49 protein-coding genes and 1 riboswitch (2 of these 50 only partly in view) are annotated in these 57,671 nt (G+C 46.2%); of the genes, 47 read left to right on the forward strand and 2 right to left on the reverse strand.

Annotated elements, in window-relative coordinates; genetic code table 11:
• From C558_RS0121405 to C558_RS0121425, 5 genes are all read left to right on the forward strand, one after another.
• Positions 1-130, forward strand: partial view of an alpha/beta hydrolase gene (locus C558_RS0121405; RefSeq protein WP_018758351.1) — the 3' end only. 737 nt of this gene lie to the left of the window's left edge; the window shows 130 of its 867 coding nt (coding positions 738-867); its start codon lies beyond the left edge, outside the window; it ends in the stop codon at positions 128-130.
• A gap of 171 nt (positions 131-301) precedes the next feature.
• Complete coding sequence (locus C558_RS0121410; protein ID WP_018758352.1) at positions 302-751, forward strand: GNAT family N-acetyltransferase; 450 nt, start codon at positions 302-304, stop codon at positions 749-751.
• Positions 752-1,018: 267 nt separating this feature from the next.
• Positions 1,019-1,627: a zinc dependent phospholipase C family protein gene (locus tag C558_RS0121415; protein WP_018758353.1), complete on the forward strand. Its 609-nt coding sequence runs from the start codon at positions 1,019-1,021 to the stop codon at positions 1,625-1,627.
• Positions 1,628-1,660: 33 nt separating this feature from the next.
• On the forward strand, positions 1,661-2,110 hold the full coding sequence (locus C558_RS0121420; RefSeq protein WP_018758354.1) for a GyrI-like domain-containing protein: 450 nt from the start codon (positions 1,661-1,663) through the stop codon (positions 2,108-2,110).
• Between the two features lie 120 nt (positions 2,111-2,230).
• The gene (locus C558_RS0121425) at positions 2,231-2,689 is read left to right on the forward strand and encodes a GyrI-like domain-containing protein (RefSeq protein ID WP_018758355.1); all 459 of its coding nucleotides are present in this window, start codon (positions 2,231-2,233) and stop codon (positions 2,687-2,689) included.
• Positions 2,690-2,792: 103 nt separating this feature from the next.
• On the opposite strand, the gene C558_RS0121430 is transcribed toward C558_RS0121425, so the two are convergent.
• Positions 2,793-4,214: a sulfatase family protein gene (locus C558_RS0121430; protein WP_018758356.1), complete on the reverse strand. Its 1,422-nt coding sequence runs from the start codon at positions 4,212-4,214 to the stop codon at positions 2,793-2,795.
• Between the two features lie 202 nt (positions 4,215-4,416).
• Between C558_RS0121430 and C558_RS0121435 the strand changes: the two genes are divergently transcribed.
• The 23 genes from C558_RS0121435 to C558_RS0121550 all read left to right on the forward strand — a co-directional run bounded on the left by C558_RS0121435 (position 4,417) and on the right by C558_RS0121550 (position 37,670).
• Complete coding sequence (locus tag C558_RS0121435) at positions 4,417-5,196, forward strand: AraC family transcriptional regulator (RefSeq protein ID WP_018758357.1); 780 nt, start codon at positions 4,417-4,419, stop codon at positions 5,194-5,196.
• A 13-nt stretch (positions 5,197-5,209) separates the two neighbouring features.
• Positions 5,210-5,623 (forward strand): hypothetical protein, encoded by a 414-nt coding sequence (locus C558_RS0121440; RefSeq protein ID WP_026264062.1) that lies wholly within the window; start codon positions 5,210-5,212, stop codon positions 5,621-5,623.
• A 252-nt stretch (positions 5,624-5,875) separates the two neighbouring features.
• Positions 5,876-6,151 (forward strand): hypothetical protein, encoded by a 276-nt coding sequence (locus tag C558_RS0121445; protein ID WP_245583849.1) that lies wholly within the window; start codon positions 5,876-5,878, stop codon positions 6,149-6,151.
• A gap of 273 nt (positions 6,152-6,424) precedes the next feature.
• A complete protein-coding gene (locus C558_RS0121450) occupies positions 6,425-7,363 on the forward strand; it encodes a tyrosine-type recombinase/integrase (protein ID WP_018758359.1) in 939 nt (312 codons plus the stop codon).
• A 989-nt stretch (positions 7,364-8,352) separates the two neighbouring features.
• A complete protein-coding gene (gene csaA / locus C558_RS0121460; RefSeq protein ID WP_018758361.1) occupies positions 8,353-8,682 on the forward strand; it encodes a chaperone CsaA in 330 nt (109 codons plus the stop codon).
• A gap of 83 nt (positions 8,683-8,765) precedes the next feature.
• Positions 8,766-8,866: riboswitch (TPP riboswitch) on the forward strand.
• 91 nt (positions 8,867-8,957) lie between these two features.
• Positions 8,958-9,581 carry a thiamine phosphate synthase gene (locus C558_RS0121465; RefSeq protein ID WP_018758362.1) on the forward strand — a complete coding sequence of 208 codons (624 nt, stop codon included), beginning with the start codon at positions 8,958-8,960 and terminating at the stop codon, positions 9,579-9,581.
• Entirely contained in the window at positions 9,565-10,713 is a 1,149-nt protein-coding gene (thiO, locus tag C558_RS0121470; protein WP_018758363.1) for a glycine oxidase ThiO, read from the forward strand. Before C558_RS0121465 ends, thiO begins: the two co-directional genes overlap by 17 nt.
• Positions 10,710-10,913: a sulfur carrier protein ThiS gene (gene thiS / locus C558_RS0121475; RefSeq protein ID WP_018758364.1), complete on the forward strand. Its 204-nt coding sequence runs from the start codon at positions 10,710-10,712 to the stop codon at positions 10,911-10,913. The genes thiO and thiS overlap by 4 nt, the downstream gene beginning before the upstream one ends.
• A gap of 7 nt (positions 10,914-10,920) precedes the next feature.
• The gene (gene thiC, locus C558_RS0121480; protein WP_018758365.1) at positions 10,921-12,642 is read left to right on the forward strand and encodes a phosphomethylpyrimidine synthase ThiC; all 1,722 of its coding nucleotides are present in this window, start codon (positions 10,921-10,923) and stop codon (positions 12,640-12,642) included.
• An 8-nt stretch (positions 12,643-12,650) separates the two neighbouring features.
• Positions 12,651-13,424 (forward strand): thiazole synthase, encoded by a 774-nt coding sequence (locus C558_RS0121485; protein WP_211220789.1) that lies wholly within the window; start codon positions 12,651-12,653, stop codon positions 13,422-13,424.
• Complete coding sequence (locus C558_RS0121490; protein ID WP_018758367.1) at positions 13,421-14,497, forward strand: ThiF family adenylyltransferase; 1,077 nt, start codon at positions 13,421-13,423, stop codon at positions 14,495-14,497. Before C558_RS0121485 ends, C558_RS0121490 begins: the two co-directional genes overlap by 4 nt.
• A 148-nt stretch (positions 14,498-14,645) precedes the next feature.
• On the forward strand, positions 14,646-16,544 hold the full coding sequence (locus C558_RS0121495) for an LTA synthase family protein (RefSeq protein ID WP_018758368.1): 1,899 nt from the start codon (positions 14,646-14,648) through the stop codon (positions 16,542-16,544).
• A gap of 194 nt (positions 16,545-16,738) precedes the next feature.
• Positions 16,739-20,443, forward strand: a complete 3,705-nt coding sequence (locus C558_RS32735) for an OmpL47-type beta-barrel domain-containing protein (protein ID WP_018758369.1) — start codon at positions 16,739-16,741, stop codon at positions 20,441-20,443.
• Between the two features lie 73 nt (positions 20,444-20,516).
• Complete coding sequence (locus C558_RS0121505; RefSeq protein ID WP_018758370.1) at positions 20,517-20,966, forward strand: dockerin type I domain-containing protein; 450 nt, start codon at positions 20,517-20,519, stop codon at positions 20,964-20,966.
• 120 nt (positions 20,967-21,086) lie between these two features.
• Positions 21,087-21,449, forward strand: a complete 363-nt coding sequence (locus tag C558_RS31595) for a VOC family protein (RefSeq protein WP_018758371.1) — start codon at positions 21,087-21,089, stop codon at positions 21,447-21,449.
• Positions 21,450-21,694: 245 nt separating this feature from the next.
• Positions 21,695-23,290, forward strand: coding sequence for a sugar ABC transporter ATP-binding protein (locus C558_RS31600; protein WP_018758372.1), 1,596 nt, complete (start codon positions 21,695-21,697; stop codon positions 23,288-23,290).
• A complete protein-coding gene (locus C558_RS0121520; protein ID WP_245583850.1) occupies positions 23,223-24,245 on the forward strand; it encodes an ABC transporter permease in 1,023 nt (340 codons plus the stop codon). Before C558_RS31600 ends, C558_RS0121520 begins: the two co-directional genes overlap by 68 nt.
• 44 nt (positions 24,246-24,289) lie before the next feature.
• A complete protein-coding gene (locus tag C558_RS0121525) occupies positions 24,290-25,312 on the forward strand; it encodes a substrate-binding domain-containing protein (RefSeq protein ID WP_018758374.1) in 1,023 nt (340 codons plus the stop codon).
• 101 nt (positions 25,313-25,413) lie between these two features.
• Entirely contained in the window at positions 25,414-27,228 is a 1,815-nt protein-coding gene (locus tag C558_RS0121530) for a cache domain-containing sensor histidine kinase (protein ID WP_018758375.1), read from the forward strand.
• A gap of 14 nt (positions 27,229-27,242) precedes the next feature.
• Positions 27,243-28,454, forward strand: a complete 1,212-nt coding sequence (locus C558_RS0121535; protein ID WP_018758376.1) for a response regulator — start codon at positions 27,243-27,245, stop codon at positions 28,452-28,454.
• Positions 28,455-29,402, forward strand: a complete 948-nt coding sequence (locus C558_RS31605; RefSeq protein ID WP_040675518.1) for a substrate-binding domain-containing protein — start codon at positions 28,455-28,457, stop codon at positions 29,400-29,402.
• Positions 29,403-29,517: 115 nt separating this feature from the next.
• The gene (locus tag C558_RS32740) at positions 29,518-34,806 is read left to right on the forward strand and encodes a GH116 family glycosyl hydrolase (protein WP_018758378.1); all 5,289 of its coding nucleotides are present in this window, start codon (positions 29,518-29,520) and stop codon (positions 34,804-34,806) included.
• Between the two features lie 371 nt (positions 34,807-35,177).
• Positions 35,178-37,670 carry a WG repeat-containing protein gene (locus C558_RS0121550; RefSeq protein ID WP_018758379.1) on the forward strand — a complete coding sequence of 831 codons (2,493 nt, stop codon included), beginning with the start codon at positions 35,178-35,180 and terminating at the stop codon, positions 37,668-37,670.
• Between the two features lie 62 nt (positions 37,671-37,732).
• On the opposite strand, the gene C558_RS0121555 is transcribed toward C558_RS0121550, so the two are convergent.
• Positions 37,733-38,737: a serine hydrolase domain-containing protein gene (locus C558_RS0121555; RefSeq protein ID WP_156826223.1), complete on the reverse strand. Its 1,005-nt coding sequence runs from the start codon at positions 38,735-38,737 to the stop codon at positions 37,733-37,735.
• A gap of 291 nt (positions 38,738-39,028) precedes the next feature.
• Between C558_RS0121555 and C558_RS0121560 the strand changes: the two genes are divergently transcribed.
• From C558_RS0121560 to C558_RS0121650, 19 genes are all read left to right on the forward strand, one after another.
• The gene (locus C558_RS0121560; RefSeq protein WP_018758381.1) at positions 39,029-40,273 is read left to right on the forward strand and encodes a sensor histidine kinase; all 1,245 of its coding nucleotides are present in this window, start codon (positions 39,029-39,031) and stop codon (positions 40,271-40,273) included.
• 18 nt (positions 40,274-40,291) lie between these two features.
• A complete protein-coding gene (locus C558_RS0121565) occupies positions 40,292-40,948 on the forward strand; it encodes a response regulator (RefSeq protein ID WP_018758382.1) in 657 nt (218 codons plus the stop codon).
• A complete protein-coding gene (locus C558_RS0121570) occupies positions 40,938-41,831 on the forward strand; it encodes a GAF domain-containing protein (RefSeq protein WP_018758383.1) in 894 nt (297 codons plus the stop codon). The genes C558_RS0121565 and C558_RS0121570 overlap by 11 nt, the downstream gene beginning before the upstream one ends.
• A 122-nt stretch (positions 41,832-41,953) precedes the next feature.
• Complete coding sequence (locus C558_RS0121575; protein WP_018758384.1) at positions 41,954-43,489, forward strand: MFS transporter; 1,536 nt, start codon at positions 41,954-41,956, stop codon at positions 43,487-43,489.
• A 17-nt stretch (positions 43,490-43,506) separates the two neighbouring features.
• Positions 43,507-44,778, forward strand: coding sequence for a molybdopterin molybdotransferase MoeA (locus C558_RS0121580; protein WP_018758385.1), 1,272 nt, complete (start codon positions 43,507-43,509; stop codon positions 44,776-44,778).
• Between the two features lie 15 nt (positions 44,779-44,793).
• On the forward strand, positions 44,794-45,357 hold the full coding sequence (gene mobB, locus C558_RS32745; protein WP_018758386.1) for a molybdopterin-guanine dinucleotide biosynthesis protein B: 564 nt from the start codon (positions 44,794-44,796) through the stop codon (positions 45,355-45,357).
• Between the two features lie 117 nt (positions 45,358-45,474).
• Positions 45,475-49,155 (forward strand): nitrate reductase subunit alpha, encoded by a 3,681-nt coding sequence (locus C558_RS0121590; protein ID WP_018758387.1) that lies wholly within the window; start codon positions 45,475-45,477, stop codon positions 49,153-49,155.
• Positions 49,145-50,614 carry a nitrate reductase subunit beta gene (gene narH, locus C558_RS0121595; protein ID WP_018758388.1) on the forward strand — a complete coding sequence of 490 codons (1,470 nt, stop codon included), beginning with the start codon at positions 49,145-49,147 and terminating at the stop codon, positions 50,612-50,614. Before C558_RS0121590 ends, narH begins: the two co-directional genes overlap by 11 nt.
• Before the next feature lie 40 nt (positions 50,615-50,654).
• Positions 50,655-51,314, forward strand: coding sequence for a nitrate reductase molybdenum cofactor assembly chaperone (gene narJ / locus C558_RS32750; RefSeq protein WP_018758389.1), 660 nt, complete (start codon positions 50,655-50,657; stop codon positions 51,312-51,314).
• A complete protein-coding gene (gene narI / locus C558_RS0121605) occupies positions 51,314-51,994 on the forward strand; it encodes a respiratory nitrate reductase subunit gamma (RefSeq protein WP_018758390.1) in 681 nt (226 codons plus the stop codon). Before narJ ends, narI begins: the two co-directional genes overlap by 1 nt.
• A 28-nt stretch (positions 51,995-52,022) precedes the next feature.
• Positions 52,023-52,646, forward strand: a complete 624-nt coding sequence (gene mobA / locus C558_RS32755) for a molybdenum cofactor guanylyltransferase (protein WP_018758391.1) — start codon at positions 52,023-52,025, stop codon at positions 52,644-52,646.
• On the forward strand, positions 52,636-53,667 hold the full coding sequence (locus C558_RS0121615; protein ID WP_018758392.1) for a ThiF family adenylyltransferase: 1,032 nt from the start codon (positions 52,636-52,638) through the stop codon (positions 53,665-53,667). Before mobA ends, C558_RS0121615 begins: the two co-directional genes overlap by 11 nt.
• 38 nt (positions 53,668-53,705) lie before the next feature.
• A complete protein-coding gene (locus C558_RS0121620) occupies positions 53,706-53,936 on the forward strand; it encodes a MoaD/ThiS family protein (RefSeq protein ID WP_018758393.1) in 231 nt (76 codons plus the stop codon).
• A 16-nt stretch (positions 53,937-53,952) separates the two neighbouring features.
• Entirely contained in the window at positions 53,953-54,438 is a 486-nt protein-coding gene (moaC, locus tag C558_RS0121625) for a cyclic pyranopterin monophosphate synthase MoaC (RefSeq protein ID WP_018758394.1), read from the forward strand.
• A gap of 20 nt (positions 54,439-54,458) precedes the next feature.
• Positions 54,459-54,944 (forward strand): molybdenum cofactor biosynthesis protein MoaE, encoded by a 486-nt coding sequence (locus C558_RS0121630; protein WP_018758395.1) that lies wholly within the window; start codon positions 54,459-54,461, stop codon positions 54,942-54,944.
• A gap of 22 nt (positions 54,945-54,966) precedes the next feature.
• Positions 54,967-55,983 carry a GTP 3',8-cyclase MoaA gene (moaA, locus tag C558_RS0121635; protein ID WP_018758396.1) on the forward strand — a complete coding sequence of 339 codons (1,017 nt, stop codon included), beginning with the start codon at positions 54,967-54,969 and terminating at the stop codon, positions 55,981-55,983.
• Positions 55,984-55,996: 13 nt separating this feature from the next.
• A complete protein-coding gene (modA, locus tag C558_RS0121640; protein ID WP_018758397.1) occupies positions 55,997-56,818 on the forward strand; it encodes a molybdate ABC transporter substrate-binding protein in 822 nt (273 codons plus the stop codon).
• Positions 56,815-57,492 (forward strand): molybdate ABC transporter permease subunit, encoded by a 678-nt coding sequence (gene modB / locus C558_RS0121645; protein WP_018758398.1) that lies wholly within the window; start codon positions 56,815-56,817, stop codon positions 57,490-57,492. Before modA ends, modB begins: the two co-directional genes overlap by 4 nt.
• A gap of 21 nt (positions 57,493-57,513) precedes the next feature.
• Positions 57,514-57,671, forward strand: the 5' portion of a protein-coding gene (locus C558_RS0121650; RefSeq protein ID WP_018758399.1) for a YwiC-like family protein. Its footprint extends 568 nt past the window's final position; only the first 158 of its 726 coding nucleotides appear in the window; it begins with the start codon at positions 57,514-57,516; the stop codon falls past the right edge of the window.

A 57,671-nucleotide genomic window follows, 5' to 3' on the forward strand; every position in this document is an offset into this window, starting at 1 on the left:
GGGAGTTTACTCTAAGCTAATTACTATAGAAGGCGCTGATCATGTTTTCGATCATAATTTTAACGACCCTACAATTCAAAGAGCTTTTATGAATGTTGTTGAATTTCTAAGAACTCATTTATGTAAGTGATTCGAAGCAGCACCGCACTTCAGCCAGCATCATTGTATCTTTCCTGAATATCGAGGGCAAGGATATTGGGTAGAAGCTGCGAAATAGTGTTGAAGTATGCTTTTGAAGATTGGAATGCGATTAAAGTGGTTGCTATATTTATTATTATTCACATTAATGGAGGTTTATCTAATGTTGAAACTAGAACCAGCAATAAAAAATGATGCACAAAAACTCGCTGAAATACAAAAGATCAGCTTTGATGAAGAATCTAAACATTTCAATAATAACGAAATCGGAGGTCCATTTGGATACGATTCTATAAGTTGGCAAGAAGAGATGATGCAAAATTGTGAATATTTCAAGGTACTCTTTGATGGAGAAATAATTGGGGGGGCTTTGATATTTATAGGAAACAATCAAGTACATAATCTAGGAAGAATTTTTATTGATCCGAACTTTCAGAATCAAGGAATCGGTATTAAAGTTATGAATGAAATTGAAAGGATTTTTCCGGATAGCAACAAATGGTGGCTTGATACTCCTAGCTGGTGTGTCAAGAATCATCACTTTTATACAAAGTGCGGATACACCAAAGTTAGAGAAGAAGATGACTTATACATTTTTGAGAAGACTTTATAGACTAATTGTTTGATGGAACTTTCAGGGAAGGCACAGTCATCGTTTAATAATGTATCACGATGCGTCCGTTGGATCTGGGAACGCCAGAAGTGACGTCATTGAATAAATCAATTTGTAGGTTTCTTAAAGCAACTCACGCATATCCGCCTTGCGGCTTCTCGGTCCGCCAGAGAGATTTCGAGGAAGCAGAATCAAGCTCATGCTCTACCTAACCATATCGCGTTCAATCACCTACGGATTAAAAACTATTGAAGGGTGACGAGAATTATGGGTTCAAGAATAATGCACGTGATTATTGCTAATAGAATTGCAGAGTGTCTGTCGATGGAAGATAGAACACCGTTTTTATTTGGAAGCATTGCTCCAGATGCTGTTTCAACAAAAGATCTATCACATTTCTTTAAAGGTGAAGTACGAGATTATTCAAGGTTCATTGATTATAAAGGATTTTTACATAAATATAGCTCGCTAGTAGAAAGCCATTATGTATTGGGGTATTTTACACATTTAATAGCTGATGATATATGGCTCAAAGGTTTTAATCTTTCTTGGTTAAGAAACAGAATGGAAGTTAATAAAGAATTATATCGTTCGTACCATAATGATTTCCGATTACTCAATGGGAAATTACTAGAATACTATGGATTTACAGATGAATTGAGGAAAAAGCTCAGTTATCTTCCTACAATCATTGATCTGCAAGAGGTAAAGTCCAAAGAAGTTGAAGAATTCATTCCTTATGTTTTAGGTGATATGGAGTACGATAACGAAGTTTTACATGAAAAACTTAATGTTTTTACGTTTGATCAGATAATTGGTTATATAGAGACATCAGTTGAAATAGGGCTATTGAATATAAAACCTATACTAACCTAATATTCAAGAATCATTTTGAAAGGGGGATCGTCTATGAATATGAATAACGAAGTTGAAGTTGTACAATTACAAGAAAAGAAATTTGTTGGAGTTGCAGTGACTTCCGCATTTGCAAACCATGATCCAAGACGAGTTGAAGAAGCAAAGCATGTTTTCTTAATTCGGAAAGATGAAATAACGGGAATTATTAACCCATTAGAATACGTTTGTTTGAGCTTTACATCAGAGACATTGTTTACATATCTAATTTGCATGGAAGTAACGGAACTGAAAGAAGTTCCAGCTGGCATGCTAGGATTCTCAATCCCTGCTCATAAATACGGGAAAACAAGATCAGAAGATGATCCATATGCAGCAATACATCATTATTTACAAGAGAATGAAATCAGCAATAACAAGAGAGCAATGGCCATAGAAGTCTATAAATTTGAAGACCCACAGTGGCCTAACAATGTAGATGTTTATATTCCAATTGAAGAATGATTCTGATTTGGAGATACCGCCGACCTTGGATGAGGTGATATGGGTCGGGAATTCAACAACGTTATATGAAAGTAATGCAAAGCATTGAGAACAATATCAACGAAAGAGAGAGTGAGTCCTGTGAAAGTAGTTGAACTCAAAGAAATGAAGTTAGTTGGATTCAGAGTATTATGTCCTGGTGACCAGTATGTCAATGAAATCCCAAAAGCTTATTTCATACTTAATGATAGACTGAATGAGATTAATCATGTTGTAAACCCAGTTAGACTCATTGGTGCATTTATCGTTGAGGACTCCACGGAAGAGGAAGATGGTTACTGGGTATGTGTTGAGGTAAATGACATTACACAAGTTCCTGAAGGGATGGTTTCTATCGTAGTTCCGAGTCAAAAATATGCAGTCCAAAGTCATAAAGGGCCTAATTATGAAATTAGAAATACATATGATAAGTTACATCGCTGGATTGGAGAAAATAAACATGAACGATCGCTAAGAACTTGGCATCTGGAGATTTCAGATGAATGGGGATACAGGGAAGTAAATAACATTGAAGTAGACTTATATGACACGATTAAATAGATTCTGAGCGTTGAATAACCTTAGTCCGGTTGAATCCCGAACTAAGGTTGCTTAGTTCTATAACTGTCTTCTTGTCGAAAAAAATCAGTTCAGCTGCGGAGTTTTAGTCAACATCGAGCACATATCGATCATCTTTGACCTCTTCTTGAAGCGCATGGAGTTCATCCTTCAATGTCTTCACGATCTCAGCGTATTCTGGCTGCGCATACACATTATTGAGCTCAGATGGATCTTGATGCAAATCGAACAATTCCCACTCTGGTTGGTTTGATTCATCCAAAGTACCAGGCACTCCCAATCCATCAGCGTAATAATAGATAAGCTTATAGCGGTAGGTTCGCAGCCCATAATGCGAGAACACGTTATGGTCAATGCGATGCATCCAGTAACGATAATACATCGATGTCCGCCAACCTTCTGGCTGTTCGCTGTTGAAAATTGGTCGGAGGCTATGGCCCTGCATCTCGTCTGGGATCGGCAATCCTGCATAATCGAGGAAGGTCGGCGCAAAGTCCACGTTTAGGGCCATTTTTTCCGTAATCTCGCCAGGTTTGATTTCTTTCGGATAACGTACGATAAACGGCATGCGAAGCGATTCCTCATACATGAAACGTTTGTCATACCAGCCATGGTCACCGAGGAAGAAACCTTGATCAGACGTGTAAATAACAATCGTATTGTCCGCAATCCCCATTTCGTCCAAATAATCGAGCAATCGTCCAACATTTTCGTCAATGGAAGCCACGCAACGTAAATAGTCTTTCATGTATCGCTGGTATTTCCAGCTTTTTGCTTGCTCTGGCGTCAGATGTTCGGGTGTTTCCTCCTTCAAATCGACGAGCGTTAGATCACTTTCCACCCGCATCGTCGCTTCTTTGGCGGCTGTAGCACGATTCGAATAATCATCATGGAAAGTTTCCGGCTCTGGAATCGTAACATCCTCATACAGTGTGGCGTATTTGGCGCTTGTTACCCATGGGCGGTGTGGCGCTTTATGGTGGCACATCAAGAAAAATGGCTTATCCTGATCCCTGCGATTCAGCCAATCGATTGATAAATCTGTGATGACGTCAGTCACATAACCGTCGTAAACACGGTCCTCACCCATTTCAGAGAAAGTAGGCTGGTGGTATTCGCCTTGTCCCCAGTTGCCAATCAGCACGTTCCAATAATCAAAACCTGTCGGGTCGTAAAAGCCACCTTGGCCGAGATGCCATTTACCAATCATGCCAGTCTCGTAGCCGCCGCTTTGAAGCATTTTGGCTACGTGATCCTGCCGACCGTCGAAGCCTTCATACAATGTACGAACGCCATTCAAATGGTTGTATTTGCCTGTTAGAATCGTTGCCCGGCTAGGTGCGCAGATCGAATTCGTACAGAAACAATTGTCAAAACGAATGCCTTCCTTAGCAATCCGATCGATGTTCGGCGTCTGGTTAATGCGTCCGCTGTAGCAGCTCATGGCGTGCGCAGCATGATCGTCGCTCATGATAAATAGGATATTCGGTTTGGTGTTACTATTCATATGTACGTCCAACCTCCCGTGTAAATGTTTGTCTCCATTATATAGAAGTGCTGCTTTGAGCACGATGTACGTAATGTCTATTAGATGTACAAAACAACTGTATTTTGATCTCTTAATTCTTGAAAGATTGTTTTCTTGTTTGCATGCCAGACCTAGGATTGCTATGCTGGGATTAACATTCTAGATAGAGAGGTCCGATGCTATGTTTACGCTATTAGCGGTACATTATGATGATTGCATACCGGGCTGGAATACAGTACGCGAGGCAATTCCATACCATGTTATTGTCCTCATGGTGGAAGGAACGGCAACCTATACCATTAACGGCGTAACGCATCGGGTCGAGGCAGGAGATTTATTGGTGATACCGAAAGGTACGGTAAGAGCGGGAAGCAATACAGAAGCGCCACATAGGAAATATACCGTATTGTTTAATTTGATAGACGATGCTAATGCTGACGCTCAGCTTTTACTGCCTAGTCATTTTATGCGAATGAAAATTAGTAATTACGAATATGTGCTCAAACGATTCTCACGTCTGTTCCAAGAGAGATGGGAGGGAAAGCCGTATCATGAGTCGATCTGCCTCGGCATTCTGATTGAGCTGCTTGGAGTTGCGAAACGTGAGCCGATAAGCCCCGCCGTCGAGCCGATTAAATTTTATTTGGCCCGAAAAATTCATTTAGAGCTTCAGACACACTATCGAGAGTCCATTCAAATTAGTGAATTAGCGAAGCTTATCGGCCGTTCACCGAATTACACGATCGCCATGTTCAAGAAAGCGCTGGGCATGACGCCAATCGAATACGTACATCAGCTGCGTGTCCAGGAAGCAAGTAGTCTACTGCTCGAATCAACCATGTCCGTCACCGAAATATCCGATTATTTGGGATTTTACGATACGTCGCATTTCTATCGGGTATTCAAAAAAATGATGAAGGAATCCCCTTCGGCTTATATCACGAATAGAAAGGGTTGCTAATGGAAGGTGACAAATGAAGAATTTCAAAAGGAACTTGGGCTTGAATCCATCTCGGCAGCACAATATATTTCAAGTAACAAATCCAGCAATATCAGCAAAACTGGTATCAGACGTATTTGAACTTGTATTTATTTTATTGAGACCAGTAAGTCATGATCAAGCGCAACTGAAAATTACTGATAGTCAGACGATTTTCTTAGTAAAGACGAAAGAAAAAACGACTTTTAATTATTTTGAGGTAGGCGGAACAGAAATGTCGGCTATTACTCTCGAGATAAATTATCTTGAAGATCTAAATAAGAAACTGGTTAGTGAGAATGAGCAAGTTGATAGTATAGCGGATAATGGAGGTTGCGGCCTTTCTTTCCATGTACTGGATCCTGACGGAAATAAACTTCATCTTTGGGGAGGCTGGCCCCAGAAATAAAGTGAAATAACACATAACAGATAATTCCATTTCTTTTCTTCCCGATACATGAGGGGACTCAGCGGTCATAAAGAATATTGATGAAGATATTCATATGCTAAAAAATAGATAGATATAAACCCTTATTTTAAGAGCTGCTCAGAGATCCTTATTGAGAATTTTGAGAATCAAATAGCTATACTTTAAATATATTGATTGAGTAAAGAATAACTTCGTTGAAAGGTGATGGATATGAAATTAAAACACTTCTTCATGTTGGCAACAGTATTGCTGCTTATGACTCTTCTAACAGGTTGCGTACCTGGAGATGGGACGAATAACGCTGAAAATCAGGCGGGATTTTTCTGGGGAATATGGCATGGATGGATCGCTCCTATTTCATTAATCATTGGCGCATTCAAAGAGAATATCAGGTTATATGAAATGCATAACACGGGTTGGTGGTATGATGCTGGTTTTTATATTGCTGTTATCAGTGGTTTCGGTGGGATTTCGCTGTTTCGGCGCAATAAAGGTGAAAGCAATTAATCCCGAGATATAGAATAGAAAGTGAAGAATGCATAGAGTTAATGCGTATCATTTCAAGCGCAAACTCTCTTTTTTTTGCCCTCAAAAAATTGCATGAAATACATATTTCACGCAATTTCATTTTAAATAAACTTTTTTCATATTATAATAGGGATTAATAGGTTTATATTTTCGCGAAATTAGAGGATATTTGTCATTTTTTCCAGATAGATGGAAGAATTCAATTGCGCTGATGCAATGAAAAAATACATAAAAAGAAGAGGAGGGGATTTCATGACACTCACGCAATATGACCTTATTGAGGCATACAGTCTCGAGTTAGAATTATTTTCGATATGGATGAAAAACCAAGGGATGTCGAAATCGACGCAGTCGGCGTATATGAGTGATGCTCGTAGTTTTCTCAAAGGAGTCTATCCGGCGGAACTGTCGAAACTGGGTAAGATGGAGATTATGCGATTCTTGTCAGTTACACGGGAGCGAGGAGCGGGAGATGAAGCGCGAAATCGTAAACTTTCATCACTCCGGGCTTTCTATAAATCGTTAAATGAGATGGAGCATTTACAAGTCAATCCTGCTGCATCGGTCGCGAAATCGAAACAGGTAAAGAATCGGATCCCGACATATCTGGAAGAGAACCAGCTCTATCAATTTTTTGATCGGGTGGAAGGCAAATATCATAACCGCAATATGGCGATTTTGCTTCTTATGGCTTTTGCCGGTTTGCGTGTTGGAGAGATCCATCGTATGAACACCCAAGATCTACATCAAGACGGATCCATTCACATTCTTGGAAAAGGACGCAAATGGCGCGTCATCCCGCTTCCCACCGAACTGCATCAGATTCTGATACGTGCGCAAGAGGAGCGGCGAGCCCCAAACCAAGGGAAAGAGCAGGCATTCTTCATCTCACAATTCGGTCGTCGATTATCCATCCGCATGATCCAGACGATTGCAGACCAGACGTTCGAGAAACTGAAAGAACAGCTGCCTGAGCTAGTAAATATGCGATTATCGAGTCATAAGCTGCGTCATTCGTTCGCGACAATGCAAATTCGAAGCGGGACGGACATACGGACACTGCAAGAATTGCTCGGTCATGCAAGCATTGAAACGACACAAATTTATACGCATATTGATAATAAACAGATGAAGATGGCGATGGATAAATTTTCAGGGAAAATACCTACGGTGGGTACATCGAATAAATAATAACATAATAAATGTTATGTAAACTAATAAAGCGAGAAATAAAACAAGGAGCCTAAGTTAGGGAAGAAATGCCCAAGATCATTACTTGGATCAGACGAATTAGTCCTATTCTAGATGATGAGTGGCAAATCTGCTGAATTTCATATTCGAGCCTTGGAAGATAGTGAATGCTGGACATTCTCATACGATACATTGCAAAAGATGTACAACCGAGATGCATGCTGAAAACGATTTGAAGAAGGCTGGCAGAACGATTGTAGATGAAAAAAAGAAGAACGTGAAGGTGAATTTATTGCTCTGTTCAGCAGAGCAACGTTCCTGTATAATTATACATTTACAAACTGGACTCATGCAATAATCCCACAATATCATATTGCATTTTATCTAGGTAGTACCTCGGTTGCATGAAGCCGAATTCGTCACTGTATGAAATAAAATTAATGAAACAATCGCCGTTTGGTCATAACGTAGTGGAAGGGCTTCTCAGTGAAACAATGGTTTCTGGGAAGCGACACACTTTCGGGGGCTGAATGGGTAGGGAATTCAGATCATACCGTACTTATAGCCGGTTGAGCAGCAGGCATCGAGTTAACGCTTAGCAAAAGGTGGTATGGAAATGGCATTCGGGTGATTGACTTGGGAAGGGATCTATTGAATCTAAACAATTACAACAGGAGCAACCGCAAGTCGTAACAATCACCTGTGATCTTGAGGATAAAGTTCAATGGGACGAACTAATTCGAAGCATTTATTTACACCATCGGGATATTAGTGTCGTTGTTAATCATACGGAAATTTAGTATAATTATTCATTGTTGGATGAGGTCAATTCGCGAGACACTGAGGAAATAGAATTGATTCATAGGGTGGCTCTTTAAGAATGATTTGTAATATAAGAAACATAATTAATGTTATGTTAACTAATTATACATAAACTTGTCTCAACCACACTTCTCAAATAAAATAGTGCAATAGGAGGTCGTTGAAAAATGGCAGATATAGAAGATTTTCTGAAATTAGATATGCGAGTAGGAACTATCCTGCAAGCGGAACCATTCCCAGAAGCCCGTAAACCTGCAATAAAATTAACCATTGATTTGGGCGATCTAGGGATTAAGCAATCATCGGCTCAAATTACTAAAAGATATGAACCTGAACAACTGATTGGCCGTCAAGTGATCGCAGTCGTAAATTTCCCACCAAGACGCATTGCAGGATTCAAATCGGAGGTATTGGTGATTGGCGGTGTGCCCGAGGAAGGTGATGTGGTACTCTTGCAACCTGATCAACAGGTACGGAATGGTACACCAATCGCGTAGCGTGGAGGACTTGATATTCTCCATGAAAATTTATCCTATTCAACAAAGAAAGATTGTGCTATATTGTTGGTAACTTGATAAGCAATACACACTAGGGGAGCCTTTTAAGGGCTGAGACGGATCTTCCGGACCCTTCGAACCTGATCTGGTTAATACCAGCGTAGGGAAGTGTTGAGGCTCGCTTCATCCTTTTTAGGGTTTATTCATGAAGCTTGACGACCACTTTTCTGCGGAAAAGTGGTCTTTTTGCGTTCCAAGAAAGGAGCTCGGACACCATGGAACTACATCTTGTCTCACCTGGATTCATGCCATTGCAGCGATTTGCAGAGATTGCTGCAGAAGTACATCCGCACGTTCAATTCATTCATCTTCGAGAGAAACAAAGCACAGCCAAAGAAATGCTTGAGACATTGCAAAGGATGATGCAGCTAGGGGTTCCAGCTCAAAAACTCTTGATCAACGACCGCGTGGATGTCGCATGTGTCGCTCAAATTGGTGGGGTACATCTTGCACATCACAGCTTACCGATTCGACAGGTGAAGCTAATGTCACAAGGACTTCGCATTGGACGGTCCGTGCATTCGGTTGAAGAAGCCATCCACTGTGAGGCAGAAGGAGCGGATTATCTGTTCTATGGCCATATCTACGCGAGCAGTTCGAAGCCGGGCTTATCTCCGCGGGGGCTTAAGGCCTTAAGAGAAGTAGCCGCTTCGGTATCAATCCCGGTTATTGGTATTGGTGGGATCGGGCCTGATCAGGTACAAGAAGTGATGCAGCAAGGTGCACAAGGGATCGCTGTAATTAGCGGAATTGTATCCGCAGTTGATCCTCTAACAGCAGCTATGCAATATGTGTCAAAGCTTAACGAAAGAAGGTCTTTCCATGCAGCAAACAGTTGACGTCATCATCGTGGGCGGAGGTGTCATCGGGTGTTCGATTGCGTATCATTTATCTGCTCGAGGCATCCGAGTTCGAGTCTTAGAGCGTAACCGTATCGCCTCCGAAGCCTCGGGTGCTGCGGCAGGCATGCTGGCAGCGCAAGCGGAATTCATCGAATCCGCACCATTATTTGAATTTGCACGACACAGTCGAGCGATGTTCCCCGCACTTGCGGCAGACCTAAAGGAACGTAGTGGGATTGAAATCGGACTTGTCCAGCAAGGCCTGCTGCGTATTGCAACCTGTGAACAAGATGTCATTCGTTATCATGCACAAGCTGCAATTCAGCAACAGTGGGGTGAAGCCACACAATGGTTGTCCGCTGTAGAAGCGAAGGAGATGGAGAAAGCGTTAGGCTCCGATGTGTATGGAGCGCTCTACTTGGAGCAAGACCATCAGGTCATGGCGCCTTCGTTAACTCAATCGTATGCCAAGGCAGCATCAGATCTCGGCGCAGATATTTGTGAGCATACGGAGGTGTATGAGTTGATTCGTGAAGGCGGCAAAGTTGTCGGTGTCCGTACACAAGACGGTACCCACTATTGTCACCATGTCATTATCGCATCCAGCATCTGGTCGCAGTTCTTGCTCCGATCCATTGGATACGATTTGCCGCTATATCCTGTCAAAGGGGAGTGTATTGCGGTAAAAACGAATACGCCGCTTATTCGTAAAACAATATACACAGACGATTGTTACATCGTGCCGAAGGCCAATGGAGAACTATTGATTGGCGCTACGGTGACGCCGCATACCTACAATCGACAAGTAACGGTCGGTGGCATCTTGGCATTGATGGACGTTGCAGAACGGTTAATTCCTTCCATTCGCGGCGCGGAGTGGAGTCGAACGTGGAGCGGGCTAAGGCCGAAGACACCGCATGGGATGCCATATATAGGTCGACATCCACAACTAGATGGTTTAATGATCGCTGCCGGGCATTATCGTAACGGTATTCTGCTCAGCCCGCTCACGGGGATCGTGATAGCAGATCTAATTGAAGAGAAGGAACCAGTAGCAGATTTATCTGCCTTCCAGATCCCTTCGATGCGATGGACGAAGGAACATCAAATGACTGGGGTGAGGTCATGAAATTAATCGTGAATGGTCAGCCCGTGGAAATGCCTGAGCATGTGACTACCGTACAACATGTAATAGCGCATTTCGGACTCGAGAACCGCATTGTCGTTGTGGAGGTTGATGCACAGATCGTTGATAAGCATCATTTTGCAGATCGTATTGTAGATGAAGGTGCACGTATTGAGATTGTACATTTTGTAGGCGGAGGGTGAGGAGAAGATGTCACAAGTTAATTTTCCTAACAGTCAAAAGGTATATATTCAAGGGTCACGCGAGGATCTTCGAGTTCCGATGCGTGAGATTACGCTCAGCCCAACAGAGAATAGCCGAGGTATTGAGATCAATGAACCGGTGCGCGTGTACGATACGAGTGGGCCTTATACAGATACAACGTTACATACAAATATTGAAGAAGGCTTGTGCCCGCATCGTCAAGCATGGATTCTAGATCGTGGTGATGTCGAGTTCTATGAAGGGCGCGAAGTGAAACCGGAGGATAATGGACTGCGCAGAGCGGAGGATGCAGATCAGACGATCGTGTTCCCAGGTCTAAATCGTCTTCCATTGCGGGCGAAAGAAGGTGAAAATGTCACCCAAATGCATTACGCGCGCCGAGGCATCATAACCGCAGAAATGGAATATATCGCGATTCGTGAGAATGTCACGCCTGAGTTCGTCCGGGATGAGGTCGCGAGCGGCAGAGCAATTATCCCATCGAATATTAACCATCCCGAGAGTGAACCGATGATTATCGGGCGGAATTTCCTCGTGAAGATTAACGCGAATATCGGGAATTCAGCGGTATCTTCCTCCATTGAGGAAGAAGTTGAAAAGATGACATGGGCTACGCGTTGGGGTGCAGATACGGTCATGGATCTCTCCACCGGGAGAAATATTCATACGACGAGGGAATGGATCATTCGTAATTCTCCGGTTCCGATTGGTACGGTACCGCTCTATCAAGCGCTCGAGAAAGTGAACGGCAAGGCGGAAGATCTCTCGTGGGAAGTCTATCGCGATACGCTCATTGAGCAAGCGGAGCAAGGCGTTGATTATTTTACCATCCATGCGGGTGTTCTGCTCCGGTATATACCACTAACGGCGAATCGCCTGACCGGGATCGTATCACGCGGGGGTTCGATTATGGCAGCTTGGTGCTTAGCGCATCATGAAGAGAATTTCCTATATACACATTTCGAGGAAATCTGCGAGATTATGAAGAAGTATGATGTGGCATTTTCACTCGGAGATGGTCTTCGTCCAGGAAGCATTCAGGATGCCAATGATGAATCTCAATTCGCTGAGCTCGATACGCTGGGGGAATTAACGAAAATCGCGTGGAAGCATGATGTTCAAGTGATGATCGAAGGGCCGGGACATGTCCCGATGCACATGATCAAGGAGAATGTCGATCGTCAGATGGAAGTCTGTCAAGAAGCTCCATTCTATACACTCGGTCCGCTAACGACAGATATTGCACCAGGATATGATCATATTACATCTGCTATCGGCGCCGCGATGATCGGTTGGTTTGGAACGGCAATGCTCTGCTATGTTACACCGAAGGAGCACCTCGGACTGCCGAACAAGAATGACGTGCGTGAAGGTGTTATTGCCTATAAAATCGCAGCACATGCTGCTGACTTGGCCAAAGGTCACCCTGGGGCTCAGCAGCGCGATGATGCGTTATCCAAAGCCCGCTTCGAATTCCGCTGGAGAGATCAATTCAATCTCTCGCTCGATCCGGAACGTGCATTGGAATATCATGACGAGACATTACCGGCAGAAGGCGCGAAGACAGCGCATTTCTGTTCCATGTGCGGGCCAAAATTTTGCAGCATGCGGATCACACAGGATATTCGAGCATATGCAGCCCAGGGCTTAGAAGAGAAATCGAATGAATTCAAAGCGTCCGGCAGTCAAATTTATCAGAAAATCTAAAAGGAGGAATTGCGTTGCTAACGATTGGTCCTCATTCATTTAAATCTCGTCTGTTACTTGGAACCGGAAAGTTCCCGAACTTTGAAGTTCAGAAAGAAGCGGTCGAGAAATCGGAGACTGAAATTTTAACGTTCGCGGTACGGCGTATGAATATTTTCGAGCCTAGTCAGCCGAATTTTCTAGAAATGCTTGATCTGGCGAAATACACCTTGCTACCTAATACGGCAGGGGCTTCAACTGCAGAAGAAGCAGTACGGATTGCACGCCTTGCGAAGGCCTCCGGCCTATGCGATATGATCAAAGTAGAAGTAATAGGAGACCTGAAGACATTGCTTCCGGATCCGATTGAGACGGTGAAAGCTTGTGAGATGCTGCTTGATGAAGGCTTTATCGTATTGCCCTATATCTCCGATGATGTGCAGCTCGCCAAACGACTTCAACTGATGGGCGTGCATGCCGTCATGCCTGGCGCTTCTCCGATTGGTTCAGGTCAAGGAATTATTAACCCCGTTAATTTAAGTTTTATCATAGAGCAAGCGGTCGTGCCCGTCATTGTCGATGCAGGAATCGGTGCCCCATCGCATGCTGCATTTGCAATGGAGCTCGGCGCAGATGGTGTGCTCCTGAATACAGCAGTGTCTGGGGCAGGCGATCCCGTCAAAATGGCTGTCGCGATGAAGCAAGGGATTGAGGCGGGGCGATTAGCCTGTGAAGCCGGGCGAATTCCTGTGAAGCGTTATGCCTCGGCGAGCAGTCCGCTTGAGGGAATGGTTACGGTATGATGGCGGAGCAAGACCAGCCGTCTTTCGATCGCTATTCACGCCAGATGAGCTTTGGACCGATCGGTACGGCTGGACAACAACAACTGGCCGAGTGTCATGTCCTTATCGTCGGTGCGGGAGCGCTCGGGTCCACTAGCGCGGAAACCCTTGTCAGGGCGGGCGTGGGGCATGTCACGATCATCGATCGCGATTATGTGGAATGGAGTAATCTGCAGCGTCAGCAATTGTATACTGAAGAGAACGTACGTCAGCGGATGCCAAAGGCGATCGCAGCCAAACAGCATTTGGAACGGATTAACGCCAATGTCCAGATCGATGCGTACGTTTTGGATGCGCGAGGGGAAGATTTAGAACGACTAATCACGGGTGTTGACCTCATTATGGATGCGTGTGATAACTTCGAAACGCGATTCATTTTGAACGATATCGCTGCGAAATACCGTATTCCATGGATTTATGGTGCATGCATCGGGAGCTATGGGCTATCCTACACGATTCTCCCTGGGGATACACCATGCCTGAGCTGTATGATGGACATCATTCCGAATGGTGGAGAGAGCTGTGACGTGGACGGCATTATTGCACCAGCGGTTCAAATGGTCGTGGCGCATCAGACTGCTGAGGCCTTTAAGCTGTTAACGGGGAACCATGATGCGCTGCACCGAAAGCTTGTTTCATTCGATCTATGGAACAATCAGTACACCGCCATCAATATCCAAGCGATGAAGAAGCAGGGATGCTCTAGCTGTGGCGATCAAGCAACGTATCCTTATCTTCAATCACCTGCAACGGAGAAGGCAGCGATTCTCTGCGGGCGTGATACGGTCCATCTTCGTCCTTCTGAAGCGATGAAGCTGGATCTAAGGACATTATCGGAACAAATTCGGCAATATCATTCTCGGCAGCTGCAAGTGGACATCATGAATGACTTTCTGCTTAGCGCACATAGGGATGAGCAGCGAATCGTATTATTCGTTGACGGCAGGGCACTTGTCCATGGGACGACAGATATTCAAGCCGCGAGACAGCTATACATTCAAATGATTAACATTAGCACAGTATCAACGAGATAAGGATAGAAGGCCCTTCAATTTCTTCTTGGAAGAAGTGGAAGGGTCTTCTTGTGTTGGTTGGAATATATGAATGGAAGTGACTGGGCGAAATCTGATATACTATGAAAATATTAAAATCTTGTAAACTTAATCGAAATAGGAGAGAAGAATGAGAGAAATGGAAAACACATTTGCGAAGAAGATTCCAATCTTCTTCTGGGCTATCCTATGCGCATTCGGGAAGCTCGTCCTGATGCGATATTTCTTTTTCGAGCAGATGTCTGTGGTTCAACTGCTTCGAGATGTATTCGCGATTTGCGCGATCTTCGGTATTCTAGAATTAATCTTACCCATGCGATCCAAACGATATGTCTACTGGGGAGTCAACTTCTTACTATCGTTCATCTGTTTTGCCGCGACATTATATTATGATCATTTCGGGTCTGTTGCAACGTATACGGCCTTAACGGCACTTCATCAGGTGACCGAAATCGGGGATAGTGTGAAAGCGACGATTCGTCCAATCTACTATATCTATTTCCTCGATACGCTCGTGATGGCTGTTATTTGGTTATTTACGCGTCGTCGGCCGCCAGCCGATTCAAGTCCGATTCGACGTCGATATTGGAAAATCGGGATGCTTGCAGTCACAGTCATCTGCCTTGTGTTATCGGGTAGAACGGTGATGCAGAACAAAGCGATGGATAACGAACTTGCGCTTGCACAGGATATTGGGTTCATCGATTATCAATTTGCAATCGCGCTCAAGGCTAGAGAGACGAACAAGATGGTTGAAGAAGGTAACATTAATGAAGTTACACAGCAGGTTCAAACCTCTGAGGACACCTTCACTTACAGGGACAAGCCGCTTGAAGCAGGACAGAAACCCGCTCATTTTGGAGCTGCCAAAGGGAAGAATCTGATTGTCGTTCAAATGGAAGCATTTCAGAATTTCCTCATCAATCTGAAGGTCAATGATCAGGAGATTACACCTGTGCTCAATCAATTAGCCAAAGATAGCTTCTATTTCCCGCATATCTACCAGCAAATTGGCCCCGGTAATACGTCGGACGCGGAGTTCATGTCGAACACCTCGATCTACCCGACAGGTGCCATTGCCATGTCAACGGGATATGGAGATCGTGAGCTTCCTAGCTTGCCGAGACTTCTCGGCGAAGATCAATACTCAACGAATACGTTTCATGTCAATGATGTGAAGTTCTGGGATCGGATACGTCTTTATCCTGCGTTGGCTTTCAATCAATACTTCGATAAACCTTCATTCAAAAATGATCAATTTAATGAATTTGGGGCGTCAGATGAGGAATTGTATCGTGTCGGCGTGGAGAAGCTATCAGAGATTAGTAAGAAAAAGCAGCCTTTCTACGCGCAATTTGTTACGGTATCCAGTCATTTTCCTTTTAAAGTACCGGATCGTGCGAAAACCATTGATTTGCCAGCAGATTTAGCATCGAAGCAAATCGGAAATTATATGTATGCGCAGCATTATACGGACTATGCCCTTGGACAACTGATTGATTCACTCAAGAAGAATGGCATGTGGGAGAATACGGTATTGGTCGTTTATGGTGATCATTTTGGACTTCAACCGCAAGATAATAACCCGGAGGAGCTCAGCACAGCGCTGGGTATTCCATATAATGAGTATGTGAGCCGATTTAATATTCCATTCATGATTCACGTACCCGGGATGGAGAAGGGCCAAGTCGTCGATCGGGTTGGCGGTCAAGTGGATATGATGCCGACCATTGCGAATCTTATGGGAATATCGCTGGAAGATCAGCATTTCACAGCATTCGGTCATGATCTATTGAATATTGATCATAATATTATTGGGATGCGCTATTACTTACCAACAGGCTCGTTCTTTAACGATGATATTCTGTTCATTCCTGGCAAAGGGTTTGACGATGGTAAGGCCATTAATCTAAGTACACTGGAGCCAGTAACGGATCTAACACCCTATAAAAAGGATTACGATTATATTCTGAAATTCATGAAACTATCGGATACTTATGTGAAAATGTTACCGAAACGAGCGCCATAGTTGAGTTTGAATGACAATACGGAAGGCATGAAATTTGAGGTGAAGTCCTCGAAGTTCATGCCTTTTTGCTATGTAAGTAGATTAATCGATATTTTCAAGAAGATAATCTATGAAAAATTTAGAGGTCCGGCGTTATAATCTTCGTGTAATCAGGTAAGCGGATACAAAATCATGATAAATATGGAGGTTTGATCATGCAATGGAAAAGTAGGTGTTATCGGGTGATGTGTTTATCACTGATTTCGGCATTATTGTTCAGCGCAATTGCAACCGTGACTGTACCTAAAACCGCGCATGCGGCATCGACAGAAGTGTACGTGGCGACGGATGGTGACGACAACAATACAGGCACGATTTCTTCTCCATTCCTAACCCTTGCCAAAGCCCAGTCCGCTGTTCGAGACCTTATACCGTCATCAACCGGGCCAATACATATCTGGGTGCGAGGTGGGACCTATTATTTGGATCAAACACTCGTATTTAATCCGCAAGACTCCGGTCATATCAATAAACCAGTGATTTATTCCGCGTATGAAGGAGAGAAAGTTATTTTGAGCGGAGGCAAGAAATTAACACCGACTTGGCGTGACTACCAAGGGGGCATTAAAGTTGCTGATATTGGAGCAGGGCTTGATTTCGATGGTCTGTTCCTGAATTCACAGCGACAGATCTTGGCGAGGTATCCGAATTATGATCCGAACGTTGCTATTCTAGGTGGGTACGCTGCGGATGCGCTTGCCCCAAGTCGTGTTGCCAAATGGAGTGATCCGACGACGGGACTCGTCCGAGGCTTGCATGGGAATGAATGGGGTGGGAACTCGTTCAAGATCACAGGTGTAAACGCTTCGAACGGATCGCCAAATCTACAATGGGTCGGAGATAACAATCGCGGGAGCACATTGCATGCTACCTATCGCATGGTGGAGAATATTTTCGAAGAGCTCGATGCACCAGGCGAATGGTTCTATGATAGCAAAGGTGGCAAGCTATACTTCAATCCTCCAACGGGAACGGATATGAATAAGGCAAACATTGAAATTGCTGTCTTAGATGAGCTGCTGCGAATTACGGGCACGGCAACAGACAAAGTGAAGCATCTAACCTTCTCCAATTTTACATTTACTGAGACGCATCGCACTTTATTCAATAAGCCTTATGCAGGACTCATGAGAGGCGATTGGTCTGTCGCGCGTACCGGTACGGTCTTTGTCCAAGATGCAGAGAATATCTCCATTCAGAATTCAGTATTCGATCAAGTAGGCGGCAACGCCATATTCGTGAATGGCTATAATCGCAACCATCAAATATCGAACAATGAATTTACTGGATCAGGTGCGACTGATGTGCAAATTGTGGGTCTGCAAAGTGCGGTTCGCTACCCTTCCACATGGTCGAATCAACACACCGATATTCAAGATACAACACCTGGTCCCCTCACAAATGATTACCCTCAGAACATCACCGTAAATAACAATCATATGTTCAACATGGGGATATTCGAGAAGCAATCCGCTGGGGTGAATGTATCGGTTAGCCGCAATATTACGATAAGCCATAATACAATCCATCATAGCCCTCGGTCAGGTGTGAACATTAACGATGGAACGTGGGGCGGCCATGTCATTGAATTCAATGATATTTTCGATTGTGTCCTAGAGACAAGTGATCACGGTCCATTCAACGCGTGGGGGCGGGATCGGTTCTGGTCCTTGAGCGGCGGTGATGCGGTGAAGAAACAATATGCTTTCTTGGATGCGATGGAGACGACGGTCATTCGTAACAATCGCATCTGGCATAACTCGGCATGGGATATTGATCTGGATGACGGATCTTCGAATTACGATATTTACAACAATCTCATGCTGAATGCCGGATTTAAACTTCGTGAAGGGTTCTCTCGGAAAGTCCATAACAATATCATCGTGAATGGCGGTGGACATTTCCATGTCGCATACGAGGGAAGTAATGATGTGATCGAGAAGAATATTTTCGTTACGGATAATCCCTACGATTTCATCCAAGACGATCCGAAAGCGGCAGGAACCTTCTACGATAATAATACGTTTTGGAATAACGGTAAGGCGGTTGCGGATATCACGTCTGCTTGGATGAATTCAGGGTTTGATACACACTCCGTTATCGCAGATCCGCTGTTCGTTGGTGCATCACCTTTTACCGATGTGTCGAAAAAAGATTTCACGGTGCAAGCAGGATCGCCAGCAATCGCTCGAGGATTCGTGAATTTCCCGATGAATCAATTCGGCAAGCCAGGGGCTCCAACACCGCCAGGAATTAAATGGTCAACAGGAAATCCTACCACTGAGGCGGATATTGAACCGCTTATGGGTGCAGAAGTAAGCAGTATCTATTCCGATGCAGTCATGTCGTCGGTCGGGCTTGGGGATACCAATGGCCTATATTTCTATCAAGTCCCCGCAGATTCGAATGCGAAATTACAGGGGTTGCAGCAAGGTGATGTACTACGTCAATTGAACGGCGAGCAAATTACAACCAAGTCGAGCTTCTGGAATATCTACAATCGTGTTGCACCAGGCGGAACACTGTACGCTCAAATATGGCGTAATCAAGCTTCCGTATCTGTTCAATGGAAGAAGCAGTCGGGGAACGAACGTCTGAATGATACGGCTGGTGTTGAATACACGGGCACCGGATGGGATTACAAAAACGCTGCTCGTGGTGGCGCCAACTCGTACTACAATGATTTGTATGCGACACAAACGAACGGGGATTTCTTCGAATTTACGTTTCATGGCACAGGAATTGATTATATTGCGCAAGTGAACAGTGATGAAGGCGATGTCGATATCTACATTGATAACGTGTTCCAGCAGACGATTAGTAACTATAATCCCTCTCGGATCTACCAGAAGGTCGTCTTTAGCAAGCAAGGCTTAACACCAGGGATTCATATCATTAAGGGGGTTAAGAAAAATAGTTCCTATTTGATCGTCGATGGATTCAATGTATATGGTGCAGCAACAAGTGATATTATAGCGCCCGTCACTACAGCACAGACGAATCCAGCAGTACCCGATGGAGAGAATGGATCCTTTACGAAAGATGTGACGTTATCCCTCTCGGCGAGCGATTCGGAGACGGGAGTTGCACGGATCGAATATCGCATCAATGATGGAGAATGGACGAAATATAAAGACCCCATTCTCTTGACACAGGAGGGTAAGAATACGGTTCATTATCGGAGTATGGATTATGCAGGGAATCAAGAGAAGGAGCAGATACTTGTCATTTCAATTGATCGAAATGTGAATCCATCGAAGGAACTACGAACCGAACTGGTTGCTCCGCAAGCTATCGCGTCAGGAGAGCGGATGACCGTCCAAGTATATCTCAAATCCATTCAAGACGCTGTCTATGCGCAAGATATCGAGGTGAAGTACGATGAGAAGCTACTAGACTATATCTCCGCAGCTGCAAGTGACACAGGACTTCAGATCGTCAGCAGCAGTCTGAATGAACCGGGTAAGCTGCGATTCATCATCGCGAGTACAGGTGCCGATCATGCTGTGACGCAAGACTCGAAGGTATTGACGGTGACGTTCCAAGCGAAGACAGTATCGGTGGAGGCGATGGCTCAAGTCTCCGTTGACAAAGCCGTGGTCGCGGATCAACAAGGGAAGGAATTAGCTGCGAAGGGATCTACGAAAACGATCGGCATTACCGTTCCTCAGGGTGTTCCAGGCGATCTTAATCATGATGGCAAAGTGACGATTGGTGACCTTGCAATTGCAGCAACAAACTACGGTAAATCTGCCTCGGATCCAAATTGGCAGCAGATCAAAGCTGCTGACCTTAATCGTGATGGCGTGGTCGATATCGCAGACCTTGCCGCCATTGCAACGTTAATATTGAATCGATAGTGCACTGATGAAGGAACGACGTTCTTGATAGGGCGTCGTTCCTTCTATAATTAATGACATGAATTAACAAGGTTTGAAAAAATCAAATATTCCATCCGGATTGAAACTGGTTCAGACGAAGCAGTCAGAACCTGGCATGCTGCGACTGATCTTAACGAGTGAAGGTAGCCAAGCAGGTGTTATCCGTGATGTGGAACTCGTCGAGATTACGATGAGAGCGAGAGATGTCACGAAGACGAGCACTGGACGTATTGCTGTCAGTCAAGCGACAATAGCTGATGAAGCGGGAAAGGAGCAATCTGCTGCGCTGATTGCTGTAAATGTTAACGTAACGACTGGATTAACTGGTGATGTGAACGGAGATGGAAAAATCAGTATTGGTTATCTTGCGATTGCAGCATCATCATATGGACTGATCTCCGCGAGTAATGGTTGGGACCTCGTGAAAAATGCGGATCTGAATGGTGATAACAAAATTGATATTTCAGATCTTGCATTGATTGCGCAGCAAATCCTGAAATAATTACAGTCGATTGATATAATATGTCGATTTCATCTAGCGATGAACGTCGAATTTAATAAGAATGTAAGCGATTTCAATCGAATCCTGCGCTCGCCTGGGAAATAATTGATATTTCCTACGATGTTGCAAGCGAGTCGCAACATCGCACAAGACCCCTATGATAGTACGAGAACGTCACGTATTCGTGTCGGTTCGTTCGTTGTCATTCAGAACCTTCATCATGTGAGTATTGCGGTTCGAGATTTGCAGAAAGCGAAACCTTTCTATGCGGAAGTCCTTCCGTTCCAAGAGATCGAACGACCGCCATTCGATTCGAATGTTGCATGGTTCTCGATTGGCGATCAGCAATTACACCTGATCGAGTGTCCCGATGGTGAAATTTTACGCACGGGTCCGATACACACCGGTGACGAACATCTGGCGATATGGGTGACGAGCTATCACGATACCATCGTATGGCTGGAACAAGCAGGGGTACCGTAAGAGGCACGTCCGGAGAATGTTGCGGGGTTCTCGCAGATCTACATCTTGGATGTCGATCAGAATATCATTGCGTTTGACGCAGCGTATCATTCTTAATAATGGATCATGTAGGAAGATCGATGGAAGGCAAACATCGAATCTTCTTTTTTTTGTGCAGAAAATTGAACACGTATTACGCGTTTGTATAAATACATCTGACTTTATTATTTCTATACTAATCTTAGAAGCAAGGGAGGTGGCACGGATTGAAGCAGGAGCCATTACTGATAATGAAGGATATCTCGAAATCTTTCGGTGCCGTGCAGGCATTGATGAAAGTGAATCTTGAACTCTATTCAGGAGAGGTATTGGCACTACTCGGGGAGAACGGGGCAGGGAAATCTACCCTCATGAATATTCTCAGCGGTGGCGTTCCTTCGTACCAAGGGGATATTGAGATTTCCGGTGAGAGAGCACATATTCATTCCCCAATGGATGCGAGACAGGCAGGTGTAGCCAAGATCCATCAGGAATTGCAACTCGTTCCCGAGCTATCTGTAGCAGAGAATATCTATATTGGAAGAGAGCCGTGCACGAAGCTGGGATTTATCGATCGAAGGCGAATGAATCTTCTTGCGAAGCAATATTTGGATCTTCTAGATCTACATGTGGAACCGGATCTTCCTGTGAAGAGACTGCGGATCGGTGAGCAGCAATTGGTGGAAATTGCGAAAGCCTTATCCCTCCATGCGAAAGTGTTAATTATGGACGAACCGACATCCGCACTGAGCAGAACGGAAACGCGTACATTATTTCACATTATTAACAAAATAGCAGCGGAAGGTGTATCGATTATCTATATCACTCACCGAATGGAAGAGATATTCGAGCTGACACATCGCGTTACGGTGCTTCGAGATGGTGCAGCAATCGGAACGGTGCATACGGCTTCGACGAATCATGATGAATTGGTAGGGATGATGGCAGGTAGATCGATTACGGAGTTGTATCCTTCGCGTGAAGCCTACATCGGTAGAGAGATATTACGCGTAGAGCATCTACACTTCAATCCACCACCGCACACGAATAAAAGAAAATTACAGGATATTTCCCTTCACCTTCATCGCGGTGAGGTGTTAGGTATCGCAGGGCTGCTCGGCTCTGGTAGATCTGAATTGTTCGAGTGTATTTACGGCCTTCACACGAACCATAGCAAGGCCCGGATGTATATCGACGGTGTACGGGTTCAGATGAAGAAACCGAGGGATGCGATCCGTCGAGGAATCTCTTTCGTAACCGAAGATCGTAAAGGTCAGGGGCTCGTATTAGGCCGATCCATCGGGGAGAATATGTCGTTACCTCTACTCCGAGCATTCAGTAAGATGACATTTATGTTAAGGAAGGTAGAGGCTGGACATTGGCAAGAGCAGATGGATAGCTTGAAGATTAAAGCCCCTTCTTACCATGAGATCGTAGGGCATTTAAGTGGGGGAAATCAGCAGAAGGTGATCCTCGGCCGTTGGCTGCTCGTCAAACCTCAGATTCTATTGCTAGACGAGCCGACACGGGGTATTGATGTCGGAGCTAAATCGGAAATCTATCAGGTTATCAACAAGCTCGCTGCAAACGGGTTAGGGATTATCGTGATTTCATCCGACTTGCCTGAAGTAATCGGATTATCAGACCGCATCTTAACGTTCTGTGAAGGGAGATTGACAGGTGAATTCACACAGCAGGAGGCGACACAAGAGAAGCTACTAAGTGCCGCTACACGGCGAGAGGAGGTGAATAGTCGTGTCGAATCGACAGATCTCCATGAATTCGGATTTACAGGTACAAGAAGAGACAGTAATCTGGAATAAATCGATTCGATTTCTGAGACGGTTCCAAAGTCTGTTCGGGCTTCTTATCATTATTCTCGCCGCGACAATCTTGTGTACACGAGATGGTGAGAACTTATTCTTATCCCCGGCTAATCTAGCAAATGTCGTACGATCAGTGTCAGAGAATGGGATTATGGCTATCGGATTGACACTTGTCATTCTCATCGGCGGAATTGATCTTTCGGTAGGAGCCATTCTTGGGTTAGCGGCGACGGGCGCAGCAGATTTGATGATGCACCGCTCTATGGGCATGTTCGAGACGATCCTGATTGTCCTAGCGATTGGAGCTGCGCTGGGGATGTTCAATGGGGTCGTCAGCACGAAACTGAGAATACAGCCTTTCATTGTGACGCTTGCAGCGATGAGCATTGCCAGAGGGGTTGCTAGATATTGGTCGAACGGGACAGGTATCCCGATCTCCTATGGTCAGGATGCGTTCCTAGCGCCGCCAGCATTTAGTATGTTAAGCTCCCGAATCTGGGGAATTCCCGTTCCTGCCATCTGTTTTATCGGACTCGGTATCTTATTTACGATCATGCTGAAGTATACACGATTCGGAAGGCATGTATATGCCATCGGGGGCAATGAAACGGCTGCACATTTGTCGGGTATTTCGGTGATTCGGATTAAAATCTTCATATTCGCCTTGTGCGGCGTTCTCGCTGCGATTGCGGGGTTGATTCATGCCTCCCAATTAAGCCAAGGCAGCCCCAATGACGGGATCGGCTATGAATTGAACGCGATTGCAGCCGCAGCTATTGGCGGAACGAATCTCGCAGGTGGCAAAGGAACAATCATCGGTACCCTTATTGGTGCTTTGATCCTTGGCGTACTCGATAATATGCTAGGCTTGCTGAATGTGAATACGAACATTCAATCGATCGTTAAAGGGCTTATTATTATCGCTGCGGTATACTTACAGAAGCAAAAATAGTAGGATAGCATATCAAATTTGATCGGCGAAAGGTTGTGGTGAGCATGAGGAAGAAGCGCATTATCTCGATCATGGCATTGGTGTTAACGATGAGTATGGCTTTATTGGCGGGTTGTAGTGGCTCAGGGTCGACAACAACATCTGAAACTCCGAAGCAAGAGACGAATACGAAAGAAGCGACACCGACCAAGAAGACGAGCTTCCTGATCGGCATGTCCCAAGCCAATATCGGAGAGCCATGGCGGGTCGCGATGAATGACCAGATTGCAGCTGCAGCCAAGAATCATCCTGAATTCGAAGTTGTCTATGCAGACGCATCGCAGGATAATAGCAAGCAGATTGCGGACGTCGAGAATTTCATTCAGCAGAAAGTCGACATACTCATCATTTCCCCGAATGAAGCGAAACCGTTAACCGCCATTGTGAAAAAAGCCTATGATGCCGGTATCCCAGTCATTTGTCTGGACAGAAGGGTTGAAGGGGATGCCTACACCCAATTCATCGGCGCTGATAACGTTCTCATCGGTACCAAGATGGGCGAATGGGTCGCAAGTACCCTTGGTGAAAAAGGCGGAAATGTCGTAGAAGTCAAAGGACTCGAAGGAACTTCAGGTCAGAAGGAACGCCATGATGGATTCATGGAAGGCATTAAATCCAACCCCAATGTCAAAGTCATCGCATCGCAGAATGCGGACTGGTTAAGAGATAAAGCTATCACGGTCATGGAAGCGATGCTTCAAGCGAACAAACAAATCGATATCGTGTTTGGCCAGAATGATCCAATGGCCGAAGGCGCTTATATAGCTGCCAAAAATGCGGGTCGTGAGCAGGAGATGAAGTTCATTGGAGCGGATGGCCTGCCAACCCCGGATGGCGGAATCAAGAGCATTATGGATGGTAGGCTTTCAGCGACATGGGTCTATCCGACAGGCGGATCAGAAGCGATTGAGAATGCCTACAAATTACTCGTGAAGGGCGAGAAGCTAGAGAAGGAAGTTACGCTGGGTACAATGGAGATTACAGCGAAGAATGCCGCTGATGCATACAAGCAATACGGCGGGAAATAACGCAGAATGAAAGGTCCAGAGTCTATCTCTTGGACCTTTTCTCAGGTTATGAGAGGTTTTGTCGAATCTATTGAAAAGTAAGAGGTTATGAGACAAAATGTGTGCAAGACTCCGGAAAGACGGTGCGCGTATTGCGATTGCTGTGGACGACTTTTCAAAGTAAAAGTATTCAATTCAAGCTCACTGTCTATTTCCTAATCCTCATCTTGTTCCCTCTGTCTACATTAGGGTTTCTAGGCGACGTGATCTATTCACGGTCAATTGAGCGGGAGACGAATCAGCATACGATTCAGATTATTGAGCAGATCAACAAGAATGTAGAGTTCTATATCCATGATATGGAGAATATGATTGATATTCTATCTCAGGACCCGAATGTCCTGACATTTTTCCAGATCAAGAGTAATCTCGAAAACAATCGAGTCGATGTGGAGACGGAAGTGCGAAGGAATCTAGCGAATTTCAAGCATGTTCACCCGGAAGTTGCAGGCATTCTGATTGTCAATCCGAATGACTTGTATATTAGTAATGAAGAGTATCGGATCTCTCGTGACCCACTGACGAATGAATTTTGGTACAAACAAGCGATCGAATCCAAAGACCAATTGCAATTAATTAGTAGACCACTAGGTCGAAATCTAACAGCAGGCATTAACAATACCGCAGATGATGTCGTATCGATCATTAAGGACGTTAAACATCCTACTCGGGAGGATGTGATCGGTGTCATCTCGATAGATTTGAAGCTCGATACCATTGAGAAGATGATTCAAGGCATTACACTTGGGAAATCAGGGTTCGTCTATATTACGGATCGTACAGGAGAAATCGTCTATGCGCCTGTCAATCCCGTCGTGAACCGAGTGAATCCCAGTTGGCTGGAGAAGAAGGATTCCCATGCGATGGTGAAGACCATCCTCAATCAGAAGCATCAGATCATCTATCACCAATCTCAGTACACGCTGTGGAAGACGGTCGGTGTCTTCTCGTTAAGCGAAACGTTACAAGAAGTAACGACAATCCGATACTATTCACTCATCATCGGGATGGTGACGTTGCTGCTCGCATTTATCGTTGCCTTTATCTTCGTATCTTCGATTGTCAAACCGATGAAGAGTCTTAAGAATTTGATGAAGAAGGCGGAGAACGGTGACCTTAGCGTCCATTTCACCCATCCCTATAAGGATGAGATTGGGCAAGTCGGCAATAGCTTCAATAATATGATCGGAGAATTGCGGAAATTGATAGAACTGGTCTATCAGGAGCAGCAGAGCAAGCGGGAAGCGGAGATCCGCATTCTTCAAGCACAGATCAAACCGCATTTTCTATACAATACGCTTGATGGCATTGAATGGATGGCGGAAGAACAAGGTGCGAATGAGATTGCGGAGATGATCGGCGCCCTCAGTAACTTATTCAGGCTCGGATTAAGCGGTGGTCAAGAAATGCTATCGGTTCATGATGAGCTCGAACATGTCCGCAGTTATCTGATCATTCAGAAGATGCGTTACGAGAACAAGCTGGATTACGAGATCATATGTGATCCGGGCTTAGAACACTATCAAGTTCTCAAACTCACGCTGCAACCGCTCGTAGAAAATGCCATTTACCATGGGATCAAAGCTCGTCGAGGAAAAGGGATGATCCGGATACAGGCACACATTCGTGCGAACGAGTTGTGTCTTACCGTGTCCGACGACGGGGTTGGCATGACAGAAGAGAAATTGAAGGAAGTACGCGATACCTTGGATCGGAAAAGTATCGAATCCGTTGCGACATCCTTCGGAGGATTCGGTATTCACAACGTTAACCAACGCATCAAGATGTCTTTTGGCGATCAATACGGTCTCGAATTTCATAGTCAAGTCCATGTTGGGGTGACTGTCCATGTCTGGCATCCCCTGATACAAAGATAGTTGGAGGGGACCTCATGTATAAAGTGGTCATTGTGGATGATGAACCAAAGATAAGGCGCAGGCTGGTGCATGCATTGGATTGGACTGCGATGGATATGGAGGTTGTCGGAGAAGCGGAAGATGGGGAGATGGCACTAGACATAGCTACAAGGATGCTGCCTGACCTGATGCTCGTGGATATTTGTATTCCATTCCTTAGCGGGTTGGACCTCATTCATGCGCTGCGTGAGAAAATTCCAGATTGTCTCTTCATTGTGATTACGGGCTTCGATGATTTCACCTACGCACAGCAGGCTCTCCGGCTTGCTGTGTTCGATTATTTGTTAAAGCCAGTGCGTAAGGAACATCTGTACGAGGTTGTTCAAAAAGCACAGGAGAAGATGACGCGTCGGAAGCAGATCCATCAATATCATTCTTGGACGGAACAGCAGCTGAAGAAGAGTGATTCAGCGTTAAAAGAACGTTTCTGGCATGCGTGGATGTCAGGGTTGCTCGAGGGTACGGAGGTTCGAGATCAGCTCGCTTATTTGGATGTACAGCTTCCTGAACATTTCGGCATGATGCTCGTTCGGGTGGGTGAGAAAGGATCCTATAAACAGGGGGCGAAGGAATGGGATCACAATCTCTTGATGTTCGCCATCCAGAATGTGACCGAAGAATTCGTGCGGGCGTGTGCTCACTGCACCGTGTTCCGAGATGGTAAGAGCCACTTGGTCGTGCTAGTCTCCTTAAGTGGTCAGGAACTATCTTGGACAACCTTGGGGGATCAATTGACAGCATTCGTTGAACAACTCTCCAGTAGAAGCATTGTTATTCAGCAAGGGATTTCCGATCGTGGAGTGGCGAGTATCCCGGGGATCTATGTACAACTGCATCAAGCGTTAGACAAGGAGGATCATCGATCACCCGTTGTAATGAATGCGAAGAAGTTCATTGATGCGAATTATCATCAGGACCATATCTCATTACAAGATGTTGCCGAACGATTCCAGATCAGTCCGGCGTACTTGAGTCGATTGTTAAGACAAGAGCTCGGAATGTCTTTTATTGATTATGTAACTGAGGTGCGAATTCAGCATGCTCTGCGATTGATGCAGGACCCTCAAGTCAAAATCTATGAAATATCGGAGCGGATCGGTTACGCAAGTCAGCATTATTTTAGTGTCGCCTTCAAAAAAGTGCTCGGTGTATCCCCCACTGAATATCGGAAAGGGGTCGTGAAATAGGTGGCTAGCCGGGGTGTCCTTGTTACCTGTTTGCTCACGTGTATTGCGACCATCGCCATTGGATGTCAGACGTCGTCTCAATCGTCCGGGGAAGTTCGTTACTTGATCGGCATGTCTCAAGCCAATCTTGTAGAGCCTTGGCGTGTACAGATGAACCAGGAGATTAAATCTGAATCACAGCAGTATACCGAGATGAAGGTGCTCTTCGAGGACGCTGCGCAGAGCAGTGAGAAGCAGGTGAAAGACGTAGAGAAGCTGCTCGCCCAAGGAATTGATCTATTGATGATTTCACCGAATGAAGTCGAGGCGTTGAAGCCGATTGTCAATCGAGCGGCGGAGAAGATTCCTGTCATTGTCTTGGATCGAGATGATCCCGGATACAATTATTCACTGTATATTGGGCCCGATAATTATGCGATTGGCCAACAGGCCGGTCAGTTCGTCGTGAGTTTGCTAGGTAAGCAGGGGGGGAATGTGATTGAAATTCAAGGATTCTCCGATTCCCCTCCAGCTGTTGGCAGGAGCAAGGGATTCCAAGAAGTGCTCGCCGAACACGATAACATTCATATCGTGGATACGATTATTGCTGACTGGATGCGAGATCGAGCGGAGGATAAGGTGAAAGAAGTGATAACGCGGTATCCCAAAGTCGATGTCATATTCGCTCATAATGATGCGATGGCTCAAGGGGCTTCCATCGCAGCAGCGAAGCTGCGTATTCAAGGGATCCAGTTCGTTGGCATTGACGGGCTTTCTGGTGCTAACGGCGGGATCCAGCTAGTACGCATGGGTGTACTTACGGGAACCTTCAATTACCCAACAGGGGGAAAAGTAGCTGTACAGTACGCTATGAAGTTGCTCGATCATGAGAAGGGATTACCTAGACGGGTAACACTCAGCAGTGAGCGGATTACAAGGAGTAATTTTCAAGATGGATCCACGCCATAAGGCAGGGGAGTTCGGAATATTGCAAAGGGAGTACGCTTTATTATAAATACATGTGATTCGGGCGCTTATACAATGAGAGAAGGAAGGATTACATATGGAAGGTGGAGGAGTTTGATTGAAACGTAGGAATATGAAGTTTATGAGTCAATTTCTCATCTTTACGATTGTCGCCTCATTTCTTCAAGTCATGGTTCTGCCTCAAGAATCTGCTCAAGCCGCATCGCCAGCCCCTCTGATCAGCGACAACTTCGATACGGGTACCCTCACGAACTGGAACACGGTCAGTGGAACTTGGACGAATCCTGGAGCCGTAGCCCAAGGGGTATCGACTGGGGATGGGTTATTACTTCGTTCAAATGTGATTGGAAGCGATTTCACATATGAGGCGGATATCAAGCTTATGACGAGCAAGGCTGCGGGGCATTTGTACTTCCGGAGCAACAATACAGGGTCGAATGCTTATGCCGTTACGCTAGATTCCAGTTCGAATGTCATTAAGCTGTTCAAATTCCCTTATGTCGCACTCAAAAGTGTGAGTCAGACGTTGACGACGGGAACATCCTACCACCTGAAAGTGGCAGCAACGGGATCGAATATCAAAATCTACTTCAACAATGCCGAGACACCTATCATTGATATGAATGATTCAGCCTATACATCAGGACAATTCGGTCTCGGATCTTATGCAGGTACGGTCCAGATGGATAATGTCGTTGCGACAGATACCTCGATACCCGCTCCGACATCGAGTGTCAAATTCAGTCTGAATGGCAATGCAGCACCAGCGAAGAGCGTCTCTACTGTGGTTACGGTTACCGGAGCGGATACGTCTCCACTGCAATATCAATGGACGAAGAATAATGCTGCACCGGAGGGGGCGACTTGGACACCATTTGCCAGTGGAGAAATGATTCGGCAGCGTGATGTCGATGGGGATTGGTATCTGTACATTCGCTATACAGATACGAAAGGCGATGTACAGACGGTTGCCTCGAAACCGTTCCATCTCAATCAAGCCCTCGTCACGGCAGGGGCAGAAGAAGGTCAGAACGGTACGCATTGGGGATTTGAGAGTGGGACACTTGAAGGGTGGACCGTTCCAAGTAATGCTTCGAATATTCCGATTCTTGCTAGCAATGAATTTTTCCATAATACCCCTACAACTCCTTATAATAAAGCAGGTCAATTCTTCTTATCTACACTTGAAGGCAATAATACCTATGGGGATTCCTATCACGCGGTGGTTGTATCCCCTGAAGTGACGTTATCCCGACCTACGGTGTCGATGCTCGTCGGCGGCGGCAATGGATCGAACGTCTATGTTGCGGCTTGTACGGTAGATGCAACAAAGCCTTATAAATGCAATGAAGTTGGGAAGGTACAAGGTACGAATGCAGAGAACATGCAGCAGCGTTCCATGAACTTATCAGCCTATCTAGGCCAGAAAATTTTCTTCAAAATGGTTGATTCCTCGACGACAAGTTGGGGACATATTACGCTGGATGACGTCTTCGTGAATATTCCAGCAAGTCCAGCAGGATTGTCCGTGAGTCAGGGGACGACAGCGAATACGCTGACTTGGCAAGCCGTTACGGAAGCTGATGTGACTGGGTATAACGTATATCGTTCCATCAATCCAGACAATAACTTTATCCAATTGAATGACACCCCCGTGTTAGATGCGAGTTATCAAGATACGACAGCACAGAACAATCAAACCTATTATTACCGCGTGACGACGATCGGAACGGATGGTTCCGAATCAGCACCAAGCCGTGTGATGGCTTTCTATCGACCGGAGCAAGATTTATATGGACGTGGTTCCACGGTTACTTATTCGGGATCGCAGTTAACAGCCATTCAGTTCCCCGTAGGGCCAATTGGTGCTGGAGGTATCCGGTATTTCGGTACAGGCGAACGCAGTGAAGCGTGGATCTTCAATAGTGATGATACATTCCGGAATCTTAGTACAGGTCTTGTACCGAACAGCTTTTTCGCCGTCCGTGCGAAGTCTGAAGGCGATCAACCGATTGTCCGTGCACTGCAGACGAAAGCTGTAGGGGCATTCCAAGCGATGAAATCGTTGACTTTCCAAGGAGAGTTCCCACTAGGACGGTTCGATTTCCAAGATGATCAACTGCCAATTCAAGTGCAATATGATGTATTTAACCCAATGATTCCTGACAATCTGAAGGATTCAGCGATTCCAACCGCGATCTATACGATGACATTTAAGAATCCGACGAATAAGCATGTCGACGTATCCTTACTAGCTTCACAACAAAATGCAGTCGGTTTTGACGGGAAGGGTACAATTAACGGTGCTAAGAATCGGGACTTTAATGGTTATGGCAGCAACAAGAATGTTATTCAGACGGGCAGCGATGGTGCACATCTGCAAATGACAGGAACAAATGGCAGCATGACATTATCAGTGAGTGGCACCTCGACGAGTGGAACCGCTGCTTGGGATACTTTAGACTCGTTGCAAGCAGCCTTCGCTAATGGCGATGTGAATGGAGCGGCGAATGCCTTGAGTCCACAAGCAGGAACGACAGTTGATGGTGCGCTGACTTCCAGCCTGAACCTCGCTCCAGGAGAGTCAAAGCAGGTTCGTGTGGTGCTGAGCTGGTATTTCCCTCAGAATCCCGCACGTAACTTCGGTGGGGAAGGGATGCAATATACGAATTGGTGGAGCAATGCGTCCGACGTGGATCAATACGTCAGAACCCACCTTACGACACTAGAAGCCAAGACGAAGCTCTATCATGATACGCTGTATAGTTCCAATCTACCGCAATATGTATTGGATCGTCTTACTTCGGCAACGGCATTACTCCATACACCAACCGTATTCTGGGCAAAAAATGGGTTCTTCGGCGGTTGGGAAGGTTATGGGTGCTGTGACAATATGCCGAATCACGTATGGCACTATGCCCAAGCACATTCTCGGTTATGGCCAGAGCTTGGTCAGATGTTCGATCAACAATGGCTTGATGCCGTAAGACCGGATGGCTTACTCCCGTATCGATATAACACGCCTACGTTTTCATTTGATGGTCAGAATGGTGTCATTCTATCGGCTTACCGTGATTATCTGCAATCTTCGGACACCGATTGGTTGACGAAATATTGGCCGAAAATCAAACTTGCGATGGATTATGTGATTAACCATCACGATCCGAAGAAGAACGGTATCTTGGAAGGCGCTGCACTTACGACTTTGGATGCAACGTCCCCAACGAATAGCAGCTGGCTTGGGTCGATGTATCTGGCTGCTGTAAATGCATCTTCCAAGATGGCACGTGCAGCTGGAGATACAGCAACGGCGGATTTGTATGAGAGCATTTATAGTAAAGGCCGCGTGAACCAAGAGAATATGCTATGGAATGGCCAGTATTACATTGAGAAACCGATCAATGCACCCGATGCGGATAAAGTTCTCGGTAACGGGCTCGAGATCGATATGCTGCTCGGGCAGTGGTGGTCATCTCAGTTGGGCCTTGGAGACATCTATGATTCCGAGCATATGAAGATTGCCCTCAAGAATTTATTCGAGCAGAATTACTACGATAACTTCATCGACTTCGTGCATCAATATCGTACGTATGTGGAACCGACGGATGCAGGAATGATCATGTCGACTTGGCCGAATAATGATCGACCATCGAATAGTATTCATTATTTCGATGAGGTTATGTCCGGATTCGAATATTCCGCAGCGGCAGAGATGCTTCGCCGAGGAATGCTTGAAGAGGGGCTGACCATCGTCAATGCGGCTTCAAATCGGTATGACGGCCGACTTCGCAATGATTCATATATGACCTTCGGTGGTTGTGGCATTGGAGATGGAACTGGTAATCCATTTGGTGATGATGAGTGTGGTCAATGGTATGGGCGAACTCTCTCCTCTTGGTCGCTCCTGCTATCACTTCAAGGCTTTACCTATGATGCACCGAATCACATGATCGGGTTCGCGCCGACATGGCAACCGGAAGACCATAAATCTTTCTTCACGGCAAGTGACGGCTACGGTACGTTCAGTCAGAAGCGAAGCGGTAACAATCAGACTTCGAGCATTACGATAGCTTCCGGTAAACTGGATCTGAAGAAAGTAAATCTCTCCATTACGGAGGGCATGGTTTCTGCTGGATGGCATGTTCGCTTAAATGGCATACCGGTTGAAGGCGCCGTTGTTACGGTAGACGGAACAAATCTTACTGCGACTGCGAGCTTATCGCAGGTTGTCACGTTAGACGATGGAGATATACTAACTGTACAATCGGGTACGGGTCTCATCGTAACAGGTGAGCAAGGTGCAACTTCGATTACGACGAAAGGCGGCACGTTGCAAATGAAGGCATCGCAAGGGGCAGTCACGGAAGGTAAGAGCCTATCTGTAACTTGGAGCGTGTATGGGGCCGAGCGGACCGTGACAGACCTCGCGACAATAAGTGCTGATGGATTGCTACAAGCTGTCAAAGATGGCAATGTCACCGTCGTTGCTACCGCCGCTGATGGTTCAGGTGCGACAGGTGAAGTGGTCATCGCCATTCTTGGGCAATCCGATACACCTGCATTGCCTTCAGGAACCTTAAAAGGAACGAGCAATGTCACTTCGGGGCAGGAGTTTAGCCTAACCTACGGATTGAAAGGACTTACGAACAAGATCTACGCGCAGGAAGTGACACTAACCTACGACCCTGAGCAGTTGGAGCTACTTGCTGCCGAATCGCTGCAAGATTCATTCAAGATCCTGACATCGCAGGCTGAATTGACGAAAGTGCCCGGTAAAGTGAACATCATTGCGGCGTTCGTCGATACGGCAGATGTGAATAACGGCGATTGGATGACGCTTAAATGGAGAGCCAAGTCACCTGTAGCGGTAAACACGTTGGTCACCTTATCGAATCTAAATGTTGCCGATGGTGAAGGGATCGAGACTGTGATCGATGGCACGACGCATGCAATTACGATTGGCGAAGTTAATAAAGCAGTTCTGTCAGCACTCATCACGGATGCCCAATCGCTACATGATCAAGCGGTAGAGGGCAACCAGTCAGGACAATATCCAACGGGTTCCAAGGCTATCCTGCAGACGTCGATTAATAAAGCCAAAGTGGTCGCAGTGAATCCATCAGCAACACAGCAGCAAGTAGAGCAGGCTGTAACAGATCTGAATGAAGCAGTATCGAAATTTAAGGCCTCCGTCAATCCATCCGTCTACGGAGATTTGAATGGAGATGGCAAGATCAGTATCGGAGACTTAGCTATCGTAGCTTCTTACTACGGTAAAACATCCGATGATGCGAATTGGTCGACGTATAAGCGAGCAGACATGAACCATGACGGACGCATCGATATTAATGATTTGGCTGCCGTGGCGACATTGATTCTCGGGTAACGTAAAGGAACCCCCTAGTGCTATAGAGGGTATCCCACCTCCTCAGGTGGAGATGCGAAATCGATAGCGGTAGGGGGTTCTGCGTGGGAAAGTTTCTATTAGAGATTTAGCAATTGTCGTATTGGCCTATGGAAAATCGTCATCAGAGCCCGATTGAATCGAGTGAAGGGCGCGGATGTCACGCATGATCATAAGGTAGATATTAGCGACCTTGCTGAAGTTGCGGTACAGATTCTGAAGTAAATAGTGAGGATAAGACCATTTTCTAGTCAGGTTGACTGTGAAATGGTTTTTTTCATAAGAAGCAAGCATATCTTCCGATAACCCGCATACGATTAGGCGAAGAAAGCGGGAAAGAGGAGGATTCTGGCATGTCCGAGAACATAGATCAGTTGATGCAGGTCGTAAAGGCTCATTTGCCACCGGGTGCGGAAATCATCTTGATCGATAAACCTAACTCACATGCGGCCGTCTACGCAACGAATTTAACAGGAAGCTCATCGCCGGAAATCGTTGTTGTGTACCGTCTGAATGGTGAACTCCATTTGATTGTGCTACAAAATTTCAATGGGAAGTGGGAACGGGTTGCAACGGTAAACGGTCCGGGCTACGGCGTAACGCTATTGACTGCAGCGCCGGTCGTTCAGCCTGGACAGAATAATCTGCTCGTCGGTTGGCAGATCGGTTCGATCTGGTCGAAGTTGTCCGTCTATACATTGACGAAGGATGGTCTGCGAGATATAGCGCCTGACAATATGTATTACAGCTATATCGAAGTGGAAGATATGCTGGGTCCGACAGGAACAAATGGCGTAGCCGATATCGCGCTCTGGATCCATGATACGGGGGAAGCTTATCGAGTTATGGTTCTACGTTGGCATAATGGCACTTTCGAGCCAGCGCCTGATTTATATCCTTACTATTTCCCTCGCGTTGTTCGATATTACGAACGAATGACAGAGCAGCATCCCGATTATACATTTTATTGGTATTATCTCGCTGATGCCCAGTACCGCGCAGGTATGCCGCAGTCAGCACTCATTTCTGTCCGCAAGGCACTTAGCTTCAATCAACCGTACCCTTCGCGAGAAGACTTGCTGGAGCTTGAACGGCATATCAAGCACATGCTAGAGGAGCAAAAGGATATGCCTCGGCGGTCGGTTGGATTATTTCCCGCTTCACGTAAGACGACAGAAGGAACGAGATGGGGCTATATTGATGCCAAAGGTGAGATGGTGATCCAGCCTCGATTCGATGATGCGCGTGATTTCCAAGATAATGGCTTAGCTATTGTTAGTGAGAAAGGCAAATATGGCGTGATCGATGCTTCGGCACGATACGTTGTTCAGCCTATTTATAATTCAATTAACTCCTTTAAGGATCGTAGAGCGATCGTGATCGATCGTGATGGGTTCAAGATGATCGATGAGAAGGGAAATGTACTGACCCAACATGCGTATTCATTCATCGCAGATATGAGTGAGCATCGCGCTGTATTCTATGTCACCAATGATAGCAGCAGCAAATATGGGTATTTGGATGAAAAGGGTAATGAGATTATTCCAGCACAGTTCGAAGAAGCCGGGGATTTCAACGATGGCAAGGCTGTCGTAAAAATTAAAGACAAATCCTATGCACTAATTAGACCTGATGGCCGTCAACTGGTGACGTACAATTATGCTTTTGTCGGCCCCCTTGGCGATGGCATGCTCGCATTTCAACAAGATTCTGCGGGCAAGTACGGTTATATCGATGAACGCGGTAAGATCGTGATCCAACCTACATTTACGATGGCATTTCCATTCCATGACGGAAGGGCCATCGTGAATACGGCTGAGGGTTACAAATCGAATTACGGCGTGATTAATAAAAAGGGTGAATTAATCATCCAGCCGATATATAACGACATTCGAGATCTGGGTGATGAACGGTTCGCACTGGGGAATGCGGTGGATCCAGAGCAACCCTTTATCGGTTCGATCTATGCCATTGCGGATTGGAATGGCAAGCGCTTGTCGGATTTCATCTATACGAATGTTGAGAATTTCGATAACGGTTTAGCTTCTGCTACGGATGCCAGACAGACGTATTTCATTGATCGGAGCGGGAAGCCTGCATCAGGTTACCCACGTGTTGACGGTAGTGGCACATTGACGCTTGAACGCAAGAATCTGATCAAAGCCTTCATCGATCGCCGCTTATCTTATATCGATCGAGAGGGACGGATCATCTGGCAACAAAATACGGTGATCCCCTTAACGCCACCTTACGCTGTGAAAGAAGAGAAATTTAAGCCCAATCCCAACTATCTCGTCTATTATCCGCAAATTGAAGGGATGTCCGATGCCGCAGCGCAGCGGAACGTTAACGATAAGTTGAAAGAATTGTCTCAAGTGAAGCCGATTCCAGCAGACAAGAAGCTCAATTACACGTATGATGGCGATTTCGATGTTACTTTCTATAAGGAGAATCTCCTGGTGCTGCAACTAGACGGATACAATTATCCGATCGGGGCGGCCCATGGGATGCCGACGAAGACGCATGTGATGATCAACTTAACCAATGGACACATGTATGCATTGAAAGACTTGTTCAAGCCAGATAGCGATTACGTGAAAGAATTGAGTCGGATCATCGGCACGCAAATTAAAGAGGATCCACAATATTCTTATGTGTTCCCTGGCAGCTATACGGGCATTAAACCTGATCAACCGTTCTATGTTACGGAGGATGCGCTTCACATCTATTTTGCGCCTTATGAAATTGCTCCTTATGCTGCAGGATTCCCGACGTTTACGATTCCATTTGCTTCAATCATGTATATGATTAATACGGATGGGGAGTTCTGGAAATCATTTCATTAACGATGTGAAATAATAGAGACTGCCGGTTAGGGAATCGGCAGTCTTGCCCATATTTAGATTCGTTAATCCGATTCGGAACGTAATATTTCACCAATCAATCCTTCGAGTTGATGAACGCCTGTATCCGTATTGGTCATGATGACCGTAGCAGTCTCTACATAGGGATTTGCGATGATCATGCATTGAAATCCGACCCCCCAGCCAAGAGATGAGAATACCATATCCTGACCGTTGCCCTCTAAAAACAGGTCCAAACCGGTCCATTCTCTACAACCTTGTGAGGTGACCATCTCTCTTGCATATTTCTCCGATATCCCTATTTTACTCTGCCCTCGAATGGAATCCATAAGTTCAATGACTAAGCGTGCTAAATCTGTTGACGTGGACCATAGTCCGGCAGCTGCTGGATAAGGATAGATCGGATATTTGCCATCGACAACATCGCCACTTCGGTGATGACCGCTCGCAAGACCGTCTCTATTTCCTGAAGGAATTGACGTTAGAATAGTGCTCTTACTCATATGTAAAGGCTTAAATAGATGTTCGTCCAGGGTGACGCCATAAGGCTTCCTTGTAACGTCTTCGATAAGCTGCTGAATAATACAAAATCCTGCGTCAGAATAATGAAAATCGCTCCCAGGTTCGTATTTTACGATGATCGATTCTTTACAATAGGGGGTGTTTCCTATTAGTAGATTCGCCATTGTAGGAATAGACATATTGGGATCTAGTTCGGTGAAGCTGCTCTTGGGATCTATGATGCCTGATTGATGACTAAGCAAGGTTCGAAGTGTGACTTTACAAGCTTGCGTATATGTATGATTAGGAACTTTCCACGACGTGAGTCTATCATTAACATTTTCATCTAGGTCTAGGATGCCTTGTGAAGCGAGCTTCATGACCAACATGGACGATACAAATTTACTAATGGAACAAGCATTGAACAGGGTTTGCTGGTCAACTAGCGTAGAAGTACCCGCTTCAAGAACGCCATACGTTTCTGTCTTATGAATTTGACCGTTTCGAATCATTGTCATACTCATCCCGGATACATGATAGTGTTCCATACGTTGATTTACATCAAAACTTCGTACCATATCTTCTGATTTCTCCTTTTATCTCCGAATATCGCATACATATGCTGTATTTATACAGTGTAGAACATTTGTTCTATATATTCAATACGGCTGTCCATAGTAAACAATTAAATTACATAATAAAAGTTATGTAAACTAAATTTCCGATGTGTATTTTATAGATTTTGACCTTATATATAAATGTGATAAACATCACACTTCGAACGATTAAATCAATGATAGACTTTCAGTAAGTAAGGACGGAGGGAATGAGCGCCTTTGATGTCAACGTTCCAAAAGACAAAAACATTCGTAAGGTTTATGGTGAAGAATGGAATATTGACCATAAGCACAACACTTATTATTGTATTTGCAATTCGCGCCATTCTTTATGATGGAAGTCGAAGCTGGCTGGATTATATTCCAATTTTCTTATTTGTACTAATGATCACCACGTTATTTTTCTTTATTATTTATTGGCAGAGTCACAAGCTCCGTTCGGAACAAGAATTACTCTCCAATGTGTTCAAGCATAGTCCGGATGGAATTCTGGTGTTGGACGACGCATTGAATATCGTTAGAATGAACCCCATCGCAGGCCAAATGTTGAACTTGGACAATGAACAAGTTACGCTGAATTTCTGCAATCTTTGTTCCAATTATCCGGGACTAAATAAGCTCTGTTCCTATCAAAACTGTTTTATCATGGGGTCCACTCCACAGCCTGTTGAGTTGCAGCTAACAACGTCAAAGGGCAAGACGAAATCCATGAATGCGAGTGTGTCGCACTATGAGGATCCGATGTATGGCCTGTTGAACATCATTCGCATTCAAGAAGTTGAGCAGCAACGGCAGGAAGAGCAGCATCAGATCGCCAAAATGATTACTCACTCGATCCTATCCGCACAAGAAAATGAACGTAAACGCATCTCGCGTGAACTGCATGATGGGATCGGTCAGTCACTTTATAGTATTTTGATTCAGACGGAAGTGTTGAAGGCGACTATAGAGACCGAGCCCCTTACAACGGATGCGCCAATGGATACTTTGCAGGAATCAATCCGTCATACGATCGAAGACATTCGAGATTTGTCTGTCGAATTGCGTCCTTCTGCGTTAGATGATATTGGACTTGTCGCGGCACTACGCAACTATGTTCGGTTATACGGGCAGAAGTTCGGGATTCAAGTGTTGTTCACGATTGAAGGAGACAGCGGACGATTGCCAGCGGCGCATGAAATTGCCTTTTACCGCATCGTACAAGAGGCATTAACGAATGCAGCGAAGTATTCACAGACCGAAGTTGTTGATGTCAGGTTAAAGCTGCTGCCGACGCTTGCTGAGCTGCATATTCGCGATTATGGGGTTGGGTTTGAGATGACAACCGAATTACGTCATGGCGTTGGTCTTTATAGTATGGAAGAACGTGTGAATATCTTGGGCGGGGAATTCGATATGCAATCGGCCCTTGGACAAGGGACCGCAATTCTAGTGAAGGTGCCAGTTAGCGAGCAGGAAGCCACCTAAGGAGAGGATGAAGGTTCAATGGATATCAAAGTATTAATCGTTGATGATCATGCCGTTGTTCGGAGTGGACTTCGTGCAGTTCTAGATACGAAACCGGGGATTAAAGTCGTAGGAGAAGCGGCAGATGGGATATCCTGTATGAAGAAAGCTTTTGAGCTGCATCCGGATCTTGTGCTAATGGATTTGAGCATGCCGAATGGGCGAGATGGTCTCTACACGACAAGTGAGCTTCTGCAGTCCATGCCGGAGATCAAGGTCATTATCCTTACGATGCATGACGATGAGCAATATCTGTTTCGAGCGCTAAAGGCAGGAGCCTCGGGCTATATTCTCAAATCAGCACCGATCTCGGAGTTAGTTACGGCCATAACGCAGGTTCATCAAGGACTTGTCTATTTGCATCCCACAGCAACGAAAAAAGTGATCGAGGGCTACTTGCATGGTCAAACACGGGAAACGAAAGATACGTTTGAATCCTTGACGGAGCGTGAGAAAGAGATTTTGACGCTTGTCGCGAAAGGGTATACGAATAAGGAAGCAGCAGAGTTATTGACGATTAGTGTTAAGACGATAGAGAACCATAAGGCCAATATTATGGAAAAGCTCCAATTGAATAATCGTCGTGAATTGATGAAGTACGCCTTTAGAAGGGGGTTGCTCGACTTTGACTCATGAAAGTGATCAACCGCTGACAATTCAACAGAAAATTCAGCTGGAATTGCAGCGGTTAAAGTTGGAGATGGCTCTTGATTTTGTCGCTGTTGCACTTGCTGATGCGAATTACCGGGATATTTATTGGAAAATTGCGCTTGGTGCAAGATCTGAGCGTTATAAAAGAATTACGGTGCGAATGGGCAACGGCATGGCAGGAAAGGTGTTGCAAGCCAAACGCCCACATATTGTGACCTCTTTTCCCGAAGAAGTGCGGGATGAGGTGTTAGAATACCCGATTTTTCTTGTTGAATCATTAATTTCGGGTGTGGGGGTATCCGTAGACTCCGCTCGGAAAGAGCAGGAGCAATCCTACGGGGTTCTTCTGGTGGGTCAACGGGAGGAGCGGGTTTTTGATCAACAAGAGATTGAACGAGTAGAGCGAAGTGCAGCGGTGCTCGCAGAATTATACGATCGTACCGTGCTCCATCCCTCATCAGATGAGATGCACATGTTAGTACATGCTGAACACGCGAGTCCGGTCCTTCTGCGATTACGGAATTTTCGTGCGAAAGGCGTAACGTGTGAACTATTGGACCAACGCATTATTCGATTGTCGTATGAGCGCCAAGAACAGATTGCTTCGATCCTCGAACTGCTTGTTCATCATTGCTCACGAGCTATTTCTACGACTAGGATTGTTCTAGATCAAGATGAGTTAGGACATACCCAAGTCGAATATGAATGTGCAGGGGGATGTCATTTTTCTCAAGAGATACTTAATCCCGTTAAAGATCAACTCAAATCATTAAAATGTGATTTGGAAATTGTCATGGAAGAACGGAGACAATCGGTACGATTTACTGTGCCAACACGATTATTATTAGATGAACTGAACTGGAATTAAATAGCGCAAATCCGAGATGGGGAATTTCCTAGAGAGCAAATGAGGGAATTCCCCAATTTTTTTCAAGACATACTCCACGGATAATAGAGCTTAGGTAGTCGATATAACGAGGAGGAATGGGCATGAAGCCATCCAAAGCTATTTTACCCTTACAAACTTTGAGTCTTATTCTCGGATTTGCGGTGTGGGGCATCTTATCATCATTAATTGTGTTCATCAAAGACGGTATTGCGTTAACGCCAGGCCAATTATCTCTTGTCACGGCAGTACCTGTTGTGCTCGGCTCCATCTTGCGGATTCCATTCGGCTATTGGACCAATAAAATCGGGGCGCGCAAGATGTTCTTCATCAGCTTTATTGTGTTGTTGGTTCCTGTATTTTATATCAGTCATGCGAAGAGCTTCCTTGATCTTATTATTGGCGGATTGTTCTTAGGGATATCGGGGGCGACGTTCTCGGTAGGGGTTACCTCCTTGCCGAAATATTTTCCGAAAGAAAAACATGGGTTCGTCAATGGAATTTACGGTTTAGGGAACCTTGGGTCAGCGCTTAGTACGTTCTTTGCACCTGTCTTGGCGACACAGATTGGATGGCGTTCTACGGTTCAAGTCTACTTGATTCTCCTTGCTGTCTTTGCGATTGCGAACTTCTTCATCGGGGATCGTAAGGAAGAGAAGCTGAATGTCTCCTTAACCGAACAAATTAAAGGGATCTATAAGAATGAAAAATTATGGCTTATCTGTTTCTTTTATTTCATTACGTTCGGGGCATTTGTGGCATTCACGGTCTTCTTACCGAATCACCTGGTCCATAACTTTGGCATTAGTAAAGTAGACGCGGGCCTGCGTACCGCAGGGTTTGTGACCTTAGCGACCTTTATGCGTCCGGTGGGCGGATGGCTCGGGGATAAATTGAATCCTTTTAAAATATTGCTGTTCGTATTCGGTGGGTTGACAATCGGCGGGATCCTTCTTGCCTTCTCCCCATCGATACCGCTCTTCACAGTAGGTTGTCTAATGATCGGACTTTGTGCGGGGCTCGGGAACGGAACAATTTTCAAATTGGTTCCGCTGTACTTCTCCAAGCAATCGGGGATTGCGAACGGGTTGATCTCGGCGATCGGGGGTCTCGGAGGATTCTTCCCACCTCTAATGCTATCGGCTCTTCTAGCGATGACAGGTCATTATGCGATCGGATTTATGGCGTTAGCGATGGTTGCCTTGTGCAGCGTGCTGCTCGTGCTGTATATGTACTGGCAAGATCGTGTGAAGCTCGCGGAGCAAATTGTACAGAGTACATCGCAAGCGGTATTGGTCACGAATCCAAAAGGACTGATACTAACGGTCAATCCGGCTTTTACGGAGATTACAGGCTACGTAGCGGAGGTGGCGATAGGACAGAAGCCAGGGTTCTTAAAATCTGGAAAGCATGAAAAGCCGTTCTATGACGTAATGTGGAAACAGCTCAAAGAGAAAAAAGCTTGGGCAGGTAACATCTGGAATAAAAAACAAAATGGCGAGCTGTATCTTCAACATCTCACGATTAATGGCATTCAAAATGATGTCGGTGAGACGAATTACTATGTTGGGGTATTCAGTGAAATCGACCCTGTGGAAATCCAGAAGAATACACTAAAAGTGGCAGCGAGTACAAAATAGAGGCGGGAGGTGCTTCCATGAACGGTAGAAAACAACAACAGAATTTTATGCGCAAAGCAATTAGTGTGCATGAGGCTACACGTCTCGTGCTTGAGAGCGTACATGTGATGCCAACGGAAGAAGTACCGATCCTGCAATGTATAGGCAGAACATTGGCTGTGGAGCTTGTTGCACCACAGCCAATGCCGCATTTTCGCCGTTCAGGTATGGATGGTTTTGCGGTGATGTCTGAAGATACGAAGCAGGCGACGATCGGTACACCGATTTCACTTCAGATTATAGATCATGTGCCTGCGGGGATGGTATCGGAGAAGCGATTAAGCTCGGGACAATGCATTCGTATCATGACAGGTGCATCGGTTCCTGATGGTGCAGACGCAGTAATCAAATATGAGATGACGGAAGAAGACATTTCACCGGATGGCACAGAAATGTGCAAAGTGAAGGGTTCCGTTGTCGTGGGTGAGAATGTATCCCCGATTGGCGTAGAGATTGCAGCGAACGAGACGGTACTGCGTTCGGGAGTTCGGATCGGTGCGGGTGAAGTTGCGTTACTCGCCATGTTCGGCATCCATTCGGTACAAGTCTATAAGCAGCCCAGGATCGCCATTGTTGCAACGGGTGCCGAGCTGCTACGTGTGGAAGACGCGTTAGAGCCTGGACGAATTCGGAACAGTAATGCGTATATGCTAGCTGCAGCGATAACGGAGTTCGGCGGTATTCCAATCGTGTTGGACCGTGTCCCAGATGATGCAAGGATAGCGAAGCAAGTGATTCTTGAAGCGCTTCATGATCATGATGTCGTCGTAACGACGGGCGGGGTGTCCGTCGGGGATCATGATATTCTGTACGATGTAACGCAAGATTGGGATGGCGACCTGTTATTCAACAAGGTGATGATGCGCCCGGGAAGTCCGACGACCTTTGGACGATGGCAAGGGAAGCCCCTATTCGCGCTCTCAGGGAATCCAGCCGCCTGTTATGTGGGATGTCGGTTGTTTCTTCGTCCAGCACTGCGAGGCATGATGGGTGCAGACCTTGTGCCTGAACCTCGGGTCATGGCGACATTAACTGTGGATTATGTGAAATCAGATCGGTTTACACGCTTTGTCCGTGGTGTCATGACAGAACAAGAAGGAAAGCTAACGGCAGCACCCGTAGGGTATGATATGTCGAGTGTGACCGTGTCCTTACGGGATGCGAATTGCTTGATATGTCTGCCAGGATCGCCGAAAGGCTATGCGGCAGGCTCGTTCGTTGAGCTCATTCCGTTGAAGGGATTTTATTAGGAGGGAGCGAGAAGAATGATCTTACGATCTGATGAAGATTCAGTCCTACCGACTGTACCGGTGCTGCAAATTATCGGTTACAAAAATAGCGGCAAAACAACGCTCGCTTGCAAGCTTATCTCAGCACTCACGGCCCAAGGTATTCGAGTCGGTTCGGCCAAGCATGATGCGCACGATTTCCGTCTGGATGATCCGGAGACAGATAGTGAACAACATCTGTTGCATGGTGCGTTGGAGACGGTACTGACCTCATCGTCTGCTACCCGAACCATGCGAAGAACCAAGACTTCACTAGGCGAAATTGCGCAACAGTTGCATAGCCGTGTAGATATTCTCATCGCCGAAGGCTTCAAAGCCGCACATTATCCGAAAATTGCCCTAATCCATCGCTTCGATGAGATAAGCGATCTGTTCAACCAAGCAGCAGATATTCGCTTATGGGTAAGCTGGGAAGACCCCAAAAATGCAGCGACTACAGCTCTCCAAACCTCAGGTACCTCGTCACCCCCAATTCTTCATATCAAGAATCAAGAAATCGTCCTTCAAGAGGCACTTTTCCTCGCCTCATCCCTCATTTAACACATTCCGTAACAGATTTCGGGGAATCCCTACCGACGAATGAGGGAGTTCCCCTCTCTTCGCAGCCCGCTCCAGCACCTACAATAGAAATATCATATGGCGCAAGGAGTTGGAACGATGAATAAGAGCAATCCACTATTACAAAAACTGAAGTTTTTCCGTAAGCGCGATAAGAATTCGGAAGGGTGGAGTGAACTATCCCCCGCCGATCGGTCTTGGGAAGAGATGTACCGGAATCGTTGGCAGCATGACAAGGTTGTTCGTTCGACACATGGTGTGAACTGTACAGGTTCCTGCAGTTGGAAAATATTCGTGAAAGACGGAATCGTCACGTGGGAAACACAGCAGACGGATTATCCGACGACGGGACCCGATATGCCGGAATTCGAGCCGCGTGGCTGTCCGCGTGGAGCCAGTTTCTCTTGGTATCTCTACAGCCCGTTAAGGGTGAAATATCCATATATTCGTGGAAAGCTCCTTCATCTGTGGCGCGAAGCGAAGAGCAAATATAACGATCCTGTTGCAGCGTGGAAATCCATTGTCCAAGATGATCACAAAAAATTGACCTATAAATCAGCTCGTGGTAAAGGCGGCATGGTTCGAGCTTCATGGGATGAAGTGTCGGAGATTATCTCCGCTTCCATGATCCACACGATCAAACAAAATGGGCCGGACCGCGTCATTGGATTTTCACCGATCCCAGCGATGTCGATGGTCAGTTATGCGGCAGGTTCTCGGTTCTTATCCTTAGTTGGTTCGCCGCTTCTAAGCTTCTATGACTGGTACGCGGATCTACCGCCGGCTTCCCCGCAAATCTGGGGAGATCAGACCGATGTTCCGGAGAGTAGTGACTGGTACAACTCAAGTTACTTGCTTGTCTGGGGTTCGAATCTACCGATGACCAGAACACCGGATGCTCATTTCATGACGGAAGCTCGTTACCGTGGGACGAAAGTGGTATCCATTAGTCCCGATTATGCCGAGTTCGTGAAATTTGCCGACAAGTGGCTCCCTGCCAAGCAAGGTACAGATGGCGCACTCGCCATGGCGATGGGGCATGTCATTCTGAATGAATTCTATGTACAGCAAAGAACGTCGTATTTCGAGAATTACTCGAAGAAATATACGGACTTTCCGTTCCTCGTCCTACTCCAAGAGCAAGGTGGAGCAATCACGGTGGATCGGTTCCTTACCGCGAAGGATCTCGGGATCGAGACCAATAATGCGGAATGGAAAACCGTCCTCATCGATGAGAGCACAGGGGAGCTACGCATCCCGAACGGAACGATCGGCTCACGTTGGGGCGAAGAAGGCAAATGGAATCTCGAATTGATCGATACGTTAACAGGGGAAGAGATTGCACCTCAGCTTGGATTACGAGAATCTGCAGAAGGTCAGCTTGAGATCATGCTTCCGTATTTCAATGAAGAAGGCAAATCTACGATTTCTCGCCGCATTCCGTACCGAATCATTACGGGTGCAGACGGCGCGGAATATCGCGTAACGAGTGTATTCGATCTCATGCTAGCCCAATATGGCGTCGATTCGATACATGGAAGTGACTACGATGACGAGAATACGGCATACTCCCCTGCATGGCAGGAGCAAATTACAGGCGTTGATCGCGCATCCGTCATCCAGATTGCCCGAGAGTTCGCGCAGAATGCGGTAGATAGTGAAGGTCGATCGATGATCATTGTCGGCGCTGGGATTAACCACTGGTACAACTCGGATACGATTTATCGCAGTGTCTTGAATCTGATCTTAATGACGGGCTGCCAAGGCGTGAACGGCGGTGGATGGGCGCACTATGTCGGGCAAGAGAAATTACGTCCTGCAGAAGGTTGGGCGAACGTTGCTTTTGCAAGAGACTGGACGATGCCGCCGCGGCAGCAGAACGGGACATCCTTCTTCTATTTTGCAACGAATCAATGGCGGTTTGAATCCAATCCCGTCGATGGACATACATCCGCGTTGGTGGACAAAGCACGTTATGCGCATTATGCGGATTACAACGTGATGGCTGCGCGCTTAGGATGGTTACCATCCTATCCGCAGTTTAATGAGAGTTCGATTGCGTTAGCGAACGAAGCGGCTGCGCAAGGGCACGATAGCCCTGAAGCGGTTGCTAAATATGTTGCTCAGCGATTGAAGAATCGGGATTTGCAGTTTGCTATCGAAGATCCGGATGCAGATACGAATCACCCCAAAGTGATGTTCGTCTGGCGCGCGAATTTGATCTCAAGCTCTGGTAAAGGACATGAGTACTTCTTGAAATATCTGCTCGGCGCGCACAATGGCTTATTGAATGATGACTCCGAGACGATTCGTCCCGAGGAGATGAAGTGGCATGACCAAGCAGCGGAAGGGAAGCTCGATTTGATGGTGGATATCGATTTCCGGATGTCGGGAACAGCAGTGTACTCCGATATTGTTCTTCCTGCTGCGACATGGTATGAGAAGAGCGATTTATCGTCGACCGATATGCATCCATTTATTCATCCATTTAATCCGGCGGTACCGCCGTTATGGGAATCCAAGTCGGATTGGGAGACGTTCAAGACGATCGCGAAGACCTTCTCTGAGATGGCTGCTAAGCAATTTGATGCACCGCAGCGGGATATTGTCGCCGTGCCTTTACAGCATGATACTCCCGATGAGCTATCGCAGCCATTCGGTAAAATTCTCGACTGGAGCAAAGACGAGATTGAAGCCATACCAGGTAAGACGATGCCGAAATTCGTTGTCGTGGAGCGGGATTATGCAGCTGTATATAAGAAAATGACTTCGCTCGGACCTAACATTAAAGATAAGCCCTACGGCATTAAAGGGATGAACTGGTCTGCAGCGGATGAATATGAATTGATGAAGAAAGTGAACGGTGTTGTCGATGAGCCCGGGATCAGTGAAGGGTGTCCGAAGCTCGTCACCGATCGTCATATGTCCGAAGCGATTCTTACGTTATCCTCTACAAGTAACGGGAAAATGGCCGTGAAAGCATGGGAAGCACTAGAGAAGAAAACTGCGCTTAAATTGAAAGATTTGGCGGAGGATCGCATCGAAGAACGATTCACATTCAACGAGATTACGACACAGCCGAAGACGGTGATTACTTCACCAGCATTCAGTGGTTCCGAACAGCATGGGCGCCGTTACTCGCCATTCACCACAAATGTGGAACGCCTGATTCCGTATCGCACGCTTACTGGACGTCAGCATTACTTCTTGGACCATGAGATGCTGACCGAATTTGGTGAGAATATGGCGATTTACAAGCCGACGATGAAGCACGCGCCATTCCATACGAACAAGAAGCGCCCTGCAATCAAAGGGAAAGAAATCGTTCTGAACTTCATGACGCCGCATAGCAAATGGTCGATTCACAGTATGTATTTTGACTCACTCCCGATGCTCACGCTGTTCCGAGGCGGACCGACCGTCTGGATCAATAAGGACGATGCCGCAGATGCGGATGTGTTAGATAACGATTGGATTGAGTGCTTTAACCAAAATGGTGCCGTCGTTGCGCGTGCGGTTGTTACCCACCGGATGCCGCGCGGCATGGCCTATATGCACCATGCACAGGATCGTACGATCAACGTGCCTGCGACAGATGTGACAACCACTAGAGGTGGAACGCATAACAGTCCGACACGGATTCATGTGAAGCCAACCCATATGATAGGCGGCTATGCGCAGCTGAGCTACGGATTCAACTACTACGGACCTACAGGCAATCAGCGGGATCTGTACGTCGTGATCCGCAAACTTGAGGAGGTGAATTGGCTTGAAGATTAAAGCACAAATCGGGATGGTCATGAACTTGGATAAATGCATCGGATGTCATACCTGTTCTGTCACGTGTAAGAACACATGGACGAACCGTAAAGGTGCGGAATATATGTGGTTCAATAACGTTGAGACCAAGCCAGGCATCGGGTATCCCAAACAATGGGAGGATCAAGAGAAATACAAAGGCGGTTGGGTGCTGAAGAACGGCAAGCTGGAGCTACGATCCGGCAGCCGCGCCAATCGATTGAAAAATATATTTCATAATCCTGATCAACCGACGATCGATGATTATTATGAGCCTTGGGATTACGATTATGAGAAGCTACAACAAAGTCCGGAACGGAAGCATCAGCCTGTTGCACGTCCGAAGTCGCAAATTACAGGCGAGTATATGAATTTGGAGTGGGGACCGAACTGGGAAGACGATCTCGCGGGCGTTCATGAATCGGGTTATCGCGACCCGAATATGGCGGGGATAGAAGAAGCGGTTCGCATGGAATTCGAACAAGTATTCATGATGTATCTGCCAAGAATTTGTGAGCACTGCATCAATCCTTCCTGTGTATCGAGCTGTCCGTCGGGTGCGATGTATAAGCGTGAAGAGGATGGAATCGTACTCGTCGATCAGAACGCTTGCCGCTCGTGGCGGTTCTGCGTATCGAGCTGTCCTTACAAGAAAGTCTACTTCAACTGGCAGACGAACAAAGCGGAGAAATGCACATTGTGCTTCCCACGGATTGAACAAGGATTGCCTACGATTTGTTCGGAAACTTGCGTAGGACGTATCCGTTACCTGGGTGTGATGTTCTATGATGCAGATCGCGTTGAGGAAGCAGCTTCTGTAACCGACGAGAGCAAGCTCTACGAGTCGCAATTAGATATTTTCCTTGATCCGAATGATCCAGAAGTTATTGCAGCGGCACGTGCAGCGAATATTCCTGAGGATTGGATCGAGCATGCGCAGCGTTCACCGATTTATAAGATGGCGGTTGACTGGAAAATCGCGCTCCCGCTTCATCCGGAATATCGAACATTGCCGATGGTTTGGTATGTACCGCCACTGAGTCCGATTACGAATATGGTGGAAGGCCAAGGGGCGTCGGCGACGCCGGATGATATTTTCCCAGCGATTGATGATATGAGAATTCCTGTACAATACCTGGCGAATCTACTCTCAGCAGGTGATACGGAAGTCATTACGAATGTTCTGAAAAAGATGGCTGTCATGCGTTCGCATATGCGTTCGCATAACCTAAAAAAGGCACCAAACCTCGCATTGCTAGAACAATTTGGTATGACTGCTAAAGATACGGAAGAAATGTACCGCCTATTAGCCATTGCGAAGTATGAAGACCGGTTTGTCATTCCAGCAGCACATCGAGAAGAGTTCGCGGATCTTTATTCAGAGCAAGGTGCTTGTGGATTTACGAATATGATGGGTGGACCTGGACCCTGTGGCGGTTAAATCTATAACCCTAACCCTATCAAATAAGGAGTGATTGGACATGAAAGAGATGACGCTTCGTTCTAGCTGGATGCTCTTCTCGCAGCTGTTGCAATATCCTGATGCGGCGTGGCAAGAGACCGCGGATGAGATGTACGTAAATTGGTGCCATTTGATCCAGTACGAGGATGAAGCAGTGGCCAAGTTGCTTCAGGAGCTTGCGGGCCAATGCCTTGCTGAATATGCGGGGATGGATGCGGTGGCGATTACAGCAGCCTATGTGAAGACATTCGATTTTAGTAAGAAGGCGAATTTGTATTTGACCTATGGACAGCTCGGGGATGACCGTGAACGGGGTCCTGCACTACTCAAGTTAAAACAACTGTATGAAGAAGAGGAGATTGTCCTCGATACGGATGAATTACCGGATTATCTGCCGCTGGTTCTGGAGTATGTGGCGGTAGCGCAGGAGGAGCGAGGTATTGCCTTGCTGTATTCCTTCCGTAAAGCCTTGGATAGCATCAAAGATGCGCTCCACCACATGACCAGCCCCTATCGTCATGTACTTGATGCGATTTTATGGATCATCGATCAATCGGACATTACAGAGGGATCCTTTGAAATGACAACATCTGCTGGATGTGGGAGCACGCCATCTGAACTTGGATGCGGACCGATGTGGGGTGCTGCGGGATATGGTAACGCAGGGAGGAATGCGTAATGGCGTGGGGTAATCAGTTTCTCTGGGTGATTTATCCCTATATGATTCTTATCATCTTTCTCGTTGGACTCTATTATCGATACCAGACGGATCAGTTCGGCTGGACGGCGAAATCGAGTGAAATGCTCGAGAAGAAGAAACTACGCTGGGGTAGCAATCTATTTCATATCGGGATTATTCTCGTCTTCTTCGGGCATGTCGGAGGGATTCTGATCCCGAAAACATGGCTTGAAGCGTTAGGTGTCTCGGATCATCTGTATCATACCATGGCACTCTCTATCGGTTCTGCAGCGGGACTGTTGACACTGATCGGATGTATCATTCTCGTGATTCGTCGATTCTCGGATGTCCGAATACGTCGAACGAGCAGCTTCGGCGATATGCTATCGATTGTCTTGCTCACGTTGATTGTGGTGGTAGGCATGGCGGCGACGCTGTTCAATATGACGGGCAGTTCTGAATTCGATTATCGGGAGACGATTGGACCGTGGCTGCGTGGCGTGATTGTATTTATGCCAGATTATACGTTAATGAATACCGTGCCCGTGATCTTCAAGGTTCATATTATTTTGGGTCTAGCACTATTTGCCGTATTTCCTTTTACAAGGCTCGTTCACATGCTAAGCTTACCAATCAAATATCTAAAACGCAGCTATGTCGTGTATCGTAAACGTCAATAATCATTCATCGGGGGAGGGCGGTGCTCATATGTTAACAGGTATTATTCTGGCTGGAGGCCGCAATTCTCGGATGAATGGCCGGAATAAAGCGCTCTTGATCTATGAAGGGGAGCATTTTATCGAACGGCAAATCAACGTTATGCGTTCAATTTGTACGAGACTGATCATCGTGACGAACGATGCTTCATACTATAACAAATGGTCAAAGGACGATTTGATTTATATTCCGGATATTTATGAAGGGCATGGTCCCCTTAGCGGGTTTCATGCGGCCTTTGCACACACAGAGACAGAATATGCCTGGGTCGTTGGGTGTGATTATCCTAAACTATCCGCTTCTGCTGCTCTCTGGATGTTATCTCAGCTCAAGACAAGTGACTATGACGCGGTTCTCCCCGTTGTCGATGGCAAGCATCAAATGTTACATGGGGTGTATCGACCTAATCGGATGCTGCCATCTATCATTCAGAGACTCGAATCGCACCAGTACCGGCTATCTGGGCTATTGGATTCGATTCATTGGTTAGGTCTAGGGGAGAGCGATTGGATAGAAGCGGGTATAGCTTATCAATTTATAGAAGATGTGGATACACCTGAGGAATACATCGCATTACTTCAAGAACGGGAAGGAGGCAGCGACGATGTCTCATGATCGATATAGCAGACAACAGAACTTTGGGCCTATCGGTACCGCAGGGCAACAGGAGTTAGCGGCCAAACACGTTCTGATCGTTGGAGCGGGTGCGCTCGGCTCCGGAAATGCGGAAATTCTAGCACGTTCGGGCGTTGGTACGATCACCATCATTGATCGAGATTACGTGGAATGGAGCAATCTGCAGCGGCAGTCGCTCTTTTGCGAGCAGGATGCAATCGATCAATTGCCCAAAGCTGTGGCGGCGGCGAACCGGATTAAACAGATCAACGCTGATATAACGGTGCATGCACATGTGATGGATTGCACAGCGTCGGATCTTACATCTTTGCTGGATACATCGAAGGTGGATTTGATGCTTGATGCAACGGACAATTTTGCCATTCGATATATCATCAATGATGCTGCATATCAATACCAAATTCCTTGGATCTATGGGGCTTGTTCAGGCAGTTATGGTGTGGTATGCAATTTCATTCCGGGGCAGTCGCCATGTCTGCATTGTGTGATGGAACGTATGCCAATCGGCTCTGCGTCTTGTGATCGAGAAGGGATAATTGCTCCAGCGGTGCAGATGGTCGTGGCGATGCAATCGGCTGAAGCGCTCAAATGGCTGTCTGGGAATCGAACGCAGATGTCTGATCGATATACTGTCTTTGATCTCTGGTCGAATATGCACCAATCGATTCGTATGGATAAGACGGGGAAGCACGAGGCATGTCCGACCTGCGGGGCACAACCAAGCTATCCTTATCTGAAGTCGGAGGCGGCGATGCGAACAGAGGTGTTATGCGGTCGCTCCTCGGTCTGGATTCGTTATCCGCGACAAGAGCCGCTAGATATGAATCTCGCAGCCTCTCATGCTATGCAATTGCAGGCGGAAGTGAAGTCGAATCCGTATCTCCTTCAAATTCAAGAGGGCGAATACCGCCTCGTTATTTTCCAAGATGGTAGAGCTCTGGTCCATGGCACCTCGGATTCGCTCGAAGCCAAGAAGTTGTATCATCGATACTTAACCTAATAAATTTTTAATGATATTAAAGTCAGGAAGGTGAACTTATGAAGATATTATGTTTTGCCCATTTGAGTGAACAGTTAGGTGCATCCAGTATGGAGTTAGAACTGGGGCCGATCTCAGTAGCAGATTTCATGGCAGAATTAAAGAATCGATATCCTGCTCTGCTGCTCGATCATGTCATGATCGCGGTCAATGAACAATTTGTCGAGCAGACGCACGTCATCGAGCCGAATGATACGGTCGCATTGTTGCCTCCCGTAAGTGGTGGTTAAGAAAGGGGTTATGAAGATGAGCAGTGAGCAATTAACGCATTTTAATGAACAAGGTAGAGCCCATATGGTTGATGTCTCGGATAAAGTAGAGACGAAGCGGATGGCCGTATCCAAGAGTCAAATTCATATGCGTGCGGAGACATTGCGTCGAATCCAAGAAGGATCGATTGGCAAAGGCGATGTACTGGCTGTGGCTCAAGTCGCAGGCATTATGGCTGCGAAGAAGACAGCAGATCTCATTCCGATGTGTCACCCGCTACCGCTTACGGGCATTGATATTTCATTCGAGGTGGAGAATGAGCAGACATTATCATTTCGCGTGAAAGTGAAGACAACCGGCGTGACTGGCGTTGAGATGGAAGCGTTAACTGCTGCGCAGGTCGTCGGACTGACGATCTATGATATGTGCAAAGCGATAGATAAAGATATGGTGTTAGGCCCCACCTATCTGGAACAGAAGCAAGGAGGAAAAAGCGGCGATTATCGACGTGAGAGCGAGTAGCATAAGAGAGGAGCATCCGTATGAGCAACTCATTATTTGTGATTACAGATCAACCGATAGTGCCGGAAGAAGTCTCGGATAAAGTTAAGCGACGGGAAGCAGGCGCCATCACGTTGTTCTTAGGTACGGTGCGTGAATTAACATATGGCAAACGGACGTTATATCTCGAGTATGAAGTATACCCGACGATGGCCGTCGCTCAATTGGAGCGAATTGGTCGAGAAGTTCGTGAGCGGTGGGCTGATACGGTCGTTGCTGTCACACATCGCGTGGGACGCCTTGAAATATCTGATATCGCCGTGGTGATCGCCGTATCCTCGCCGCATCGCAAAGCAGCCTATGAAGCGAATGAATACGTCATTGAACGGATTAAACAAATCGTCCCGATCTGGAAAAAAGAGCATGGCGAAGACGGCTCCGAATGGATTGGCGATCAACTGAACCAGCAGGCTTATCCTGAGGGTCGTCCTATGGCCCTGGATATACCGAAGGAAGATGAGAGATAACTTGTGAAAGGAGTGTGTGAGGATGACAGGGTCAATTCCCCGTTTAGTCGATAACTTCGGACGGCAGCATCACTACTTACGAATTTCCGTGACGGATCGTTGCAATCTACGCTGTATCTACTGCATGCCCGAGGAAGGGATGGAGTTCGAACCGTCAGACAAGATTCTAACCTATGAAGAAATTGCAGAAGTCGTACGCGTCGTCGCTGGGATGGGGATTAGCAAGATACGTCTTACTGGCGGGGAGCCGCTTGTTCGGAAGGAACTTGAGAAGCTTGTAGCGATGATCGCGAGTATTCCTGGGATCGAAGATATATCGCTAACGACGAATGGGATTTTCCTTGCTCCGCGTGCAGAGCGATTGAAGGAAGCTGGCCTTACACGCGTCAATATTAGCATGGACTCCCTCCAGGCTGATCGATTCAAAATGATTACGCGCGGGGGGGATGTCAGGAAAGTGCTCGACAGCATTGATGCCTGTGTGAAGGTAGGTTTAAGTCCCATCAAATTGAATGTTGTGCTGATGAAAGGGCTGAACGATGATGAGATCGCAGATTTTATCGCGCTAACGCAAGAACGGGACATCCATGTACGATTCATCGAATACATGCCTATCGGTCACAGTGATACGCAATGGAAGAACCTCTATTTGCCACTCAATCGCGTGATGGAAGTATGTGCTGAGCAGCAATGGGAGTACGCTTCGGTTACGACGATTCAAGGGAACGGTCCTTCGGAGAATTATCGTCTGAACGGCGCGATTGGCAGCTTTGGATTGATACATCCAGTTAGCGAGCATTTCTGCCAGACCTGTAATCGCCTACGTCTAACGGCAGACGGTTATATTAAACCATGCTTGGCTTGGACAGAACAATTCCAAGTACGCAGCGTCGTCGGTAATGATGAGGCCATGCGCCAACTTTTTCTGGATGCACTGGGTACGAAACCGGAAAATCATGAAATGTCGAAATTTTTACAAGGCGATGAAGAAATATCACATACGCCTACAGCTCGTAGAATGTCACAAATTGGTGGATAGGAGAGGGATATAGATGATCCATTTTTTGACCAAAAGAGGTACGCAATTGCTCGTTCTATTATTCACAATGGCACTCATTATCTCAGCATGTGGGACGAAACAGACGGATGAAAAGACGGATTCTGGCTCGCAATCGGTTGAATTAACCATCTCTGCTGCAGCAAGTCTAACAGATGCTTTGCAAGAAATTCAGAAGAATTATGAGGCGAAGACAAGTGGTGTGAAGCTGCATTTTAACTTCGGGGCATCAGGCGCACTGCAGCAGCAAATCGAACAAGGGGCACCTGTTGATCTGTTCCTATCTGCCGCTTCTAAAAATATGAAGGCGCTTGTAGACAAGCAGCTTGTGGAGCAGAATCAACAGAAGAGTTTGCTTGCGAACGAATTAACTGTGATCACGGCTGCGAAACCGCCCATCTCCATACAAGAAGCGAAAGACCTTCTGAAAGCGGATATCCAGAAGATCGCCATTGGCATTCCCGAAACCGTCCCTGCCGGGAAGTACGCGCAGGAGGCACTTGCGAACGCGGGTGTATGGGATGACATACAGTCCAAATTGGTCCAAGCGAAGGATGTTCGACAGGTACTCCAATATGTCCAGACCGGGAATACGGAGGCTGGATTCGTGTATAAAACGGATGCACTCACATCGGATCAAGTAAAGATTGCTTATACCGTAGATCCATCATCTTATTCACCTATTACCTATCCGATCGGAATCGTCAAAGCGACAACCCATGCCAAAGAAGTTGAACAATTATATACCTATCTTCAATCGAAGGATGCAATGGACGTCTTCGTGAAATACGGATTCTCCATCCCGGAAGTGAAATGAACATGATCGAGATCGATTGGGCTCAGTTATGGACCCCGATTCGATTATCCCTTCAGGTTGCACTCCTATCGAGTGTGCTGAGTACACTCATTGGCGTTACATTGGCATGGCGAATGTCAAGAAGCTCGGTGAAGGGTAAAGTGCTGTTAGAGACCGCTTTTATGCTACCTCTCGTGCTGCCACCGACCGTAGTTGGCTTCCTGCTCCTCGTTGCACTCGGGCGACGGAGCTGGATCGGTCAATTCGCAGAATGGCTATTCTCCGCACCAATCATCTTCTCGTGGGGAGCCGCTGTGATTGCATCTGTCGTCGTATCGTTCCCGCTCGTCTATCAGACGATGAAAACAGGGTTCCATTCGATAGATTATCAATTAGGAGATGCTGCGCGTTCGATTGGGGCGAGTGAATGGCAGGTATTTCGTTATATTACGCTGCCAATTGCGTTTCCATCGGTTATAACTGCTTATATCCTCAGCTTTGCTCGAAGTCTAGGTGAATTCGGGGCTACACTCATGATTGCGGGGAATATTCCTGGAAAGACGCAAACCGTCCCTACAGCGATTTTTGTAGCGGTTGATTCCGGGAATATGACGATGGCTTGGATGTGGACGATCTCCATGGTGGTCATTTCCTTTCTATTGTTGCTCTTAACCGGACGGAAGAAAACGGCTTAACGATGAGGAGGTTGAACGGAATTGAAGAACAAGAACATCGTAATCCCACATGAGCATGGGGGATGGGCGATGGTTAGTGTCCCTTTCTTATTCGGGATGATAGCAGGTACGCCGCAGTGGAGTCATATTCTACTTTTCATTGCTTGGTTGTTCTTATACTTAGCATCGTATCCATTCCT

The organism is Paenibacillus terrigena DSM 21567 (assembly GCF_000374845.1).
In the GTDB taxonomy this organism is placed as follows: Bacteria; Bacillota; Bacilli; order Paenibacillales; family Paenibacillaceae; genus Paenibacillus_K; species Paenibacillus_K terrigena.

What these genes read in the sequence shown, in the direction of transcription:
- mobA (WP_018758391.1), top strand. Translation starts at nt 52,023, where the DNA reads ATGTTAACAGGTATTATTCTGGCTGGAGGCCGCAATTCTCGGATGAAT.
- modA (WP_018758397.1), top strand. Translation starts at nt 55,997, where the DNA reads ATGATCCATTTTTTGACCAAAAGAGGTACGCAATTGCTCGTTCTATTA.
- C558_RS0121590 (WP_018758387.1), top strand. Translation starts at nt 45,475, where the DNA reads ATGAATAAGAGCAATCCACTATTACAAAAACTGAAGTTTTTCCGTAAG.
- C558_RS0121525 (WP_018758374.1), top strand. Translation starts at nt 24,290, where the DNA reads ATGAGGAAGAAGCGCATTATCTCGATCATGGCATTGGTGTTAACGATG.
- mobB (WP_018758386.1), top strand. Translation starts at nt 44,794, where the DNA reads ATGATCTTACGATCTGATGAAGATTCAGTCCTACCGACTGTACCGGTG.
- moaA (WP_018758396.1), top strand. Translation starts at nt 54,967, where the DNA reads ATGACAGGGTCAATTCCCCGTTTAGTCGATAACTTCGGACGGCAGCAT.
- C558_RS0121420 (WP_018758354.1), top strand. Translation starts at nt 1,661, where the DNA reads ATGAATATGAATAACGAAGTTGAAGTTGTACAATTACAAGAAAAGAAA.
- narI (WP_018758390.1), top strand. Translation starts at nt 51,314, where the DNA reads ATGGCGTGGGGTAATCAGTTTCTCTGGGTGATTTATCCCTATATGATT.
- C558_RS0121435 (WP_018758357.1), top strand. Translation starts at nt 4,417, where the DNA reads ATGTTTACGCTATTAGCGGTACATTATGATGATTGCATACCGGGCTGG.
- C558_RS0121430 (WP_018758356.1), bottom strand. Translation starts at nt 4,214, where the DNA reads ATGAATAGTAACACCAAACCGAATATCCTATTTATCATGAGCGACGAT.
- C558_RS0121565 (WP_018758382.1), top strand. Translation starts at nt 40,292, where the DNA reads ATGGATATCAAAGTATTAATCGTTGATGATCATGCCGTTGTTCGGAGT.
- modB (WP_018758398.1), top strand. Translation starts at nt 56,815, where the DNA reads ATGAACATGATCGAGATCGATTGGGCTCAGTTATGGACCCCGATTCGA.
- csaA (WP_018758361.1), top strand. Translation starts at nt 8,353, where the DNA reads ATGGCAGATATAGAAGATTTTCTGAAATTAGATATGCGAGTAGGAACT.
- moaC (WP_018758394.1), top strand. Translation starts at nt 53,953, where the DNA reads ATGAGCAGTGAGCAATTAACGCATTTTAATGAACAAGGTAGAGCCCAT.
- C558_RS0121615 (WP_018758392.1), top strand. Translation starts at nt 52,636, where the DNA reads ATGTCTCATGATCGATATAGCAGACAACAGAACTTTGGGCCTATCGGT.
- C558_RS32735 (WP_018758369.1), top strand. Translation starts at nt 16,739, where the DNA reads ATGCAATGGAAAAGTAGGTGTTATCGGGTGATGTGTTTATCACTGATT.
- thiS (WP_018758364.1), top strand. Translation starts at nt 10,710, where the DNA reads ATGAAATTAATCGTGAATGGTCAGCCCGTGGAAATGCCTGAGCATGTG.
- C558_RS31595 (WP_018758371.1), top strand. Translation starts at nt 21,087, where the DNA reads ATGTTGCAAGCGAGTCGCAACATCGCACAAGACCCCTATGATAGTACG.
- C558_RS0121535 (WP_018758376.1), top strand. Translation starts at nt 27,243, where the DNA reads ATGTATAAAGTGGTCATTGTGGATGATGAACCAAAGATAAGGCGCAGG.
- C558_RS0121575 (WP_018758384.1), top strand. Translation starts at nt 41,954, where the DNA reads ATGAAGCCATCCAAAGCTATTTTACCCTTACAAACTTTGAGTCTTATT.
- C558_RS0121550 (WP_018758379.1), top strand. Translation starts at nt 35,178, where the DNA reads ATGTCCGAGAACATAGATCAGTTGATGCAGGTCGTAAAGGCTCATTTG.
- thiO (WP_018758363.1), top strand. Translation starts at nt 9,565, where the DNA reads ATGCAGCAAACAGTTGACGTCATCATCGTGGGCGGAGGTGTCATCGGG.
- C558_RS0121490 (WP_018758367.1), top strand. Translation starts at nt 13,421, where the DNA reads ATGATGGCGGAGCAAGACCAGCCGTCTTTCGATCGCTATTCACGCCAG.
- C558_RS0121620 (WP_018758393.1), top strand. Translation starts at nt 53,706, where the DNA reads ATGAAGATATTATGTTTTGCCCATTTGAGTGAACAGTTAGGTGCATCC.
- C558_RS0121445 (WP_245583849.1), top strand. Translation starts at nt 5,876, where the DNA reads ATGTTGGCAACAGTATTGCTGCTTATGACTCTTCTAACAGGTTGCGTA.
- C558_RS0121580 (WP_018758385.1), top strand. Translation starts at nt 43,507, where the DNA reads ATGAACGGTAGAAAACAACAACAGAATTTTATGCGCAAAGCAATTAGT.
- C558_RS0121415 (WP_018758353.1), top strand. Translation starts at nt 1,019, where the DNA reads ATGGGTTCAAGAATAATGCACGTGATTATTGCTAATAGAATTGCAGAG.
- C558_RS0121630 (WP_018758395.1), top strand. Translation starts at nt 54,459, where the DNA reads ATGAGCAACTCATTATTTGTGATTACAGATCAACCGATAGTGCCGGAA.
- narJ (WP_018758389.1), top strand. Translation starts at nt 50,655, where the DNA reads ATGAAAGAGATGACGCTTCGTTCTAGCTGGATGCTCTTCTCGCAGCTG.
- C558_RS0121465 (WP_018758362.1), top strand. Translation starts at nt 8,958, where the DNA reads ATGGAACTACATCTTGTCTCACCTGGATTCATGCCATTGCAGCGATTT.
- C558_RS0121560 (WP_018758381.1), top strand. Translation starts at nt 39,029, where the DNA reads ATGTCAACGTTCCAAAAGACAAAAACATTCGTAAGGTTTATGGTGAAG.
- C558_RS0121410 (WP_018758352.1), top strand. Translation starts at nt 302, where the DNA reads ATGTTGAAACTAGAACCAGCAATAAAAAATGATGCACAAAAACTCGCT.
- thiC (WP_018758365.1), top strand. Translation starts at nt 10,921, where the DNA reads ATGTCACAAGTTAATTTTCCTAACAGTCAAAAGGTATATATTCAAGGG.
- C558_RS0121495 (WP_018758368.1), top strand. Translation starts at nt 14,646, where the DNA reads ATGAGAGAAATGGAAAACACATTTGCGAAGAAGATTCCAATCTTCTTC.
- C558_RS0121555 (WP_156826223.1), bottom strand. Translation starts at nt 38,737, where the DNA reads ATGGAACACTATCATGTATCCGGGATGAGTATGACAATGATTCGAAAC.
- C558_RS0121450 (WP_018758359.1), top strand. Translation starts at nt 6,425, where the DNA reads ATGACACTCACGCAATATGACCTTATTGAGGCATACAGTCTCGAGTTA.
- C558_RS0121440 (WP_026264062.1), top strand. Translation starts at nt 5,210, where the DNA reads ATGAAGAATTTCAAAAGGAACTTGGGCTTGAATCCATCTCGGCAGCAC.